Below are 47100 nucleotides of genomic sequence, written 5' to 3'. Positions count from 1 at the left end.
CCGGCTTGCCCTAAGCCCCGCCGATCCAGGTCTCGCGGACCCACCCCGCCGCGTCGAGCAGCACGAGGTCGGCGGCATGGCCGGTCGCGATCCGGCCATGCCTATCGCCCAGGCCCATCAGCGCGGCCGGGCTGGCGCTTGCCATCGTCACCGCAGTGGCGAGATCGACGCCCAGCATCGAGACCGCGTTGCGCACCGCCGCCGCCATGTCGAGATGCGATCCGGCCAGCGTGCCGTCGTCGCTGCGGCAGGCGCCGTCCTTCACGGTGATGTGGCGGCCCTGCAGCACGAACTCGCTCGCCTCCGATCCGACCGAGGGCATCGCATCGGTCACCAGCATGAAGCCGCTGGCCGGCTTGCAGCGCAGCGCCAGGCGGAGCGTGGCCGGGTTCACATGATGGCCGTCGACGATCAGCCCGCAGACCAGCGCGTCCGAATCGAGCGCGGCGCCGACCATGCCCGGCTCGCGCGAGCCGAGCGGCGACATGGCATTGAACAAATGGGTGACGCCGCGCATGCCCGCGGCCACCGCCGCCTTGGCCTGGTCGTAGCGCGCATTGGTATGCCCCGCTGCGACCACCACGCCGGCGGCGACGAGCTGCTCGATGTCCGAAGCCGCCACGCGTTCGGGCGCGAGCGTCACCAGCGTGCGGCCGCGCGTCAGGCCGGTCAGCGCTGCGATCCCCTCCGCGTCGAGCGGGCGGATCTTCTCGGCCGAATGGATGCCCTTGCGATCGACGTTGAGGAACGGGCCCTCGACATGGATGCCGAGCACGCCCGGTATGCCCGCCGCGATCGCCGCGTCCACGGCCGCCACCGCGCGGCGGATGACGTCGAGATCGTCGCTGATCAGCGTGGGGAGGAAGCCGGTGGTGCCGAAGCGGCGATGCGCGGCGCCGATCGCGGCGATGCCCTCCACGGTCGGCGCGTCGTTGAACAGCACGCCGCCGCCGCCATTGACCTGGGTATCGATGAATCCGGGGACGAGCGTGCCGTCCAGCCGCCGCGGCTCGGCGCCGGCGGGAATCGCGCCGGCCGGCACCACGCCGGTGATGCGCGCGCCGTCGACCAGGACGGCGACATCTTCGCGGAGCGCGCCGTCGACCAGCGCGCATGTCGGGATCAGCGCCTGCATCAGATGGTCTCGGTCACCTTGGCGAGCGACGGCGGCCGATCGGGATCGAAGCCGCGCGCGATCGAGAGCGCGTTGGCGGCGCGGTAGAAAGCCTGGATCTGCAGGATCGGCTCGATCGCCGGGCCCGCCGCCGGGTGCGGCAGATGGATCGCGCCCGGCACCTTGCCGCCGCTCACCAGCACTTCGCCGCCCCGCGCGAGCACATCGGCGACCAGGTCGTCGACGCCGTCGGCAGTGGCATCGTCCTGGCGGAAGACGAGCAGCGGGAAGCCGGGGCCGACCAGGGCCATCGGCCCGTGCCGAACCTCGGCGGCGCTGAACGCCTCGGCATGGAGGCCGCAAGTCTCCTTGAACTTGAGCGCGGCTTCCTGCGCCACGCCGAAGCCCAGGCCGCGGCCGATCACATAGAGGCCGCGCGCGCCGTGCAGCCGCTCGACCAGCGGCGACCAGTCGGCGGCCCAGGCGGCCTCGAGCCGGTCGGGCAGTGCGGCGAGGCCGGCCGCGAGCGACTCGTCGCCTGCCCATTCGCACACCAGGTGGAGCTGAGCGGCGAGCGCGGCGATGTACGACTTGGTCGCCGCGACGCTGATCTCGGGTCCGGCGCGGAGCGGCACCAGCGTGTCCGATTCGGCCGCGAGGGGCGAATCCTCGACATTGACCATCGCCACGGTGCGGGCGCCGCTTTCCTTCGCGGCGCGCATCGCGGCCAGGATGTCGGGGCTCTTGCCCGATTGCGAGATGCCGAGCGCCAGCATGTCGGAATAGTCGGTCTCGACGCCATAGACCGAGGCGATCGACGGCGAGACTGAAGTGGTCAGCAAGCCCAGCCGCGTCTCGATCAGATAGCGGCCGAAGGTGGCGGCATGATCCGAGCTGCCGCGCGCGCAGGTGAGCACGCCGCGCGGGCGGGTGGCGCGCAAGCGGGCGCCCAGCTTGCGGACCGCTTCCGCGTTCCGCTCGAGCTGCCGGCGCACTGCCGCGCCGGCTTCGGCCGCCTCGGCGAACATGCGGGTCGATTCGGGGTTGGTCATCCGCTCAGCCCCGCATGTCGAGTTCGGCGACGAAGTCATAGGCGTCGCCGCGATACCAGCTGGTCGTCGCCTCGATCACCCGGCCATCGGCCAGGAAGCCGCGGCGCTCGATATAGAGGACCGGCGCGCCCACCTCCACGCCGAGCAGGGCGGCGCGCTCGGCGTCGCACAGGGCCGCGCGCAGCCGCTGGAGCGCGCGCACCGGGCGGTTGCCGGTCGCCTCGAGCGCGGCATAGAGCGACGAATCGACTGCATCGAGCCCCGACAGGCCGAAGCCCGGGATGATCGCGAATTCGAGTGCCATCGGCACGTCGTCGGCATAGCGGATACGGTGGAAGCGATAGACCGCGGTGCCGGGGCTGAGCCCGAAGGTGAGCGATTCCTCGCCCGTGACCACGCCCGATTCGCGGATCAGCCATTCGCTGCGCACGCTCCGCCCGCGCGAGGCCATGTCCTCCGAGAAGGACGAGAGCTTGGCGAACTGCTTCTCGACACGGCCGGCGACGAAGGTGCCGGCGCCGTGCCGGCGGACCAGCAGCCCCTCGTCGACCAGCTTGTCGATCGCCTTGCGCAGCGTGATCCGCGAGACCGAGAGATCGGCAGCCAGGTCGCGCTCGGCGGGAAGCGCTTCGTTGGGTTTCAGCAGATTGTCGCGCAGCGCCTCGCGCAACGCGGTCTCGAGCTGCCGGTAGAGCGGCCCCCTGCCTGCTCCGTCGAGCGGCCTGATCTTTTGCGCCAGCAGCGGCATCGGTTCCCCATCATCGGTCGGCTGTGTGCCGGATGCAACACTAGTACCAATAACGTACCACATGTCAGCAAAAAAATTGCGCTGGTCTGTAACCGCACTGTAAAAATCTGTCTTGACGGCCCCTCAACAGTGAGGAATGGTACGGATATTGGTATGCGACTGGTCTGCCAGAGCCGTACCACAACGAATCATAAGCAAGTTCAGAATCATTCTGACCAAGGGGATGAGAGATGGGGATCCGGGGATTTCTTATCGGCACGGCCAGCGCGATGGCGCTGCTCACCGGTGCCGCGCATGCACAGACCAGCGACACCGCCGCCCAGCCTGCCGACGATCACGAGATCGTCGTCACCGGCTTCCGCGCTTCGCTCGCCCAGTCGATCGAAGCCAAGCGCAAGGCCGATGCGATCATCGACTCGGTCTCGTCGGAAGATGTCGGCAAGTTCCCGAACACCAACGTCGCCGAAGCGCTGACGCTGGTTCCGGGCGTCACCGTCGACCGCGCGTTCGGCCAGGGCGAGAAGGTCTCGATCCTCGGCACCGATCCGGCGCTGAACCGCACGCTGCTGAACGGCCAGACGGTCGCCTCGGCCGACTGGTTCATCCTCGACAATCCGGGCCGCACCTTCAACTATGCGCTGCTCGCCCCGCAGCTCGTCAACCGCGTCGACGTCTACAAGTCGCCCGAGCCGCGGATCGACGAGGGCTCGATCGGCGGCACGGTCAACGTACTCACTCGCAAGCCGCTCGAGCTGAAGCCCTTCGTCGTCGCCGGCTCGCTCAGCTATCTCTACAATGACCGTTCGAAGAAGGGCGACGTCCAGGGCTCGGCGCTGGTCAGCTGGCACAATGAGGACAAGACCCTCGGCATCCTCGCCTCGTTCCAGCGCACCAAGGACCGGCTGCGCCGCGACGGCCTGGAGAGCTATGGCACGATCAGCGCGAACTTCTGGGCGGGGAACAACGATGCCAATACCAGCTCGCTGGCCGCGCCTGCGGTCCCGGTCGTGGGGCGGACCTATACCGGCAATTGCACCGGCACCTGCGCCAGCACGCTGACGGCGAACCCGAACGCCAAGTTCCCGAATGCGTTCGGCACGTCCTATTTCGAGCAGGGCCGCGAGCGGCTGACCTATTCGGCGACCGCGCAGTGGAAGCCGGTCGATCAGCTCACGATCACGGCCGACTGGCTGCGCATCGACGCGACCTATGACAATCTCAATCAGTCGATGTTCGCCTTTCCGGGCAATGTCTGGAACAGCGCCGGCTCGCTGACCGGCCTGACGGTGGACAACGGCATCGTCCGCTCGGCGACCTTCAACAACGGGCTCTCGGTGCTCGATGCGCAGTATCGCGTGGCGGAGATGCATTCGCAGACCTTCCACGGCCAGATCGGCTGGGAAGACGTGCATTGGGACCTGAATGTCCAGGGCGGCGTCTCGGATGCCGACGGCGGCACCAAGAAGCAGGTGTTCCTGGAGTTCCTGAACAAGGCCAACTACACGGTCGACATCAGCGGCGCGCCCGACAAGCCGGGCACGATCTCCTATACCAGCAACGTGCTCGGCAATCCGGCGGCCTTCGTCACCGATGCCGGCTGGAGCGGCAATCTCGTCACCAAGCCGACCACCGACAAGGAACGCTACGGCCAGGTCGATTTCGGCCTGAAGTTCGACGGGGTGCTGAAGCGCATCCAGGTCGGCTACAAATATCGCAGCCACGAGACCGCGCAGGCCTATGCCGGCGTCAGCCTGGCCGGCACCAACGGCTTCGCGGTGCCGGCGTCGAACTTCGACACCAGCATCGTCAGGGACAATTACCTGTCGGGCTTCGACGGCATCAACGACCAGATGCGCGGCCGCTTCATCATCAACGGCGATTCGATGGTGAACTATGTCCAGGGCCGGCCGGGCCTGCCGACGCCCTCGATGTTCTCCGCCTCGGAATTCACTGCCGGCAATTGGGACATCAAGGAGCAGATCCACGCCGCCTATGCCCAGGCGAATTTCGACGCCGGCGGCTTCCGCGGCAATTTCGGCGTGCGCTACGTCCACACCGCGACCGACAGCGCAGGCTTCGTCTGCAAGCCGGGCGCGATGTGCAACGCCCAGGCCGACTGGGTGTGGCAGACGACCAAGACCAGCTACGACAATGTCCTGCCCAGCGTGAACATCATCGCCGACGTGCGCAAGGACCTGGTGTTCCGCTTCGCCGCGGCGCAGGTGATCGCCCGTCCGAACTATGCCGATCTGACCAACTATTTCTGGCTGTCGGACCAGATCCTGAGCGGCGGCGGCGGCAATCCGGACCTGAAGCCCTACAAGTCGAACAACTTCAACGCGTCGCTCGAATGGTATCTGGCGCCCCGTTCGATCCTGTCGGGTGAGATCTTCTACAAGGACATCAGCAACTACATCCTGCAGCAGACTGCGCCCGAGCAGCATTACAACACCGCGCAGGGGCGGGTGACGACCTATCAGATCAGCCGCCCGTTCAATGCGGGCTCGGCCGAGGTGAAGGGCTTCGCCGTGGCCTATCAGCAGAGCTTCCCGCTCGGCTTCGGCGTGCTGGCCAACTATACCTATTCGGACGGCAAGGCGAGCACGGGCGCCGACCTGCCCTACAACTCGCGGCACCAGGCCAGCCTGAGCCCGTTCTTCGAGAGTGGCCCGGTGGCGCTGCGCGCGACCTATACCTGGCGCTCGAAATACTTCACGGGCATCGATCGCGGCGATCAGATGTACGTGCGCGGCACCGCCAATGTCGATGTGTCGGCGACGTACAACTTCACCAAGGAAGTCGGGCTCACCCTGTCGGGCATGAACCTGACCGACAGCCAATATTATGCCTATGCCAACACGCCGAGCCTGCCGCGCGGCGTGTACAAGACCGGCCGCAAGCTGCTCGCGACCGTCAATGTGAACTTCTGATCTCCAGCCTGGTGTAGTGCACTGGGGCGGCGGATGGACGAGCGATCGCACCACCGCCGCCCCTTTTTCTCATCCGCCCCCCTTTTCCTATCCGCGGCGCCTGCCCATCGGGCACGCCGCGATTGAGCGCGGGGCGAAACCGCCTAAGCTCGCTCGATCCAAGCCGGGAGCCGTCCGCGTGATTTCCTGCCGCCTCGCCCTTGCCCTCGCCGCTGCGCTCTGCGCCGCCATGCCCGCCGCCGCCCAGCAGCTGCCGCGCCTGCTTCCCGTTCCCGCCGAGATGGCGCCCGCCGCCGGCCGTTTCGCGTTGACCGCGTCGACCGCGCTGGTCGTGCCGGCAGGCGATGCCGGCGCGCGCGCCGCCGCCGATCGCCTGGCCGAGCTGCTCCGCCTCTCGCGCGGCCTGGCGCTGCGGACCGCCGCCGCATCGCCGCGCCCGGCGATCCGCTTCGTGCGCGCCGCCACCGGCAAGGCGGAGAGCTACCGGCTCGAGATCGGTGGGGACGGCGCCACCATCACCGCCGGCGACGATGCCGGCCTGCTCTACGGTGCCGTGACGCTGTGGCAGGTGCTGACCCAGGACGGCGGCAAGGGCCCGGTCACCGTCGCCGGCCTCGGCATCCATGATGCCCCCCGCTTCGCCTGGCGCGGGCTGATGCTCGACAGCGCCCGCCACTTCCAGTCGCCCGCCTATGTCCGCCAGCTGATCGACTGGATGGCGGTCAACAAGCTCAACACGCTGCACTGGCACCTGGTCGACGACCAGGGCTGGCGCGTCGAGATCCGCAAATATCCGAAGCTCACCGGCATCTCGGGCTGGCGCTATCCGGCCGTCGCGCCGGGCGCGCCGCGGCTGCCCAGGACCGGCGGCTTCTACACCCAGGCCGAGATCCGCGCGATCGTCGCCCATGCCGCGAAGCGGGGCATCACCATCGTGCCCGAGATCGAGATGCCCGGCCACGCGCTCGCCGCGATCCGCGCCTATCCCGAGCTCGGCATGGGCGTGCCGATCCCGCCGGGCACCGAGAGCGACTGGGGCGTCTTCCCCTGGCTCTACAATGTCGACGACAAGACCTTCGCCTTTCTCGAGGACGTGCTGACCGAGGTGATGGAGCTGTTTCCGTCGCAATATATCCATGTCGGCGGCGACGAGGCGGTGAAGGACCAGTGGAAGGGCTCGCCCGCCATCCAGGCGAAGATCAAGGCGCTGGGCATCAAGGACGAGACCGCGCTCCAGGCCTGGTTCGTCCACCGCATCGCCGGTTTCCTCCAGGCGCATCACCGCAAGCTGATCGGCTGGGACGAGATCCTCGAGGGCGATGTGCCCGCGGATGCGACGATCACGTCGTGGCGGGGCATCGAAGGCGCGATCACCGCGGCCAAGGCCGGGCATGACGCGGTGCTGAGCCCGTCGCCGACGCTCTACGTCAACCATCGCCAGGGCCAGGGCCCCGACGAGCCGCCGGGCCGCGGCGACGTGATGGACCTCAGGACCGTCTATGCCTTCGATCCGGCGCCCAGCGAGATTCCGGCCGAGCAGCAGCACCATATCCTCGGCCTGCAGGCGAATCTGTGGACCGAGCATGCCCGCACCGAGGCGCGCGCCACCTGGCAATTCTTCCCGCGCGCCAGCGCGGTGGCGGAGATCGGCTGGTCGAAGGCGCAGGGGCGCGACTATGCCGATTTCGTCGACCGGCTGGTGCCGCAGATGGACCGGATGAAGCCGCTCGGCATGACCCCCGCCACCAGCGCCTTCGCCGTGCGCCCGACGCTCGACTACAAGGCGGGGGAGAAGCGCGTGTCGGTGACGCTGGCGAACCAGTCGGGCCTGCCGATCCGCTACACGATCGACGGCACGCCGGTCACCGCGCGCGCGCCGCTCTATGCCGGCCCGCTCGCGCTGTCGCTGCCGACGCGGCTGCGCGCCGCAAGCTTCCGCGGCACCGCCACCGTCGGCGGCGCCATCGACCAGCGCCTCGACGCGCGTAGCGTACGGTTCCGCAACGACGAGGACCTGAAGACCTGCTCGCGCAAGGTCGTGCTGGCGCTCGAGGACGACTATCCCGCCGCCGGCAAGCGCGCGGTGTTCCTCACCGACATCTTCGCGCCCTGCTGGCAATGGGAAGCCGCGCCGGTGGGCGGGGCGAAGGCGATCGCGCTCACCGTCGGGCAGATCCCGTTCAACTTCCAGCTCGGCGCCGATCTCGCGCATGTGAAGATCCCGCCCTCGGCGACGCCCGAAGGCGAGTTCGAGGTCCGTGCCGGCACGTGCGAGGGCCCGCTGCTCGCGACGGTGCCGCTCGCCGCCGCGGCCGGCAATCCCGGACTCACCCGGCTGGTCGCGCCGTTCCCGGTGCGCGCCGGGAACGAGACGCTGTGCATTCGCACCACCGCCAGGGGCCTCGATCCGATGTGGGCGCTGGAGTCGGTGGAGCTGGTGCAGTGAGCGACGCGATCCCGCTGGTTTCCCCCTTTTCCGGCTGGCTCGCCCCGCTCGACGAAGTGCCCGACGCGGTCTTCGCCGAACGGATGATGGGCGACGGCTTCGCGGTCGATCCGGTCGAGGGCGTGCTGCGCGCGCCCGCCGCGGGGGAAGTGATCTCGCTCCCGGCGAGCGCGCATGCGGTGACGCTGCGGCTCGACAATGGCGCCGAGCTGCTGCTCCATATCGGGCTCGAGACGGTTGCGCTGAACGGCAAGGGCTTCGCGGCCAGGGTCGCTCCCGGCGCGCGGGTGGCGGCCGGCGACGCGCTGATCGCGTTCGACCTGGATGAGATCGCCATCGCCGCCCGCGCGCTGATCACGCCGGTGGTGGTGGCGAATCAGGGCTATGCGCTCGCGCTGGAGCCGCTCGGCCGCATGGTGGAAGCCGGCGCGCGGATCGGGCACATCGCGCGCAGCCGGGATGAAGGTGCGATCGCGCGCGCGACGCAGGGCGCCATCCCCCTGTCCGGCGCCGCCGCCGAGCGCAGCGTGCGGATCGCCGCCGCCAATGGCATCCATGCCCGGCCGGCCGCGCGCATCGTCGCGGCGCTGAAGCCCTTCGTCGCCGATGTCGCGCTGCATGTCGCCGGTCGCAGCGCCAATGCCCGCAGCACCGTCGCGATGCTCGGGCTGGGCGCAGGCAAGGACGACGATGTGCGGATCGTCGCGCGGGGGAGCGATGCCCAGGCCGCGGTCGACGCCGTGGCCGAGCTGGTCCTCGCCAACTTCCACGAGACCGCGCACGCATCCGCGCCCAGGCTGTCCGCGACCGCCACCGGTCCGGTCCGCGCCGCGCCCGGCCTCGCCATCGGCCAGGCCTTCCAGCTGCGCGGCGTCGATCTGGCGGTGCCGGCCGATGGCAAGGGTGCCGGCGCCGAGCGGCTTGCCCTGTCCGGCGCGCTCGCCGCCATCGCCGCCGGCCTGGACGGCGCGCATGGCCCCGCCGCCGAGATTGCCGAGGCGCACCGCGCGCTGCTCGCCGATCCCGAACTGGCCGCCATCGCCGCCCGCCATGTCGCGGAGGGACGCAGCGCCGCCTTTGCCTGGCGTGCCGCTACGGCCGAAGCCGCCGCGGCACTCCGCGCCACGGGGGATCCGCTGCTGATCGAGCGTATCGCCGACCTCACCGATCTGGAGCGCCAGGTGATCGCCCGCCTGCTCGGCGCCGCCGCGCCGGCCGCGCCCGCGCTGCCCAAGGGCGCGATCCTGTTCGGCGAGGACCTGTTGCCGTCGCAGTTCCTGGGCCTCGACGCGACGCGCCTTGCCGGCATCTGCACCGCGCATGGCGGGCCGACTTCGCATGTCGCGATCCTGGCGGCATCGGCGGGCGTGCCGATGCTGGTCGCGGCGGGCGAGGGCGTGCTGGCGATCGCCGATGGCACGCCGGTGATCCTCGATGCCGATGCCGGGACGCTCGCCGTCGGTCCCGATGCCGATGCCCTGGCGGCGGCGAGCGTGCGGCTCGCGGCCCTGCGCGAGCGCCGTGCCCGCGAACTCGCCGCCGCGCATGCGCCCGCGCATACCGCCGACGGCACGCGCATCGAAGTCTTCGCCAATCTCGGCTCGGTCGCCGATGCCGCCGCCGCGGTCAGCGCCGGCGCGGAGGGCTGCGGCCTGCTGCGCACCGAATTCCTGTTCCTCGAGCGCGAGACCGCGCCGAGCGAGGAAGAACAGCGCGAGACCTATTCCGCCATCGCCGCCACGCTCGGCGAGCGCCCGCTGATCGTCCGCACGCTCGATATCGGCGGCGACAAGCCGGTGCCCTATCTGCCGATGGACGGCGAGGAGAATCCGGCGCTGGGCCTGCGTGGCGTGCGGCTGACGCTCGCCCGGCCGGACCTGATGCGCGGCCAGCTGCGCGCGATCCTGCGCGCGGTGCCGGCCGCCCAATGCCGGATCATGCTGCCGATGGTCGCGGACCTGGGAGACTATCGTCCGGTCCGCGCGCTGCTCGACGAAGTGCGCGCCGAGCTTGGCATGGCGGAAGCGGTGCCGCTCGGCGTGATGATCGAGACGCCCGCCGCGGCCCTGCTCGCGGGGCAGATTGCCCGGGAGGCCGACTTCCTCTCGATCGGCACCAACGACCTCACCCAATATACGCTCGCCGCCGATCGCGGCAACGCGGCGGTCTCGCAGCGGATCGACGCGATGCACCCGGCGGTACTGCGCCTGGTTCGCGAAGTGGGCAGGGGCGCCGCGGAGGCGGGCCGCTGGGCCGGCATGTGCGGCGGTCTCGCTTCCGATCCGCTCGCCGCGCCGATCCTGATCGGGCTCGGCATCACCGAGCTTTCGGCGACGCCCGCCCAGGTGCCTGCGGTCAAGGCCGCGGTCGCCCGGTTCGACATGGCTGCCTGTGCCGCGCTGGCCGCGCGCGCCTGCGATGCCCAATCCGCGGACGCGGTCCGCGCCCTAGCCATGGAAGCGTCCGCATGAGCTTCAGCCCTTCGACCCTGCTCGCCAAGGCCCAGCCGCTCGGCCGGGCACTGATGCTGCCCATCGCGGTGCTGCCGATCGCGGCGCTGCTGCTGCGGCTCGGCCAGCCGGACATGCTGAACGTCCCCTTCATCGCGGCGGCGGGCGATGCGATCTTCTCGAATCTCGGCCTGCTCTTTGCGGCGGGCGTGGCGGTCGGTCTTGCCCGGGAGAATCACGGCGCGGCCTCGCTGGCCGGCGTGGTCACCTATCTGGTCGCGACCGAGGGAGCCAAGGTGCTGCTCCATTTGCCGCCCGATCTTGCCGGCGCCGGCGCGCTGGAGCAGGCGGCGTGGCGCGCCAAGGAGATTTCCAAGCTCAGCGTTCCCGTCGGCATCTGCTCGGGCATCGTCGCCGGGCTGCTCTACAATCGCTTCCACGCCATCCGGCTGCCCGACTATCTGTCCTTCTTCGGCGGCCGCCGCTTCGTGCCGATCGTGTCGGGCCTGGCCGGGCTGGTCTTCGCCGCCGCCTTCGGGCTCGGCTTCCCCTGGTTCGAGGCGGGGATCGACGCGCTCAGCCACTGGGTGCTCGGCGCCGGTTCGCTCGGGCTGTTCCTCTACGGGCTGCTCAACCGGCTGTTGCTGATCACCGGGCTGCACCACATCATCAACAACATCGCCTGGTTCCTGCTGGGCGACTTCCACGGCGCGACCGGCGACATCAAGCGCTTCTTCGCGGGGGACCCGACGGCGGGATCGTTCATGGCCGGCTTCTTCCCGGTGATGATGTTCGGCCTGCCGGCCGCCTGCCTCGCCATGTACCGCAATGCGCTGCCCGAGCGGCGCAAGGCGGTCGGCGGCCTGCTGCTCAGCCTCGCGCTCACGTCGCTGCTCACCGGCGTGACCGAGCCGATCGAGTTCAGCTTCATCTTCCTGGCGCCGGTGCTCTACCTGATCCATGCGGTGCTCACCGGCATCGCGATGGTGGTGATGGACCTGCTTGGGGTGAAGCTGGGCTTCGGCTTCTCGGCCGGCCTGTTCGACTATGTGCTGAACTATGGCCTTTCCACCCGGCCGCTGCTGCTGATCCCGGTGGGGATCGCCTATGCCGCGATCTATTATTTCGCCTTCAGCTGGTGCATCCGGAAGTTCGATCTCAAGACTCCCGGTCGCGAGCCGATCGAGACGGCGGCGGGCGATCCGGATGCGGCCGTCGCCGATCGCGGTGCCGCGATCGCCGCGGCGCTGGGCGGGGCGGCCAATATCCGTTCGGTCGATGCCTGCACCACGCGGCTCCGCCTCGTCCTTGCCGACAACGGCATTGCCGACGAGCCGCGCCTGAAGGCGCTGGGCGCGCGCGGCGTGGTCAAGCTGCGCGACGGCGGGCTGCAGGTGGTGCTCGGGCCGATCGCCGACCAGGTTGCCGCCGAGGTGCGCGCCGCGATCGGCGGCGGTGCCGTGGCGACGGCTCCCGTGCCCGCCGCGCCGGCGGTTGCGGCGGCGCATGCCGATACCGGCGGCATCCGTGCCGCGCTCGCGGGCACCAAGGTCCGTGCCGTCGCCGCCAATGCCACTCGCGTGCTGATCGACGTCGCGGATCCGGCCGCGGTCGATATGCGCGGGCTGACGGGCGCGGGCGTGCGCGCGGCGCTGGGCTCGGGCAATCGTCTTCACCTGATCATAGGCCCCGGCGCCGAGGCGCTGGGCGCGCAGCTCAGGCGCGAGCTGCTGGCGTGACGCCGGGACCGGACGCACTTGCCCCGGGCGGCCTTTGGCGCGAAGGAGATGCGGTTCGAACATCGAGGGCCGTGACATCGTCGATCTCACCCAGCGGATTGCGGAACTGCGCTCGGCCCTGGCCGGGGCGGGTTATGTACATGTCGATGCCGCCGGCTTTCGGGAGATGGCAGGGGCCGCCGATGCCGGCGCGTTCGGGAGCTTTGCCCGCCTCTGGGACGATCTGGAACCCGACGGGTTCATGGCCGATGGCGGGCGCTATCGCCGCCGCAGGCATGCCGCGTTCGCGCTGCACGACACGGCCGCGCTGCGCAAGCCCGACCAGCCGCATTTCCAGAGCAGCGCCTACAACCCGCTGAACGGAGATGTGGCGCGATGGTTTGCCCCCGCGACCCAGGGCCTTGTCAGCCACCCGATCCTGCGGAACCTGTTCGCGCTCTGCACGCCGCTCTTCTCCGCGCTTGAGGGCGGCGGCGCCGATCTGCGATGGGATGGCGAGCTTCATCAGTTCCGGATCGAGGCACTGGGAAGCCAGGTCGGATTGCCGACACCGGAAGGCATGCATCGCGACGGCGTCGACTGGGTGCTGGTCATGCTGGTCGCCCGCGCCAATGTCGAAGCGGGGATGACCGAGATCCTCGACGAGACCGGCCGCCGCGACAGCTTCATCCTGTCCGAGCCCGGCGAGGCCGTTCTGCTGGATGACCGGCGCATCCGGCACGGCGTTACCGCGATTCATGCGCTCGACCCGTCCAGGGCCGGCTATCGCGATGTGCTGGTGATGACCTGGCGTCGATCCGGACAGGCATCCGGATAGGGAGATCCGTACGGGCCGGTCCGGCCTGCTCGCCGGATTGGGCATGGCGGGCAACATCGAACCCGCCAGGGTTCGCAAGGCCGAACGGCCGCCCGAGCTTGTGCGAGGTCCCAAAAACAGGAATGGCGCGCCCGAAGGGGGCGGCATCGAACCCGCCAGGGTTCGCAGGGCCGAACGGCCGCCCGAGCCTATGCGAGGCCCCAAAAACAAGAATGGCGCACCCGACAGGATTCGAACCTGTGGCCTCTGCCTTCGGAGGGCAGCGCTCTATCCAGCTGAGCTACGGGTGCATGATGGCGAAACGCCGGGAACAGGCCTCTACAGCAGGATGGCGCGGGCCTCAATCCCGAAAGCATGACTGCATATTGCCCGGATTCTAGTGCGGGCGGGCGGTGGATTCGAGCGCCACGGCGTTCAGCGGCAGCAGCATGTCGACGCGGAAGCCGGACTCGTCCCGGCCCGCATTCACCGACGCGTCGGCGCCGAACAGCGTCTCCAGGCGCCGGCTCACGATGGAGAGCCCGCGCCCCGTGCCGGGAGGGACCGCGCCGGCGCCGGTGCCCGTGTCCTCCACCGTCAGCCGCAGTCGGCCGGAATCGCGCGCCGCCCGCACGGTCACCGAAGCCGCGCCGCGGGACGGGTGCACCGCATATTTCAGCGCATTCTCGACCAATGGCTGGAGGATGAGCCGCGGCACCGCCGCTTCCGCCAGATCGTCCGGGCAATCGATGCGCACGTCCGGCGTGCTGGCGAAACGCACCGATTCGATGGCCAGATAGGCTTCGACGAGTTCGATTTCCTCGGCGAGCGTGACAAGGGCGGCATCCGCGCCGTCGAGGCAAGCGCGCATATAGGTGGAGAGGCGCTCCAGCAGCATCTCCGCCTCCGCGTTGCGCCCGGACAGCACCAGCGAGGACAGGCCGTTGAAGGTGTTGAACAGCATGTGCGGGTTGAGTTCGTTGCGCAGCGCCTCGATCTGCGCCGCGCGCGCGGCCTCCCGGGCATCCTCGGCATTGCGGGCGTTGCGTGCCGCCCGGTCCATCGCGGCGATCAGCTCGAAGATCAGCGCCTGGATGACGAACACCCAGATATACACGGCGACGTTGAGCGCCACGGCCCGCAGATATTCCCCGGTCGGCTTGCGGCCGAATACCTCCCGCATCAGCTCATAGAACCACTGGTCGATGGCCGCCTGGATGACGACGATGACGAGGAGCAGCGGGATCAGCCGGATCCAGCGGGCGGTCAGCGACCGTGTCTCCAGCCGCCTTATCCCCGCCTGCAGGACCAGCGAAAGCAGGATGCCGCTGACCGGCACCCCGGCCACGTAGCACAGATACCAGGGATGAAGCATGCCGCTTGCCGAGGCCGCTCCGATCGAGGCGAACGCCGCCATCGTCCCGAGCCACAGGCCCAGCGTTATCAGGAAGACTTGCCTACGATCCACGCGTTCCCCCAAAGCCGGATCCAGCGAAAGGAGAGCGAATGCCGGGAAGGCGGCGCCTCCGGTCCTGTCCGGACCGATGGCATCCTTCCGTCGCCGGACAGCGCTCCATCCCCTTCAGCTACGGCTTTCGGCAGGCCCGGTAAAGCCTTGCCGCCGCCCGTGGAATCAATGTGCCGGGGCCGGCTTCGCGCGTTTCGGCGCGGATGGCTTGGGCGTGTAGGGACAAAGATCCGCGACCGCGCAGCGCCAGCATTCCGGCGTGCGTGCCTTGCAGGTGTAGCGGCCGTGCAGGATCAGCCAGTGATGCGCGTGCAGGCGAAAGGGCTGCGGCACCACGCGTTCCAGCTTCTTCTCCACCGCCAGCGGCGTCTTGCCCGGCGCCAGCTTCGTGCGGTTGCCGACGCGGAAGATATGCGTGTCCACGGCAAAGGTCTCCGCGCCGAATGCCGTGTTCATCACCACATTGGCGGTCTTGCGCCCGACGCCCGGCAGCTGCTCGAGCGCGTCGCGATTCGCGGGAACCTGGCCGCCATGGTCGCGGATCAGCGCTTCGGAGAGCGCGATCACGTTCCTGGCCTTGGTGTTGAACAGCCCGATCGTCTTGATGTGCCGCTTCAGGCCCTCCTCGCCCAGCGCGACCATCTTCTCGGGCGTGTCGACTGCGCGGAATAGCGCGCGCGTCGCCTTGTTCACGCCGGCATCGGTGGCCTGGGCGGAGAGCACCACGGCCACCAGCAGCGTATAGTCGTTGACATATTCCAGCTCGGTCTCGGGATGGGGATTGTCCGCCGCGAGCCTGGAAAAGAACTCGAAGACGTCGTCCTTCCTCACTCGCCCAGCACCTGGTCCATCGTGTAGCGTCCGGCCGGCTTGCCCGCGAGCCACAGTGCCGCCTTCACCGCGCCGCGCGCGAAGATGGCGCGGTCGTCGGCGCGGTGGATCAGTTCGATCCGCTCGCCATTGGTGGCGAACACCACGCTGTGATCGCCGACCACCGAGCCGCCGCGCAGGCTCGCCAGCCCGATCGTGCCCGAGGAACGCGGGCCGACCGTGCCGGCGCGGTCGGTCACTTCCGCTTCCGCAAGGGTGGTGCCCATGCCCGCTGCCGCGGCGTTGCCGAGCATCAGCGCGGTGCCCGACGGCGCGTCCGCCTTGTTGCGGTGGTGCATCTCGACGATCTCGATGTCCCAATCGGGGCCGAGCCGCGCCGCCGCCTCGCGCACCAGCCGCTGGAGCAGGCCGATGCCGAGCGAGGTATTGCCGGTCTGCAGCACCGCGATCTCGCGCGCGGCGGCATCGATCAGCGCATGATGCTGGGGCGAGAGGCCGGTGGTGCCGACCACTATCGGCTTCCTTGCCGCCCGCGCCGCCGCCAGATGCGCCTCGAGCGCCTGGGGCGCGGAGAAGTCGATCAGCACGTCGGCCGCCGCGGCAATCGCCAAGGGGTCGTCCTTCACGTCCGCCCCGCCCGCGACCCGTGCGCTCATCCCGGGCGCCGCCGCCGCGATCGCCTGCCCCATCCGGCCGAGGCTGCCATAGATGCCGATGCTGGTCATGCATGCTCCTCTGGCACAGGCCGGGGCCGAGCGCGACAGCGTTATTTCGCGTCGTCTTCCCGCTGCTTCGGCTTCCGGCCGAGCGGGATGGTGGCAGTGGCCATCAGCCCCAAGCCCCTGGCGCCGGGCAATTCGCGCTGCACTGCCGCCACCGTGCCGCCGCCGCCGCCGGGCAGGCGGAAATCGGGCCGGAGCGGCTTCTCGGCCCAGCGCGCCTCGTCGAGCGTGGGCAGGCGGCTGCCGCCGCGATTGCCGCATACGGTGATCGTGTCGCTGCCGGGCCGGCAGGGGCGCTTCGGCACCATCGCGGCGTCGCCGGCCTCGTCGGGGCTGGGGAAGATCGGCGCGCGATCCTGCACGGCGAGGGCGATGAGGAGGAGAGCGGCAAGCATGGGCGGGAGTGAACGCCCGGTTTGCGGCAGGGGAATGGCCAGTCGTGCCGCGACATCCGGTCGGGCGAATGCTGGGCCATGGTCGCTAAGCCGTCCACATCGCGCTAGACGATGCGCATGCGCACCATCCGCAACATCGTCGTCCTCACCGGTGCCGGCCTTTCGGCGGAGAGCGGCATCGCCACCTTTCGCGGGCCAGGCGGGCTGTGGGAGGGGCACCGGGTCGAGGATGTCTGCACGCCCCAGGCGCTCGCGCACGATCCCGAGCTGGTGCACCGCTTCTATGACGCGCGCCGGGCGAAGCTGGGCGAGGTCGAGCCCAACGCCGCGCACCGGGCGCTCGCCCGGCTCGACGCGGAATGGCGGGGCGGGCTGCTGATCGTTACCCAGAATGTCGACGACCTGCACGAGCGCGCCGGCGCCAGGCGGATGCTCCACATGCATGGCGCGCTGAGATCGGCGCTGTGCGCGGCGTGCGGCGACAGCGTGGCATGGGAAGGGGCGCTGGCGCCCGAAACCGAATGCCCCGATTGCGGCACCCCGGCGCTGCGGCCCGACATCGTGTTCTTCGGCGAGATGCCCTATCATATGGAAACGATCGAGCGGGCGCTGGCCGATGCCGATCTGTTCGTTTCGATCGGTACCTCAGGCGCGGTCTATCCGGCGGCTGGTTTCGTCCGGACGGCGCGCTATCACGGCGCGCGGACGCTGGAATTGAACCTCGATCCCAGCGCGGGAAGCCAATGGTTCGGCGAGAGCCGGCTGGGTCCGGCGGGGACGCTGGTGCCGGAATGGGTGGAGCAGATGCTGGGCGGGGGCCCCGCGATCTGCTAGGCTCGGCCCGTCGAAAAGGACCTGGGCGGCATCGGTAAGCCCGCTCCCTCGCTGGCGAGGCTCCGTGTCGCTCCCCGAGCGAACCCGCGACAAGCAACCGGCGCGCGCCGCCGGGGCTTGGCGCGTGCGATCCTGCCCGAACCGATCCCCGATGGCCGTGCCCGAAAAGGAGCGAGGCCATGCCGATCATCACTGCCGACCCCGACATCGTTACGCAGATCAACGTCTTCGACGTGCCCGCGGGCGGGCAGGAGGCGTTGATCGCCTATCTTGCCGATGCCGCCCGGGCGGCGCGCGAAGTCGAGGGCTGGCTCTCCGCCAGTCTGCACCGGAGCCTCGATGGCACGCGCGTCGTCAATTACGCGCAGAGCGCCGATGGCGATGCCGCGCGCCGGGTGTTCGCGCATCTGAAGGCCAGGGGGCTGATCGACGGCAACCGGCGCTACGGCGAGGCGCATCCCGGGCTCTATCGAGTCGCCTTCACGCTGGAGCGATAGCGGGCCTCAGGCCGCCTTCTCGACGATCCCCGCCCGCGCGCGCCGATCGACCGAGAGCTCGAACACGTCGTGCCGCGCCTGGGCGCCGTCCACGTCCATCGTGGCGAGGCCGCGATCGACTTCGTCGAGATCGATCTCCGCCATCAGCATCTCGGGGGCGGCGCCGGCCTGGGCGATCACTGCGCCGTCCGGCGCCAGGATTGCGCTATGGCCGTGCTGGACCTGGCCCTCGGGCAGCCGGTCGAGCAGCTTGCGCGCCGAGCCGTCGCCGCCGGCCTTCTCATAGCCGGCGATCAGTTCCTGCTTGTGCTGCACCGTCCCCGCCGCGAGCACGAAGGCGCGCCCTTCATAGGCATAATGCGCCGAGGCGAGCATCGCGATGTCGGTGAGCGAAGGCCAGGCGGCGACGTGCACCGTCTCGCCTTCGTGATGCATCGCCGCGCGCGCGAGCGGCATCCAATGCTCGGTCGAGGCGAGCTGGCCGATCCTGCCCCAGGGCGCGGTATGCAGCCCGAGCGTCGATCCGTCGCCCTGGCCCAGCATCAGCTTCTCGGCGGGCGAAAGGATCAGCTTGCGGTGGCGCAGCACCGGCGCCTTGGGCCGGAACAGGAACTGCGTCGCGTAGAGGCTCTGGCGTACCCGCTCATAGCCGCCGACCGAGACGGCGACATCGGCGATGTCCACCGTCCATTGCAGCGGCTGGAAGCGCGGATCCTCGCCGCTAAGCGCCTGGTCGAGCAGCAGCGCGTGCAGCTCGCGCGTGCCCGGATGGTCCCATAGCCGGGCCGGGGCGACATGCTCCAGCCAGGCAGGATAGCCACCGAGGAAGCCTTCGCCGAACGCGACCACGCGCGCGCCCTTCTCGATCGCTTCGCGCGCCTTGGCGACGGCCTTGTCCAGCCCCGGCGCAATCGCGAGGGGAACCGGCGAATCCTGTACGATGGCAACCTTGAGCTTGTGCGTCACTCGACCCAGTCCAACCCTATCTCACGGTAAAGCGAACGGTCTTCCTGCCATTCGGGCCTTACTTTGACGTGAAGATAGAGATGGACCTTTACGCCCATGAGACGGGACAGTTCGGCGCGGGCGCGGGCGCCGATTTCCTTGATGCGGGCGCCGCCCTTGCCGAGCACGATCGCGCGCTGGGTCTCGCGCTCGACCAGGATCTGCTGGTGGATTTCGACCGACCCGTCCTCGCGCTCCTTGTACTGCTCGGTCTCGATCGCGCTCGAATAGGGCAGTTCCTTGTGGAGCTGGAGATAGAGCTGCTCGCGCGTCACTTCGGCGGCGAGCATGCGATCGGTCGCGTCGCTCACCTGGTCCTCGGGGAAGTGCCACGGCCCTTCGGGCATCGCGCCGGCGAGCGCGGCCTTCAGCTCGGCCACGCCGTCGCCGGTCTGGGCCGAGACGAACCAGGTCTCGTCGAACGGCAGCAGCTCGTTGAGCTTGGCCGCATGGCCGAGCAGCCGCGGCTTGTCGGCGACGTCGACCTTGTTGAGGATCAGGATCTTGCGCTCGCGCCGGCCCTTCAGGCTCTCGATCACGGTTTGCACCTTGGGGCCGATCCCCCCCTTGCCGTCGACCACCAGGGCGACCAGGTCCGCGCCCTCGGCCCCTTCCCAGGCGGCGGCGACCATCGCGCGGTCCAGCCGGCGCTCGGGGGTGAAGATGCCCGGCGTGTCGACCAGGATCAGCTGCGCATCGCCGTCGATCGCGATGCCCATCACCCGGGTGCGCGTCGTCTGCGCCTTGGGGCTGACGATGGCGACCTTCTGGCCGACCAGCGCGTTGACCAGCGTGGACTTGCCGGCATTGGGGGCACCGACGATGGCGATCAGGCCGCAGCGCTGGGTTTCGGTGGTATCGGTCATCTCATTTCCAATTCGCGCGCCCGCAAGCGGGAGCGGGGATCAAGCCTTGAGCTTCGCCAGCAAAGCCGCCGCGGCCGCGGTCTCGGCGTCCTGCTTGCTGGTGCCCGGCGCCTCGGCCTCGGCGAAGCTGCCGATCGACACCTTCACGGTGAAGCGCGGCGCATGGTTGGGGCCCGAACGGTCGGTCACCACATATTCGGGCGGGCGGCGATTGTTCGCGGCGGCCCATTCCTGCAGCGCCGATTTGGGGTGTCGGGGCGCGCTGGCATGCGCGTCGATATGCTTCGCCCAGGCCTTGCGGACGAAATCGCGCGCCGGCGCGAAGCCGAACTCGAGATAGAGCGCGCCGATCAGCGCCTCCATCGCGTCGCCCAGGACGTTGTCGCTGTCCGCCGCGCCGTCGCCCCGCGCCTGCTTGCCGAGGCGCAGCAGCGGCGGCACGCCGACTTCGCGTGCCACATTCGCGCACATCGGCCCGGTCACCAGCGCATTGAGGCGGCGGGAGAGCGCGCCCTCGGGCTCGCCGGGGAAGCGCTCGTACAGCCATTCGGCGATGGCGAGGCCGAGCACCCGGTCACCCAGGAACTCCAGCCGCTCGTAATTCTCGGCCGCCTGGCTGCCATGCGTCAGCGCGCGCTGATACCGGGCCAGGTCGGATGGGCGCTGGCCGAAGGTCCTGACGATCCACTCCCCCAGATCGGGAGCGCTCAAAAGCCTTCCCCGATCCGGCCCCAGCGTGCCGCGGTGAACCAGGTCCAGGGCAGGAACCAGTTGGCGCTGCCGTCGGTCGACCAGAAGCTCAGCACCGCCTTGCCCTCGAGATTCTCCAGCGGGACATAGGCGATGCCCTGGCCCTCGGGCGGCTGGGCGAAGCGGCTGTCGGTCGAATTGTCGCGATTGTCGCCCATCAGGAAGACATGGCCGGCCGGCACGTGGAACACCTCGGTATTGTCCTGCGGCGTCAGCCCCTGGTCGAGCACGTCATAGGTCTTGCCGCCCGGCAGCGTCTCGCGGAAGCGCGGCAGCTTGCACACCGGATCGCCCTTGCCGCTGATGCCCTGGAACAGGGCGGGGCAATTGGTGAAGTTCGGCGTGATCGGCAGTTCCAGATCGGCGACCTTCTGCTTGGGGATCGCCTTGCCGTTCAGCACCACCTGGCCGTTCACCACCTGGACGCTGTCGCCCGGCAGGCCGATCACGCGCTTGATCCAGTCCTCGCCGTCATGGCCCGGCGCCTTGAACACCACCACGTCGCCGCGTGCCGGCGTGCCGGGGAAGATGCGGCCCGGGATCAGCGGCAGGCTCCAGGGCAGCGAGTGCTTGGAATAGCCGTAGTTCCATTTGGTGATGAACAGATAGTCGCCGATCAGCAGCCGCGGCATCATCGATTCGGAGGGGATCGAGAAGGGCGAGAAGATGAAGCTTCGCACCACGAAGACGATCAGCGCCAGCTTGACGAGGAAGACGCCGAGGTCCTTCCACTCGTTCTTGGGCTTTTCCTCCACAGCCGCGGCCGCAGCGGCGGGCTTCTCGTTCAGGGAATCGGCGGGCGTGTTTTCCATGGGTACCTGCTCTGCTTGGGGCGGGCGGTGAGGTCAAGCCGATGAATGGAGTGGCGGCGGCGATCCCGGGACGATAGGGGCTCGATTGCCGCAAAGGAGATGAACATGGCATTGCCCGACTGGTCCGCCGTCAAGTCGCTCGAAGTCCCGACGCTCGCCGAACTGTTCGCACGCGATTCGCGCCGGGTCGCCACGCTCTCCGCCGATGTCGCGGGCATTCGTTTCGACTGGTCGAAGACGCACCTGACCCCCGATCTGATCGCCGCCTTCACCCGGATCGCGGCGGAGATGGGCCTGGTCGCCAAGCGCGACGCGCTGTTCGCCGGCGAGAAGATCAACGTCACCGAAGGCCGCGCCGCCGAGCACACTGCCGAGCGCGGCGAGGGCTCGCCCGACAGCGTCGCCCGCGCCCAGGCCTATCATGCCCGCATGCGCGCGCTGATCGACGCGATCGAGGCCGAGGCGTTCGGGCCCGTGCGCAGCATCCTCCATATCGGCATCGGCGGCTCGGCCCTGGGCCCGGACCTGATCGTCGACGCGCTGGGCCGCGATGCCGGCCGCTACGAAGTCGCCGTGGTCTCCAACGTCGACGGCGTCGCGCTGGAAAGCGCGCTCGACCGCTTCGATCCGCAGACCACCCTGATCGCCATCGCTTCGAAGACCTTCACCACCACCGAGACGATGCTCAATGCCGAGAGTGCGATCTCGTGGCTGATGCAGGGCGGCGTCGCCGATCCCTATGGCAAGCTCGTCGCGCTCACCGCCGCGCCGGAAAAGGCAATCGCGTTCGGCATCGACGAGACGCGCGTGCTGCCCTTCGCCGAATCGGTGGGCGGGCGCTATTCGCTCTGGTCGTCGATCGGCTTCCCCGCCGCGCTGGCGCTGGGCTGGGACGCGTTCGAGGAACTGCTCGAAGGCGCCGCCGAGATGGACCGCCATTTCCGCCTCGCCCCGTTCGAGGCGAACGCGCCGGTGCTCGCCGCATTCGCCGACCTTTACTACACGCAGGTCCGCGGCTGCGAGACGCGCGCCACTTTCGCCTATGACGAGCGGCTCCGCCTGCTGCCCAGCTATCTCCAGCAGCTCGAGATGGAATCGAACGGCAAGCGCGTCACTGCCGAGGGACAGCCGGTTTCCTGGCCGACCGCGCCGATCACCTGGGGCGGCGTCGGCACCGATGCCCAGCATGCGGTGTTCCAGCTGCTCCATCAGGGCACCCGCCTGGTGCCGCTGGAATTCGTCGGTTCGATCGAACCGGGCGACGGGTTGGCCGAGGAGCATCATCGCCAGCTGCTGCTCAACATGTTCGCCCAGGGCGCCGCGCTGATGGCCGGCCGCGCGAACGACGATCCGGCGCGCGCCTATCCGGGCGACCGGCCCTCGGCCACGCTGCTGCTCGACCGCGTCGATCCGCGCACGCTCGGGGCCATCCTGGCGTTCTACGAGCAGCGCACCTTCGTGAACGCGGTGCTGCTCGGCATCAATCCGTTCGACCAGTTCGGCGTCGAGCTCGGCAAGGAAATGGCGAAGGCGGCGGGAGCCGGCGGCCAGGACTTCGACGCCTCGACCAGCGACCTCATCGCGCGGGCATTCGGATGAGCGGCGACGACGATTATGTCTATGACGAGGCGAGCGGGGAGTGGATCCCCGCCGCCGAGGCCGCCGCGAAAATGGGCGCGGCGGATGCGGTCGAGGTGCGCGATTCGGTCGGCAACCTGCTCCAGGACGGCGACCAGGTGACGCTGATCAAGGACCTGACCGTCAAGGGCGCCGGGCAGACGCTGAAGCGCGGCACGCTGATCAAGTCGATCCGCCTCACCGGCGACAGCCAGGAGATCGACTGCAAGTTCGACGGCATCAAGGGCCTGGTGTTGCGCGCCGAGTTCGTGCGCAAGCGCTAAGGGCCCCGGCCGACGGTTCGACGGTGGAGCGAAAGCCCCCGTTTACTCTCCTCCGCTAGACTCGCTGCTCTCACGGCAAGGGGGCGGCCGATGGATCACAGGCGAAGCGTGCGGGAGAGCGAGCGGGCGGCGATCGAGCGCTGGTTTCCGGCGAGTCCGCTGGGGCCGCTCTTCGATCCCGGGACGGGGGACCTGCTTCCCGCCCCGGCCGCGGCGATCCCGGGCTGGCAGGCCGAGGCGTTCGCGCGGATCGATCGCCATGTCGAGCAAGACCATGTCGCCGGCCAGGTCCATGGCTGGCTGTTCGGCCTGTTCTTCGTCGGGCTCTTCCTCATCGCGATGGCCGCGCATCTGCCGATCGGCCCCACCATGGTGATCGGCGGCGCGGCCGGCGGCGCGGTGCTGCACGGCTGGCCGATCTGGCAGCTCTATCGCTTCCGCCGCGACCTGCGCCGCCTGCGGGAGCGCATCCGCGGCGAGCTGGCGGGGCGGGTGCCGATCCCGCGCGAGCTGGCCGCGCGCTTCCGCCGCCGCAATCCGTGGCGGGTCGCACTCCATGTCTGGGTCTGGGGCCTCGTCGCGCTCGGCATCGGCGCGCAGCATTTCGTCGAGCCGCAGGACGTCCCGGCGGCCGTGATCCCGGCCGCGCTGGCGGCGGTGGGGATCGGCTGGGTCCTCCATTTCCTCTCGCGCCGGATCGACCTGCGCCGGGGCTGACATTGGCATCGGGCCGCATGCGCCCTATCTCCCGGCCTCGAAACGAGCGGAGGATTGCCGGTGGCCGAATATGACTATGACCTCTTCGTCATCGGTGCCGGCTCCGGTGGCGTCCGCGCCTCGCGCGTATCGGCCGCCCATGGCGCCAGGGTCGCGGTGGCCGAGGAATATCGCATCGGCGGCACCTGCGTGATCCGCGGCTGCGTGCCCAAGAAGCTGCTCGTCTATGGCGCGCATTTCGCCGAGGACCTGAAGGACGCGCGCCGCTTCGGCTGGAACGTGCCCGAATGCGATTTCGACTGGGCGGTGCTGCGCGACAATGTCCTGGCGGACGTCGACCGGCTCAACGGCCTCTACACCCAGACGCTGCACAACAACCAGGTCGAGACCTTTCTCGAGCGTGCCACCGTCACCGGCCCGCACGAAGTGACGCTGGCGAGCGGCCGCAAGATCACCGCCAAGTACATCCTGATCGCCACGGGCGCGCATCCGCACGTGCCCGATTTCCCCGGCAGCGACCTCGGCATCACGTCGAACGAAGTGTTCCACCTGGACAAGCTGCCCAAGCGGGTGCTGATCGCGGGCGGCGGCTATATCGCCAACGAGTTCGCCGGCATCTTCAACGAGTTCGGCAGCCATGTCACGCTGGTCAACCGCACCGACGTGATCCTGCGCGGCTATGACCATTCGATGCGCGACCGGCTGCTCCAGATCTCGCTGATGAAGGGCATCGATTTCCGCTTCCATGCCGAGTTCAAGTCGATCGAGAAGCTGGAGAGCGGCGCCTTCAAGGTGACGCTGACCAGGCACGAAGCCATCGAAGTCGATTGCGTGCTCTTCGCCACCGGCCGCGTGCCCAATACCGAGGGGCTGGGGCTGGCGGAGATCGGCGTCGAGCTCGACGACAAGGGCGCGGTGAAGGTCGATGCGGACAACAAGTCGTCGGTCGATTCGATCTATGCGGTGGGCGACGTGACCAACCGGGTGCAGCTCACGCCGGTCGCGATCCGCGAGGGCCAGGCGTTCGCCGACACGATCTTCGGCAACAAGCCGCACCGGGTGGATTATGGCTGCATCCCCAGCGCGGTGTTCAGCCACCCGCCGATGGCCGGCGTCGGCATGACCGAGAGCGAGGCGCGCAACAAGCTGGGCTCGATCGCGGTCTACCAGTCCGATTTCCGCGCGATGAAGAATGTGCTCGCCGATCGCAACGAGCGCGCGCTCTACAAGATGATCTGCGACGGCACGACCGGCCGCGTGGTCGGCCTTCACATGATCGGTCCGGACGCGCCGGAGATCCTCCAGGCCGCGGCGGTGGCGGTGAAGGCGGGGCTGACCAAGGACGCGTTCGACCAGACCGTGGCGCTGCACCCGACCATGTCGGAAGAGCTGGTGCTGATGAAGTGAGCGGCCGGGCGAGTCCCTGCCCATAGGCCTGGCGAACCGCCCCGCCGCGAGCCGGGCCAGCCGGAGTCCCGCGGTCCGCCCGTTCACGTATCGTGGGCGAGTATCGCGTCGGCCTCGTCCAGCGGCACCTTGCCGGCGCGGCGCGACAGCCAGCTGGTCGCGGCGATGTCCCAGGTGACGTTGCCGACGGTGCGCATGATGTCGGGGATGGTCTCGACCGCGACGAGCAGGCCGAGCGGGCTCACCGGCGCGCCGATCGTCGCCGCGACGGGGGCGATGGCGCTGACATAGCTCACCGTGCCGGGCAGGCTCACCGAACCGAGCGAAGTCAGCGTCGCGACCACCACGCCCACCGCCAGCGTCGCCGGGCTCAGCGGCACGCCGAACCATTCGGCGACATAGATGGCGACGGCGAAATTCATCGCCGGCCCGGTCGCGCGGAAGATCGCCACCGCCAGCGGCAGCGTCACGCCCGACACCGCCACCGGCACGCCGAGCTTGCCCGAGCCCTCGATCATCACCGGCAGGGTGGCGAGCGAGGATTGCGTGCTGAGCGCCACCGCCTGGCTCGGCAGGGCGGCGCGGACATAGCGGCCGAGCTTCACGCGCCCGCCGAACACCGCCACGGGATAGGCGAAGATCGTCACCGCCAGGCCGACGCCGGCGACGGTGAGGATATAATGGATCAGCGCGCCGAACGCGCCGGTGCCGGCCTTGGCGCCGACGACGAGGGCGAGGGCGAACACGCCGAGCGGCCCCACCCACAGCACCCAGTCGATCACCACCAGCATCACGTCGCGCAGCGCCTTGAAGAAGTTGGTCAGCAGCGCCTGGGCCTCGCCGCCCACCCGCGTCATCGCGAAGGCGAAGATCAGCGAGAAGATGATCAGCGACAGGAAGGCGTTCTCGGCCGCGGCCTTGACGATGTTGGCGGGGACGATCGCGGCCAGGAACTCGCCGATCGGCGGGACCGGCCCGATCTTCTCGGCGCCGGCCAGCGCGCCGCGCAGCGCCTCGGCCGATTCGTGCGGCAGCGGCGCGATGTGGAGGAACAGCGGCGTGAGGATCGCCGCGGCCGTGGCCGAGAGGAACAGCACGACGACGTAGAGCGCGATCGCGCGGCCCGCCAGGCGGCCGGCCTGGGCGGCCTCGGCGGTGGCGGCGACGCCGGTGATCAGCAGCGCGACGACCAGCGGCACGATCGTCATCTGCAGGCCGTTGAGCCAGGCCTGGCCGATCGGCTGCGCGAATTCGGCCGCGGTCAGCGCCGCGGCGGGCGCCCAGGCGGCGAGCACGGCGCCGAGGATCAGTCCCGCGATCAGGGACAACAGGATACGGGTTGGTTGCGACATGCTCGCCCTTTGAGAAATTCCGCGCTATCCGGTGGCGGTTGAGGACCCGCAAGGTCGCGAGAAAACGGCACATGGCAAGAAAATATTTCGGTACCGACGGAATCCGGGGCGCGACGAACCTGTCGCCGATGACGGCGGCGATGGCGATGAAGGTCGGCATGGCGGCCGGCGCGCATTTCCGGCGCGGCGATCACCGGCACCGGGTGGTGATCGGCAAGGACACGCGGCTTTCGGGCTATATGCTCGAGAACGCGCTGGTCGCGGGCTTCACTTCGGTGGGCATGGACGTGGTGCTGGTCGGGCCGATGCCCACGCCCGCGGTGGCGATGCTCACCCATTCGATGCGCGCCGACATGGGCGTGATGATCTCGGCCAGCCACAATCCCTATGCCGACAACGGGATCAAGCTGTTCGGCCCGGATGGCTACAAGCTGTCCGACGCGGACGAGCTGGCGATCGAGGCGCTGATCGACGGCGAGGTGGCGCTCGCCGCCTCGGCCGATATCGGCCGGGCCCGCCGGGTCGAGGATGCGCGCGGCCGCTACATCCATTTCGCCAAGTCGACCTTCCCCTCCGATCTCACGCTCGACGGACTCAGGATCGTCGTCGACTGCGCCAATGGCGCCGCCTATCAGGTCGCGCCCTCGGCGCTGTGGGAGCTGGGGGCCGACGTGATCGCGATCGGCGTCACCCCCAACGGCAAGAACATCAACGACGGCGTCGGCTCCACCGCGCCCGACACGCTGTGCGAGACGGTGGTCGGTTCGGGCGCGCATATCGGCATCGCGCTCGACGGCGACGCCGACCGGCTGATCGTGGTCGACGAGCATGGCAAGGTGGTCGATGGCGACCAGTTGATGGCGACGATCGCCGGCGGCTGGGCGCGCCAGGGCCGGCTCGCGGGCGGCGGCCTGGTCGCCACCGTCATGTCGAACCTCGGGCTCGAGCGTCATCTCTCGGCGCAGGGCCTCGGCCTGATCCGCACCAAGGTGGGCGACCGCTATGTGCTCGAGAAGATGCGCGGCTCCGGCTACAATGTCGGCGGCGAGCAGTCGGGCCACATCATCCTGTCCGACTATGCGACCACCGGCGACGGCCTGGTCGCGTCGCTCCAGGTGCTCGCCGAGCTGGTCCGCGCCGGCGCGCCCGCCAGCGAAGTGCTCCACCGCTTCGATCCCTTGCCCCAGCTGCTCAAGAACGTCCGCTTCAAGGGCGGCAAGCCGCTGGAGGATCCGCGCGTGCAGGATGCGATCGCCGCGGCCGAGACGGAGCTCGACGGCAAGGGCCGCCTCGTCATCCGCGCCTCGGGCACCGAGCCGGTGATCCGGGTAATGGCAGAGGGCGACGACAAGGCGCAGGTAGAGGCGGTGGTCGACCGCATCTGCGATGTCGTGCGCGCGGCGGCCGCCTGATGCTTGAGATGCGCCCCGACTGCGAGCGCTGCGGCGCCGACCTGCCCGCCGACGAGGGCGGCGCCTTCATCTGCTCGTTCGAATGCACCTTCTGCGCCGCCTGCGCCGACGCGCTCGACGAACGCTGCCCCAATTGCGGCGGCGAGCTGTTGGACCGGCCGGCGCGCGTGGGTAAGGCACTGGCGAACAACCCGGCCAGCACGGAGCGCCGGTTCAAGGGCTGATGTCTATGACGCCTCGCATCCTGATCATCGCCGGATCGGACTCCGGCGGCGGCGCCGGCATCCAGGCCGACATCAAGACCGCCACCATGCTCGGCGGCCATGCGATGACCGCGATCACCGCGATCACCGCGCAGAACACCCTGGGCGTCACCGGCGTCCATGCGGTGCCCACCGAGATGGTGCTCGCCCAGATCGACGCCTGCGTCACCGATATCGGCGTCGACGCGATCAAGATCGGCATGATCGGCTCGGCCCGCACCGCGCTGGCGCTGGCCGAGAAGCTCGGCGAACTGCCCGGCGTGCCGGTGGTGTTCGATCCCGTCATGGTCGCGACCAGCGGCGCCACGCTCGCCGACGATGCGACCATCGCCGCGTTCGAGCGGCTGATGGACCGCGCCAGCGTCGTCACGCCCAACATCCCCGAACTGGCGGCATTGGGCGGCGACGCCCGCGCGCTGGTCGCGGCGCATCGCTGCGCGGTGCTGGTCAAGGGCGGCCATGTCGAAGGCCCGATCATCACCGACCGGCTCTATTCCGCCGATCCCGAGGATCCGCCCGAGATCGAGTGGAGCAATCCGCGCATCGAGACCGACAACACCCATGGCACGGGCTGCACGCTTTCCACCGCCATCGCCTGCGGGCTGGCCGAGGAATGGGACCTGCCCGAGGCCGTTCGCCGCGCCCGCCGCTTCGTGCGCATCGCGATGCGCGAGGCGCCGGGGCTGGGCCGCGGCCATGGCCCGATGGGGCATCAGGCGGTGCGGCTCGACCTCAATCTGAGCTTCTTCGAGCCGATGCTCAACCAGGTGACCGTCCCCGCCACCGATCTTGCCGCCAGCGAACGCTTCTACCGGTTGCTCGGCCTCACCCAGGTCGTCCGCGCCAGCCCCCGCTATGCCCGGTTCGAGACCGAGGGCGGCGCCACGTTCAGCATCGCCACCGATCCGGGATACACCGCGCCGGTCGTCTATTTCGAATGCGGCGACCTCGACGTCACCGTCGCCTATCTCCAGCAACAGGGCATCGCCTTCGAGCAGGAGCCCAGGGACGAGACCTGGGGCTGGCGCGAGGCGCGGCTGCGCGATCCGGCGGGCAATTCGGTGCGCCTCTACCAGGCTGGCGAGATGCGCCGCTATCCGCCATGGCGGGTCGGCGATGCCTGACCTGAAGTTCGAGCGGAAATACGGAAAGCTGCACAATGGCCCGGTGGCGGGCGTCGACGAGGCCGGGCGCGGCCCGCTCGCCGGCCCGGTGGTCGCCGCCGCCGTGGTGCTCGACGCACAGTGCATTCCCGAGGGCATCGACGATTCCAAGGCGCTCACCCCGGCCCGGCGCGAGCGGCTCTGCGCCGAGATCCTCGCCTGTGCCCGGGTCGGCGTCGGCATCGCCTCGGTCGAGGAGATCGACAGCCTCAACATCTTCTGGGCAACGATGCTGGCGATGACGCGGGCGGTCGAGGCGCTCGGGCCGGCCCCCGCCTTCGTGCTGGTCGACGGCAATCGCTGTCCGGACTGGAGCCACCGGAGCCATGCCGTGGTCGGCGGCGACGCGCTCTGCCTGTCGATCGCCGCCGCCTCGATCGTCGCCAAGCACCGGCGCGACACGATGATGATCGCGCTGGACGCGCTCCACCCCGGCTATGGCTGGGCGAGCAACAAGGGCTATGCGGCGAAGGTCCATCAGGAGGCGCTGCGGTCGCTCGGCCCCACGCCGCACCACCGCAGGAGCTTCGCCCCGGTGGCGCAGGCGCATTTCGACTTCGGGACCCGGGGGGCGGAATAGCCGTCGCCACATGATTCTCCGTCACCCCCGCACAGGCGGGATCCAGAGCCCGAAGCGGCACGCGAAGTTATCCGGGATCCCCGCCTGTGCGGGGATGGCGACGAAAAGCGCCGGGCGGCGGCGGATTGAGTCTTTTTCGCCACACCCCATATCTAGTGGCTGTGGATAACTTCGCGACTCAGCATGTGGATAAGTTTCCGAACCGTTCCACAAGTTAACGGAATCGCAGGGTTTTTCGTTAACCAATCTGTGCTTGACGTAGGATCGTTCCGCGACAGAAACCGCCTCTCCAACAAAGGGAAAGAGGTTAATGGGGGTTCTCGAAAAGGGCAGGCTCAAGCCGGCGACGGCGCGTAGCTGGGTCGACGTATTGCCCTATGACACGATCCTGCAGCAGGACTGCATCGAGGCCATGCGCGCGCTGCCGGCCAAGTCGATCGACTGCATCTTCGCCGATCCGCCCTACAACCTCCAGCTCGGCGGCGACCTCAACCGGCCCGACGGCAGCCATGTCGACGCCGTCACCGATGCATGGGACAAGTTCGACAGTCTCGCCGCCTATGACGCGTTCACCCGCGAATGGCTGGCCGAGGCGCGCCGCATCCTGAAGGACGACGGCACGATCTGGGTGATCGGCAGCTATCACAACATCTTCAAGGTGGGCTCGGCGATCCAGGACCTGGGCTTCTGGATCCTCAACGACATCATCTGGCGCAAGGCCAACCCGATGCCCAATTTCAAGGGCACGCGCTTCACCAACGCGCACGAGACGCTGATCTGGGCGTCGACCGGCGAGAAGGCGAAATACACCTTCAACTATCGCTCGATGAAGACGCTCAACGACGAGATCCAGATGCGCTCGGATTGGGAATTCCCGATCTGCGGCGGCCAGGAGCGGCTGAAGCGGGGCGGCACCAAGGTCCACCCGACGCAGAAGCCCGAAGCCCTGCTCTACCGGATCATGCTCGCCAGCACCAAGCCGGGCGACGTCGTGCTCGATCCCTTTTTCGGCACCGGCACCACCGGCGCGGTCGCCAAGCGGCTTGGCCGGCGCTGGATCGGCATCGAGCGCGAGAGCGCCTATGTCGAGGCGGCGCAGGAGCGCATCGAGGCGGCGCTGCCGCTCGACGAATCGGCGCTGAAGACGATGCAGGCACCCAAGAGCCAGCCGCGCGTCGCCTTTGGCCAGCTGGTCGAGAACGGCTATCTCGCGCCCGGCACCGTGCTCACCGACGGCAAGCGCCGCTGGCGCGCAGTGGTCGGCGCGGACGGCTCGCTGCGCTGCGACGGCCAGAGCGGTTCGATCCACAAGCTGGGCGCGACGCTGCAGAACGCGCCGTCGTGCAATGGCTGGACCTTCTGGAACTATGAAGCCGCCGACGGCCTCAGGCCGATCGATGCGCTGCGGCAGACCTATCTGCTGGCGACCCAGCCGTAATTCTCCCGCGCAAATGGCGATCGACGATTCCCGAAGCTGTTCCCCGGCCAAGGCCGGGGCCCAGTTGCAATGTCGTTCGAGGGGGCTTCCCGCCTAACCGAGTGCGCCGAAACTCGGCCCCGGCCTTGGCCGGGGAGCAGAAGGGCGCGCAAAGCCTCGCTTCCTGCACTTTCCGCTTCCAATGCAGGATTGCGTCTGGGACGGTTGCCATATGGCCAGCCGTCTCCCGCCCCCTCCCGTCGACCACCGCGCCGTGCGCCCGCGCGTAGATGCCGCGACGTCAGCGACTTTCCGCGCCGCATGACCCTCGATCTGCCCGCTTCGGCGAAGCTCTATCTCCGCCCCGTCCAGCTCGCCGATTCGCCGGTGGACCGCGACGGCGAGCTCGTCCGCCTGGCGGGCGGCCTCAGCTGGTGCTCGGCCGTCGAGCTGATCGCGCGGGAGAAGGGCAAGCGCGTGCTCCAGCGCACCGTCGCGATCGCCGACCTGCCCGAGGACCCGCGCATCGTCGCGATCCTCGAGCGCATCGCCGCCCCGCGCGCGCCGCTCGCGCTCGGTCCGCGCATCGTCCGGCTCGATCAGCCCCAGGTGATGGCGATCCTCAACCGCACGCCGGACAGCTTTTCGGACGCCGGCACGCACATGCAGGACGCCGATGCCGCCGCCAGCGCAGGCGTCGACATGGCGGCGGCCGGCGCGGCGATCCTCGACATTGGCGGCGAATCGACTCGGCCCGGCGCGGCGGAAATATGGGAAGGCGAGGAAATCGAGCGTGTCGTTCCGGTGATCCGCCGGCTCGCGCGCGGCGGCGCGGCGATTTCGGTCGACACGCGCCGGGCCGCGGTGATGGCTGCCGCGCTCCAGGCGGGGGCGCATCTCGTCAACGATGTCGCGGCGCTGCTCCATGATCCCGGCGCGCTCGAAGTGGTGGTAGCGGCCGGATGTCCGGTGGTGCTGATGCACTCGCCCGAACCGCAAAAGGGCCCGCATGGCGGCGAGGGCTATGGCGACGTGCTGCTCGACGTGTACGACTGGCTGGAGAAGCGGGTCGAGGACGTCGCCGCCGCCGGCGTCGATCGCGCGAGGATTCTGGTCGATCCCGGCATCGGCTTCGGCAAGTCGCTTCAGGACAATCTCGCGCTGCTGAACGGGCTGGCGCTCTTCCATGGGATCGGCTGCGGCCTGGTGCTCGGCGCCAGCCGCAAGCGGATGATCGGGGCGCTTTCGAACGAGGCGCCGGCGGACCTGCGCCTGGGCGGCAGCCTGGCGCTCGCGCTGAAGGGAGCCGATGCCGGGGTCCAGCTGATCCGCGTTCATGATGTATTCGAGACGGTTCAGGCGTTACGCGTCTGGCGCGGCCTGCGCGATGCGGCGCTGATCGCGCGCTAGGAGAACAGCCCATGCGTCTTGCCCTTGCTCTCGCTCTGATTGCCGCTCCCTCGGCGGCGCTCGCCCAGGATGCCGGCTCCCCCGCCGCCGCGCGCCGGACGGTCGAGAACTACTATGCCGCGATCGAGCGCGGCGATTTCCGTGCCGCCTATGCGGCCTGGGACGATGGCGGCAAGGCGAGCGGCAAGAGCTATGCCGACTTCCGCCAGGGCTTTGCCGCGACGGCGCACAGCAGGGTGGCGACGGGCACGCCGCGCAATGCCGATGCCGGGATGAGCCAGCGCTGGATCGAGGTGCCGGTCGATGTCCGTGCCACGCTCAAGAACGGCAGGCGCCAGCATTTCCGCGGCAGCTACACGCTCCACCGCGTGGCCGCGGGGGTGAGCGACAATCCTGCCGACAGGCGCTGGCATCTGTCGAAGGCGAAGCTGGTGGCGGTCCGCTAGAACCAGCCCTGTTCCTCGAGCGCCGGTGCCTGGGTGCGGGCGACCGGCGCCTCGATCCCGCCGGCGAGCTGGAGGCGGATGTTGCGCCCCTCGCGCCGCACGCCCTGCACGGCGCCGCGCGCCACCCACCAGCTGCGATGGACCAGAGCGCCGGGCGTGCCGTCGAGCTCGGCCACCGCATCGCGCATGCGCATCAGGAGGAGGGCGGAGCCATGGGGGGTGTGGACGCGGACATAATGGTCTTCCATCTCCAGCGCGATCGGGAGCGCGCGGAGATGGGGCGGGAGGCGCTCGACCAGCCGGGGCGGGCCGGGCGCTCCCGGCTCCGCGGCCGGTTCGGGCCTGGCGAGATGCCGCTGCCGCGCGAACCAGAAGAGGGCGCAGACCAGGGCGCCGAGGAGGAGCACGTTGAAATAATGGGCGAGTGCCTGTTCGAGGCTCGGCCAGCGCGGGGGATGCCAGACGAAATTGGCGATCCACACCACGGCGCTCATCGGCAGCGAGACGATCAGGCAGGCTGCCGCCCAGAGCGCCGGCTCGGGCAGGTCGAGCCGCGGGGCCAGCGCACCCATGGCGCGCATCGCCGGGAAATAGAGGAAATATCCCGCATAGCTCATCGCCAGCCAATAGAGCAGCCTGAGGCCGAACGGAGCCGCGAAGCTGCCGAACGGCCCGACCAGCGCCAGCACCAGCCCGACGCCCAGGATGATCGCGCAGTCGATCAGAATCCGCCGCGTGCCGCCCAAAGCCTGTCTTCCTCGTCCCGTTCGCGCTTCGCCAAATGGCGGCGCCCTCCGCGCCGCTGCCGGCCGGCGAAGCGCCTTGCCGGTCCACGTAGCCGCGATTGCGGGTGCACCGCCAGCTGCGATCCTGCTCGTGCCAATAGTGTCGGGAGGCAGGCAATGGCCAGCAATGCAATCGTTCGGGAAGCAGGGGGGATCGATCTGTCGCGGATCGCCAAGGGAGTCATGTTCGTCGCGGCGGGCACTTTGGCGGGAGCTACCGGGCTTGCCGTGGCTCGGGTGCTGCTCGGCCTGACGCCGGCGACCTATGAGATCCGGCAGGTCGCCATCCTCGTCCATCTCGTCGCGGTGCTGCCGGCGATCCCGCTTGGCCTCTGGGTGCTGCTGGCCCGCAAGGGCGATGCGACGCACAAGCTGCTTGGCCGGATCTGGGCGCTGCTGATGGTCACCGCGGCGGTGTCGGCGCTGTTCATCCGCTATTTGAACCACGGCCAGTTCAGCTGGCTGCACCTGTTCGTGCCCGTCGTGTTCTTCACGCTGTACCGTGCCGTCCGCCAGGCCCGTGCCGGGCAATTCGCCGCGCACAAGCGCAACATGTGGCGGCTCTATGTGCTGGCGCTGCTGCTGCCGGGCATGTTCGCCTTCCTGCCGGGCCGGCTGCTCTGGCAGTGGCTGACGGTCTAGCCGAGCCCGGCCTTCCGCCTGGCCGCCGGGCGCGCCAGGTCGCGCGCCGCGTCCCGCCCGATCCAGCGCGCGGCGGGCAGGGGCGAGGCGGAAAGCCGCTCGGCCATTTCGCCCGCGGCCGCATGGAGGGCGGGGTTGCGCATGCCGATCCCGCGCAAGGCCCAGCTCACGCCCTTCTTGACGAAGTTGCGCGGGTCTCCGGCATGGGCCTCGATCAGCGGCAGCGCTTCGAGGAAGGGGGCGTCGCCCAGCTTCTTGGCGTGCAGCGCCAGCCCGGCGAGCAGGGCGAAGGCGGCGCGGCGCACGAACTCGCGCTCGTCCTCCGCCCAGCGAGGGACGGCGCCCCAGGCGAGCGGGCTCTTGTCGAACAGGCCGAAACAGGCCGTGTCGCAGGTCGCCCAATTGTCGAACCCCGCGGCCCAGCGGTCCATCCCCTCCGCCGTCAGCGCCTTGGGCTCGCCGACGAAGCAGGCGAGCAGCCGCGCTTCATACACGCCGGCATCCCATAGCTGCTCGGCAAGCGCCTGGTCGCGCCCCAGCGTCTTGGCGACGCCGCGGACGGTGCCGACCTTGATCCCGATGACGCGGTCCGCCGTGGCGATGCCGAAGCGCGGCATCCCGTCGGCCACGCCGGGTTCGGCAGCCTGTTCGAGCAGTCGGAGCGCTTCGGCCAGCATGGCGGCGAGCCTAGGCTCAGGCCGCGCTCTGGTCGATCCCCAGTTCGCCGAGCTTGCGGTAGAGCGTCGAGCGACCGATCCCCAGCCGCCGGGCGACCTCGGTCATCCGGCCGCGATAATGGCCGATGGCGAGGCGGATCACATCGGCCTCGATCTCGTCGAGCGCGCGCAGATTGCCGTCGGGGCGGAACAGGGTGACGCCGGCATGGCCGTTGCCCGGCGCCTGCGCGCCATTGGCCGCCGGCCGGCCGGCCGCGAGCTGGGCGATCTGCGGGAAATCGGCGCGGGCCAGCCCGTCGCCGTCGCACAGCACGGCGGCGCGGAACAGCGCGTTCTGGAGCTGGCGGACATTGCCCGGCCAGTCATAGCTGCCCAGCAGTTGCAGCGCGTCGTCGGTGATGCCGAGCGGGCGCAGGCCGGGCTGCTCGGCGATGCGCGCGAGCAGGTGGCGCGCCAGCGCCGGGATGTCGCCGATGCGCTCGCGCAGGGGCGGGATCGTCACCTGGACGACGTTCAGGCGGTAATAAAGGTCCTCGCGGAAACGCCCGGCCTCCACTTCGGCCTGCAGCGTCTTGTTGGTCGCGGCGATCACGCGGACGTCGACTTCGCGGGCGTGGCGCGCGCCGATCGGCTGGATCTCGCCCGACTGCAGCACGCGCAGCAGCTTCACTTGCGCGTCGAGCGGCATCTCGCCCACTTCGTCGAGGAACAGCGTGCCGCCATCGGCGTCGGCGAAGCGGCCGATCTTGCGCTCGAAGGCGCCGGTGAAGGCGCCCTTCTCGTGCCCGAACAGCTCGCTTTCCACCAGGTTGGCGGGAATCGCGCCGCAATTGACGCAGACCATGTCCTTCTTGCTGCGCGGGGAAGCGGCGTGGATCGCCTCGGCCACCACTTCCTTGCCGACGCCGCTCTCGCCTTCGATCAGGACGGGCACCCGGGCGCGGGCGGCCTTGGCGGCGATCGCCAGCGCGGCGCGGAACAAGGGAGCGCTGCCCACGATCTCGTCAAAGGCGAGCGGCGCGGAGAGCTTCTCGGTGAGCGGGCGCAGCTCGCCCGCGGTCTTGCCGCCCACCGCGGCCTCGAGCGCGGCGAGCAGCCGCTCGGCGGCGAGCGGCTTCACCAGGAAATCGGTCGCGCCGGCGCGCATCGCGTTCACGGCGTTGGCCACCGATCCGTTGGCGGTGAGCATCAGGATGGGCAGCTGCGGCCGGCGGGTGCGCAACTCGCCGATCAGCCCCGCCGCATCGGCGTCGGGCGAACTATGGTCGAGCAGGATCGCGTCGAGCGCCATCCCGTCGGGGGTGCCCAGCGTGGCGATGCCCGTCTCGGCCTCGCTCGCGAAGATGGTGCGCCAGCCGCGGCGTGCGGCGATGGCCGCGACGAGGCGGCGCTGTGCCGGCTCGTCGTCGATCAGCATCAGGAGGCGCTGGCCGTTGCGCGTCATCGCTCTTTCTGTCCCCAATGTCCCGTTTCAGGGCGTCACTCATAGAACGGATGGGTAAAGGCGGGCTTAAGCCTGACGTAGCGGCACGAGGGTTGAGCGGGTGGAGGGGCGGAGCTAAGGTCAGGCCAATTCACGTTTCAAGGGGAGAGACGAATGGTCGATACGGTCGACAGCGCCGAACAGCTCAAGGCGCACGAGCAGACCTGGAATGGTTTCAAGGCGATGATGTTCTGGGGCACGATCGGCGTGGCCCTGATCGCCGCCCTCGTCGTCTTCCTGATCTCCGCCAAGTGAAGATCGCGGTCCTGAAGGAGGCCGCCGCCGGCGAGCGGCGCGTCTCCGCGACTCCGGAAACGGTGAAGAAGTTCGTCGCGCTGGGTGCCGAAGTGGCCGTCGAGGCAAATGCGGGCCTGGACGCCTCGATCGCCGACCAGGCCTATGCCGACATGGGCGCCGCCATCGGCGACCGTGCGGGGACGCTGAAGGACGCCGACATCGTGCTGGGCGTGCAGGGCCCCGATCCGGCGAGCCTGAAGGGCGCGAAGCCGGGGGCATGGATCGTCGCAGGCCTGAATCCCTTTGGCGAGCGTGCCCGCGTCGATGCCTATGCCAGCGGCGGGTTCGAGGCGCTGGCGATGGAGTTCATGCCGCGCATCACGCGCGCCCAGTCGATGGACATCCTGTCCTCGCAGTCGAACCTGTCGGGCTACAAGGCGGTGCTCGATGCGGCGGCCGAATATGGCCGCGCCTTCCCGATGATGATGACCGCGGCGGGCACCGTCTCCGCCGCCAAGGTCTTCGTGATGGGCGTGGGCGTGGCGGGGCTGCAGGCGATCGCCACCGCGCGGCGCCTCGGCGCCCAGGTCTCGGCGACCGACGTGCGCGCGGCGACCAGGGAGCAGATCTTGTCGCTCGGCGCCAAGCCGATCTTCGTCGAAGCGGTGCAGGGCATCGAGGGCGAAGGCACCGGCGGCTATGCCACCGAGATGAGCGACGAGTACAAGGCCGCCCAGGCCGAACTGGTCTCCGCGCACATCGCCAAGCAGGACATCGTGGTCACCACCGCGCTGATCCCGGGGCGCTCTGCTCCCCGCCTGATCAGCGACGCGCAGGTCGCGACGATGAAGCCAGGCAGCGTGATCGTCGACCTCGCGGTCGAGGCCGGCGGCAATGTCGAGGGCGCCGTGGCGGGCGAGATCGTCGAGCGGCACGGCGTTAAGATCGTCGGGCACAGGAACGTGCCCTCGCGCCTCGCCACCGATGCCTCTGCGCTGTTCGCCCGCAACCTGTTCAACTTCCTCTCCGCCTTCTGGGACAAGGAGCAGGGCAGGCCGGTCCTCGACGAGGAGATCGGCAACGCCATCCGCCTGACCCAGGGCGGCAAGGTGGTGCACGAGAGGCTGTTAGGATGATCCTAGCCCTGAGCGCGGCGCTGCTGGCGCCCACATCCATCCCGGCGCACGCATCGGCTCCGGCGCTTGAAGGCAAGGAGAGCTATGTGGCGATCTGGGTAATCGATCCCCAGCCTATCGATAGCGGAACTCGCATGCTCCACCCGCATGACGTGATCGCTTCCGCCCGGCTGCTGCCGACGCGGGTCGTCGCGGCGCAGGCCGATGTCATAAGTGCGGATGGCACGCTGCTGGTACCCGCAGGCACACTCATGATGGTGCTGACTTCGGTTACAAGGGTGGCCTGCACCTTTTCGTTCCCGCCCTTGGGCAGCACCACGAAGACCTTCGTCTGCCTTACCGATGCAAATGGGGATGGAAAGTTCGAGAGCAGCTTCCAACTGGGCATCGGCAAGATCGGAGTGCCCCAATCTTACGGTATGATCCCGCGCAAACAGACTCCGGTTCAGCCGGTGGCCTATGAACAGCGTTCGATCGGCGATGAGGATGTGTATCCCCGGTTGCATATCAAATACTCGCATCGCGATCAGATCACCGGCATTGCCTATGTCGGCGTATGCATCGGCAATTCTCCAAGAAAGTCCGAGCCCTGTTTCGACGGCTATACCGGTGTTAAGGACCAAAAAGTGCCGATGACCTTCGAGATTCTCGGTTGCAAGATCGAGGTGTTGAGCAAGCAAGATGCCGTGATTGCTGTCCGGGTACTCTCGCCTATGGTCGCGCGCCCCTTCACCGCGCAAGAATACACACGGTTCTACTGATCGCTGTCAGATAGAGTGGGCACAAATTTATGGACTTCATCTCGATCCTGTCGATCTTCGTGCTGGCGTGCTTCGTCGGCTATTACGTGGTCTGGTCGGTCACGCCGGCGCTGCACACGCCGCTGATGGCGGTGACCAACGCCATTTCCTCGGTGATCATCGTCGGCGCGCTGATCGCGTCGGCGGCCTCGGGCGCGGAGATCGCCAAATGGCTCGGCCTGGTCGCCGTGGCGCTGGCATCCGTGAACATCTTCGGCGGCTTCGCCGTCACCGAGCGCATGCTCGCCATGTACAAGAAGAAGGGCTGAGCCATGCATGAGGGGGCACCTGTCAATCCCTGGGTGGCGCTGGCCTATCTGGTCGCCGGCATCTGCTTCATCCTCGCGCTGCGCGGGCTCTCCAGCCCGGCGAGCAGCCGGCGGGGCAACCGGCTGGGCATGCTCGGCATGGCCATCGCCGTCGTCACCACCCTGATCACGCACGAGATCGCCAGCCCGATCGAGCTGGGCGCGGCGATCGCGATCGGCGGCGCGATCGGCTTCGTCACCGCGCGACGGATCGCGATGACCGCGATGCCGCAGCTCGTCGCCGCCTTCCACTCGCTGGTCGGCATGGCGGCGGTGCTGGTCGCCGCGGCGGCGTTCCTCAATCCGGGCGCGTTCGGCATCCTGGGCGCGGACGGCGAGATCCTCAGCGTCAGCCGGATCGAGATGGGGCTGGGCGTCGCGATCGGCGCGATCACCTTCTCGGGATCGGTGATCGCCTTCCTCAAGCTCAACGGCAACATGTCGGGCAAGCCGATCCTGCTGCCCGGCCGGCACGTCATCAACCTGGGCGTGCTTGCCGGCATCCTCGGCCTGATCGCCTATTTCGTGACCGACCAGAGCCCCTGGGTGTTCTGGACCGTCACTGCGCTCAGCTTCGTCATCGGCTTCCTGCTGATCGTGCCGATCGGCGGCGCGGACATGCCGGTGGTCGTCTCGATGCTCAATTCCTATTCGGGCTGGGCGGCGGCGGCGATGGGCTTCACGCTGCACAACAGCGCGATGATCATCACCGGCGCGCTGGTCGGCAGCTCGGGCGCGATCCTCAGCTACATCATGTGCCGCGCGATGAACCGCAGCTTCCTCAGCGTGATCGCCGGCGGCTTCGGCGCCACCGATGGCGGCGGCGCGGCGGGCCAGGCGATCGACCGGCCGTGGAAGCGCGGCTCGGCCGAGGACGCGGCCTTCCTGATGAGCCAGGCCGAGCAGGTGATCATCGTGCCGGGCTATGGCATGGCAGTCGCCCAGGCGCAGCACGCGCTGCGCGAGATGGCCGACAAGCTCAAGGAGCATGGCGTCCGGGTGAAATATGCGATCCATCCGGTCGCGGGGCGCATGCCGGGCCATATGAACGTGCTGCTGGCCGAGGCTAACGTGCCCTATGACGAAGTCTTCGAGTTGGAGGACATCAACTCGGAATTCGCCCAGACCGACGTCGCCTTCGTGATCGGCGCCAACGATGTGACCAATCCGGCGGCGAAGACCGACAAGTCCTCGCCGATCTACGGCATGCCGGTGCTCGACGTCGAAAGGGCCAAGACGGTACTCTTCATCAAGCGTTCGATGGGCGGCGTGGGCTATGCGGGTGTCGACAACGAGCTGTTCTACCGCGACAACACCATGATGCTGCTGGCAGACGCGAAGAAGATGGTCGAGGAGATCGTGAAGAGCCTCGACTGACGGCGGCGAACGGGGAGATTGTGATGGCGAGCGTGGGTTCGATTCTGGGCGGTGCGTTCGGGCTGTTGCGCGAGCGGCCGGGTGCGGTGGTGATCTGGGCCGTTACCTATTGCGTCGGCTCGCTGGCCATTTCGCTGATCATGGGCCTGTTGATGTTCGGCACGGTGATGCCGGCCAGCGCCGATGCCGGGGCGGCGCTCTCGGTCTGGGCGGGCCCGATGTTCAGCCTGATGCTGCTCCTCTATCTCTGCCTGCTGCTGCTCGTCGTGGTGCTGATGAACGCGGTGTTCCGCGCGATGCTGCGGCCACAGGAGGGCGGCTTCGCCTTCATGCGGCTCGGCATGGACGAGTTCCGGATGCTCGGGCTGGTGGTCCTGGTCTGTGTCGGCGTCTTCGCCGCGGTGCTGATCGGCGAATTGCTGTTGCTGCTGCTGATCACGATCATCGGCTTCGCACTGGGAACGGGGGCGATCGCCGGCGCGATCTCGGTCGTGCTCGCCTTGGCCTTTCTCTGCGCCATGGTCTGGCTGGAGGTCCGCATCTCGCTGATCTTCCCGCTGAGCTTCCACCGCCGACGGATGAGCCTGGACGCCGCTTGGGAGCTGACGCGCGGCCGCTTCTGGCTGCTCTTCGCCTGCTATTTCCTGATCGGGCTGATCTTCGCCGTCGCCACCGGCATCGTGATGTGGGCGGTGATGGGCGAGTATTTCGCCGCGCTGATCCAGGCCAATGGCGACCAGGAGCAGATGCGCCTGGCGGCCGAGGCGTTCGCCGCCAAACAGTTCGCCATGCCGCTCGCCGCCAAGATCCTGTTCGGCGTGGTGGGGGCGGTGTTCTTCGCCGTGGGGCTGGCGCTGGGGCCGGGCCTGCTCGCCAGCGCCACCCGCGAGCTTCTTGGCGACGAGAGCGAAGCCGCGGTGTTTGCAGCCGAATCCGACGGATCAGTCATGGACTGATTCGGAACGGACGGGCAATGAATCCTGCGCCCGTCCGCGCCGCGCCATCAGAACCGGAATGGAGCGGACAGAGCATCCGTTTCGGAGGTTGGGCCTCTCCGGCGCATGGAGCGACTCCGAGAGGGCGATGACGAATCTTTCCGCGGCCCCCGAACTGATCGGCGCGCCCTATGCCCTGGCCGTCAACGCGGTGCTGATCGCGGAGGCGGCGGGCGCGGACGTGGACGCGGCGTTCGCCGCGCTCGGGATCCGGGTGCGGGATCGGGCCGATTTCGCGGCTGCGGCGCCCTTGCTGGACGCGGCCCGGCTCGATCTCGTCCTGCTCGACGCCCGGGCCGGCGGCGCGGCCGTGCCGGCGCCCCTGCTCGATCGCCTGGCGATGTGCGGCATGGAGGATGGGCCTGCGCTGGTCGCCATCTTTCCGGCCGACCAGATCGACCTTGCCGGCGCGCTGCTGGGGGCGCCGCGCGCTCAGCTCCTCTGCGATCCGGGCGCCGGCGAGCTGCTGGCCGCGCTGTTGGGTGTCGTCGCCGGGGGAGAGGCGGCGGCGCGGCTTTCCTTGGCGGACGTCACGCGCGATTCCGAGGCCGTGCGCCTGCGCCGGCTCAACGACGAAGTGGCGCGCATCGCCGATATCCTTGCGCGCCTGACCCGGGGCGAGTTTGCGGAGGAAGACGAGATCGAGCGCCGCGCCGGCATCCGGGCGCCCGACATGGAGTATCGCGGGCCCGACGAGCCCATGCCCGAGATCGCCGCCGCCGAGATCCGTGCGGTCATCCGCGCGCGCCGGCTGCGCGCCCAGTATTTCGCATCCGACCTGTTCGCCGATCCCGCCTGGGACATGCTGCTGGACCTGTTCGCCGCCGGGCTCGAGCGGCGGCGCGTATCGGTATCCAGCCTGTGCATCGCTGCGGCGGTTCCGCCGACCACGGCATTGCGCTGGATCGGCACGATGCACGATGCCGGCCTGTTTCGCCGCGAGGCCGATCCCGGCGACCGGCGCCGCGCCTATATCGTGTTGAGCGAGAAGGCGCAGCAAGGCATGCGCAGCTATGTGGGCGCCGTACGCCGGGCGGGGTTGAGTCTCGTTTGAGGGCTTGCTCCGGCGCTCCGGCTTTGGCATCGGATCGGGACCGGCATCGTGCCCGGGGCGCTTAGCTCAGTTGGTAGAGCATCTCGTTTACACCGAGAGGGTCGGCGGTTCGAGCCCGTCAGCGCCCACCATTTCCCACCGGTTTGTCGTACCCAATTGGGACCGCCTCATATCCAAAATGAGGATGCCTCAGAGGGGGGCTTTGGTGACCGCAGACGCTCGATTGGGTGTCGAGTGACCGATTCTGGGCCGGTTGCGGACCGGCAGATCTTGGCGCGACGGGCGGCCTTAGCCGACATCTGACGGATGAGTATCGCTTCCGCCCAATGCGATTGCGCCGCCAGCGCACACCGAGCGTCTCAACAACGCACCGGGGATGTCGCAGTCCAATCGGTGCGTTGAGATACAGAAGAAAGCTTAGGTGATCGCAGATACTGTTGGTTCGGACTGAGCATAATTAATTGCTACGAAAATAAAATTATATCGTGCCGATACTGGTTGAGGAGGTGCCGTCTGGCACGAGTGTAACGGCATTTCTTTTCAAGAAAATTACAGCCATTTCGGCAGGGAACTCCCTTTGTCGCCCGATATATTCGTGCATTTCTGCATGCGATGTAGAGCGAGTCGCGGGGGTATTCGTGGATGACTGTAATGTTACACGAAACGACCGCGTGGCAGCCGAGCACCTTGTCGCCTCAAGCGATATCCCGCCCGCAAACGAAACGCGTGGGCAATTCCTCAGGATAGCCAGTCCGCTCTTCCGTCCCGAGGCCTTGGAGCATGCCCGGCGCCTGGAGGGGGAAGTCGCCATCACGCGCTCCGTTTCCCTGTCGCTCATTACCGGTCTTCTGGTGCTGATCGTGACGGTCCTGTTCTGCTGGGTGACGATGGGGAGCTATGCGCGGACCGAACGCGTGGTCGGACAGGTCGTGCCGGCGCGCGCACTCACCAAGGTACATGCGGATCGGCCAGGCCGGATCGTCTGGCTCGGGGTGAAGGAGGGCGACCTTGTCCGCAGTGGGCAACCCCTGGCGCGTATCCGCAGCGAGCAACCGCTTTCCAATGGCAGTTCCCCTGGCGACGGACAGATCGCGTCTCTCACCCACCAGATGGACGCAATCCGGCAACAGATCGGCAGCGAACAAGATCGCGCCAACGCCGAACGGGTCCGGCTGACGCGGCTGATCTCGAATCTCGATCGCGAGGAGAGCCAGCTTGCCAAGCAGATCGAGTTTCAGCAGGCAGCGGTCGAGTCGACCAGGCGCTCGTTCGAGGCGCTGGGCGCGCTCGGCTCGAGGGGCTTTGTCTCGCAGACCGAGCAAGAGCGGCGCCGCCAGGCCTGGCTGAACGCGGCGGCGCAATATCAGGCTGCCGTCCAGCAAATGTCCCAATTGTCGGAACGGCGCGGAACCGCGCAGGCGGATCTGCTGAAACTGCCGGGGGATCATTCGACCAGGGATGCCGAATTCCGCAGATCCCTCGCCGGTCTGGAGGAGCGTCGTATCGAAGCCGAGAATGCACGCGGTTTCACCATCACCGCGCCGATAACGGGCCGCGTTACCGCGCTTCAGGCTACCACTGGCCGCAGCAGCGACGGACGCCTGCCGCTGCTTGCCATCGTGCCCGTCGATTCCAGAATGGAAGTCACCTTGTTTGCGCCCTCGCGCGCCGTCGGCCTGGCGCGGGTCGGACAGGAAGTGCGCTTGCGCTACGATGCGTTCCCCTATCAGCGCTTCGGCACATTCAATGGCCGCATCGTGACCATCTCGCGCTCGGCACTGGCGCCGGAAGAAGTCGATTCAGCGCTCAAGCTCGGTGAACCGGTCTATCGACTGCGCGTCAGCCTGAACCGGCAGCGCATCCGCGCCTTCGGCGAGGATCTTCCGCTGGAACCCGGCATGACCCTCCAGGCCGATATCGTGCTCGATCGGCGCAGTTTCCTCGACTGGCTGTTGGAGCCGATCCACGCGGTACGGTCCCGCGCATGAGCGACGTCGCTCTTCGCCTCTCGCGCCGCGGTGTGCCGATGGTGCATCAGGACGAGGCCGCGGAATGCGGTCTCGCCTGCCTGGCGATGATCGCCGGCTATCATGGGCATGAGATCGACATGCTGTCCCTGCGCGTCCGCTTCGGAGCGAGCATGAAAGGGATGACGCTGGCGACCCTGCTCCAGGTCGCCGACCAAATGAAGCTGGACGCGCGACCGCTGCGCGGCGAACCCGAGGATCTGCGCGAAGTCGCATTGCCGGCCATTCTCCATTGGGGCCTCAACCACTTCGTCGTGCTGACTGCCATCAAGGGCCGCGGCGCCAAGGCGCGATATCTCGTCAACGATCCGGCTCTGGGCGCGCGAAGCCTGTCCCGGGAGGAGCTGTCGAAGCTGTTCACCGGCGTCCTGATCGAACTGCATCCCGCCATCGCCTTCGAGCGCCGGCGCGAGCGCGCGAAGCTGTCCTTGTGGCAGCTTTGGTCCAGCACGTCCGGACTCGTCCCGGCGCTCGGACGAATCCTGATATTGTCGTTGCTGATCGAACTCTTCGTGTTGGCGGCGCCCTTCTATCTCCAGCTCGGCATCGACAATGTCATCCCGTCGCAGGATCAGGATTTCCTCACCGCGCTGGCGCTCGGCTTCGGCGCCGTGGCGATATTGAGCCAGGTCACCAGTCTCGTCCGGGCCTGGTCCGTAGCGGGCCTTTCGAACGAGCTTGGGTATCGGCTGGTCTCCAATCTCTTCCGCCACATGGCGCGCCTGCCCGTGCCCTGGTTCGAGCGCCGTTCGGTCGGCGACGTGCTCACCCGCTTCAATGCCACGCATCCGATCACCGATCTGTTGAGCGGCGGCCTCATCCAGGCGGTGATCGATGCGTGCCTGTCGACGATCACGCTCGGATTGATGTTCCTCTATTCCCCGATGCTGAGCCTGGTCACACTCGCCGCGCTCGGCATCTATGTGCTGCTGCGCCTGGCCTATTTCGGCTCCCTGAAGGCGGAAAGCATCGGCATCATCCAGGCCCAGGCCGCCGAACAGGCGATGCTCATCGAGACCATCCGCGGCATCGTTCCCATTCGCCTGTTCGGCCGCGAGCGGGAGCGGCTGCGCGTCTGGCAGACCCGCCGGGTTCAGGTGGTCAATGCGAGCGTGCGGATCGCCCGGATGCAGGCGATCTTCAGCGCCGCGAACAGCGCAACCGTTGCGCTTGAGAATATACTTTTCGTCTATCTGGCGATCCGCCTCAGCATGGCCAATGCCTTCACCGTCGGCATGATCACGGCCTTCGCCGCCTATAAGCAGCAATTCCTGAATTCGAGCCTCAACGTCGTCGGCCGGGCGATCGACTATCGCATGCTCGATGTGCAGCTCGGCCGGATCGGCGACATCGCGCTCACGGCACCCGAACCCCGAGCCACGCCCGGCGGCCTTGGCGGAGAGATCGAGACGATCGAGCTCGAAGGCATACGCTTCGCCTATGCCATCGGCGATCCCGAGATTCTCCAGGGCGTCGATCTTTCGATCCGCCGCGGCGAGACGCTCGCCATCGTCGGGGCCTCGGGCAGCGGCAAGACGACCCTGTTGAAGCTGCTGCTCGGGCTGGCGCCGCCGAGCGAGGGCCATATCCTCGTCAACGGCAGGCGTCTGACGCCCGCGATGCTCGGCGCCTATCGCGAGCAGGTCGCCTCGGTCATGCAGGACGATCAGCTTTTCGCCGGCACCATCGCCGAGAACATCGCTTTCTTCGACCCCGAGATCGATCTTGAGCGCGTCGAGGACGCCGCGCGGCGCGCGATCATCCATGACGACATCATGGCGATGCCGATGGCCTATGAATCGCTGGTCGGCGACATGGGCTCGGCGCTTTCGGGCGGCCAGAAGCAGCGCGTATTGCTGGCCCGCGCCCTGTACCGGTCGCCGCGCTTGCTCGTGATGGACGAAGCCACCGCGCATCTCGACGGGCCGACCGAAGCGCGGGTCAATGCATCGCTACGAGAAATGGGCCTGTCCTGCGTCGTGGTCGCGCACCGGGACAGCACCATCGCCAATGCCGATCGCGTCCTCGAGCTGGAACGCGGGCGCATCATCGCGAC

43 protein-coding genes and 2 tRNA genes (1 of these 45 only partly in view) are annotated in these 47100 nt (G+C 68.7%); 29 read left to right on the top strand and 16 right to left on the bottom strand.

Going from position 1 to position 47100, the window contains the following annotated elements:
- Window positions 1-10: 10 nt before the first annotated feature.
- Genes nagA through BGP17_RS12375 form a run of 3 tightly spaced genes read right to left on the bottom strand, consistent with a single transcriptional unit; the run spans window position 11 to window position 2914 of the window.
- A complete protein-coding gene (nagA, locus tag BGP17_RS12385) occupies window positions 11-1138 on the bottom strand; it encodes an N-acetylglucosamine-6-phosphate deacetylase (protein WP_380926320.1) in 1128 nt (375 codons plus the stop codon).
- A complete protein-coding gene (locus BGP17_RS12380) occupies window positions 1135-2166 on the bottom strand; it encodes an SIS domain-containing protein (protein WP_286712216.1) in 1032 nt (343 codons plus the stop codon). The genes nagA and BGP17_RS12380 overlap by 4 nt, the downstream gene beginning before the upstream one ends.
- Window positions 2167-2170: 4 nt before the next feature.
- The gene (locus BGP17_RS12375; protein ID WP_086127602.1) at window positions 2171-2914 is read right to left on the bottom strand and encodes a GntR family transcriptional regulator; all 744 of its coding nucleotides are present in this window, start codon (window positions 2912-2914) and stop codon (window positions 2171-2173) included.
- Window positions 2915-3144: 230 nt separating this feature from the next.
- On the opposite strand from BGP17_RS12375, the gene BGP17_RS12370 reads away from it, so the two are divergent.
- The 5 genes from BGP17_RS12370 to BGP17_RS12350 all read left to right on the top strand — a co-directional run bounded on the left by BGP17_RS12370 (window position 3145) and on the right by BGP17_RS12350 (window position 13296).
- Window positions 3145-5844 carry a TonB-dependent receptor gene (locus BGP17_RS12370; RefSeq protein ID WP_286712215.1) on the top strand — a complete coding sequence of 900 codons (2700 nt, stop codon included), beginning with the start codon at window positions 3145-3147 and terminating at the stop codon, window positions 5842-5844.
- Window positions 5845-6022: 178 nt separating this feature from the next.
- Window positions 6023-8290: a beta-N-acetylhexosaminidase gene (locus BGP17_RS12365; RefSeq protein WP_286712214.1), complete on the top strand. Its 2268-nt coding sequence runs from the start codon at window positions 6023-6025 to the stop codon at window positions 8288-8290.
- The gene (gene ptsP / locus BGP17_RS12360; RefSeq protein ID WP_286712213.1) at window positions 8287-10761 is read left to right on the top strand and encodes a phosphoenolpyruvate--protein phosphotransferase; all 2475 of its coding nucleotides are present in this window, start codon (window positions 8287-8289) and stop codon (window positions 10759-10761) included. Before BGP17_RS12365 ends, ptsP begins: the two co-directional genes overlap by 4 nt.
- Complete coding sequence (gene nagE, locus BGP17_RS12355) at window positions 10758-12479, top strand: N-acetylglucosamine-specific PTS transporter subunit IIBC (protein ID WP_286712211.1); 1722 nt, start codon at window positions 10758-10760, stop codon at window positions 12477-12479. The genes ptsP and nagE overlap by 4 nt, the downstream gene beginning before the upstream one ends.
- Before the next feature lie 34 nt (window positions 12480-12513).
- Entirely contained in the window at window positions 12514-13296 is a 783-nt protein-coding gene (locus tag BGP17_RS12350) for a 2OG-Fe dioxygenase family protein (protein ID WP_286712209.1), read from the top strand.
- Window positions 13297-13509: 213 nt separating this feature from the next.
- On the opposite strand, the gene BGP17_RS12345 is transcribed toward BGP17_RS12350, so the two are convergent.
- The 5 genes from BGP17_RS12345 to BGP17_RS12325 form a co-directional block, all read right to left on the bottom strand.
- Window positions 13510-13586, bottom strand: a tRNA-Arg gene (locus tag BGP17_RS12345).
- Window positions 13587-13672: 86 nt separating this feature from the next.
- Window positions 13673-14743, bottom strand: a complete 1071-nt coding sequence (locus tag BGP17_RS12340; RefSeq protein ID WP_286712207.1) for a sensor histidine kinase — start codon at window positions 14741-14743, stop codon at window positions 13673-13675.
- Window positions 14744-14908: 165 nt separating this feature from the next.
- Entirely contained in the window at window positions 14909-15574 is a 666-nt protein-coding gene (nth, locus tag BGP17_RS12335; RefSeq protein WP_286712205.1) for an endonuclease III, read from the bottom strand.
- Window positions 15571-16299, bottom strand: coding sequence for a 4-hydroxy-tetrahydrodipicolinate reductase (gene dapB / locus BGP17_RS12330; protein ID WP_286712203.1), 729 nt, complete (start codon window positions 16297-16299; stop codon window positions 15571-15573). The genes nth and dapB overlap by 4 nt, the downstream gene beginning before the upstream one ends.
- A 41-nt stretch (window positions 16300-16340) precedes the next feature.
- On the bottom strand, window positions 16341-16691 hold the full coding sequence (locus BGP17_RS12325; RefSeq protein WP_286712201.1) for a hypothetical protein: 351 nt from the start codon (window positions 16689-16691) through the stop codon (window positions 16341-16343).
- Between the two features lie 117 nt (window positions 16692-16808).
- Between BGP17_RS12325 and BGP17_RS12320 the strand changes: the two genes are divergently transcribed.
- Both BGP17_RS12320 and BGP17_RS12315 read left to right on the top strand, forming a co-directional pair.
- On the top strand, window positions 16809-17525 hold the full coding sequence (locus BGP17_RS12320) for an NAD-dependent deacylase (protein WP_167300222.1): 717 nt from the start codon (window positions 16809-16811) through the stop codon (window positions 17523-17525).
- A 179-nt stretch (window positions 17526-17704) separates the two neighbouring features.
- Window positions 17705-18022 carry an antibiotic biosynthesis monooxygenase gene (locus tag BGP17_RS12315; RefSeq protein ID WP_086127578.1) on the top strand — a complete coding sequence of 106 codons (318 nt, stop codon included), beginning with the start codon at window positions 17705-17707 and terminating at the stop codon, window positions 18020-18022.
- Between the two features lie 6 nt (window positions 18023-18028).
- Here BGP17_RS12315 and BGP17_RS12310 read toward each other — a convergent pair whose 3' ends face one another.
- The 4 genes from BGP17_RS12310 to lepB are packed head-to-tail and all read right to left on the bottom strand — an operon-like array spanning window position 18029 to window position 21455.
- Complete coding sequence (locus tag BGP17_RS12310; RefSeq protein WP_286712200.1) at window positions 18029-18988, bottom strand: nitrilase-related carbon-nitrogen hydrolase; 960 nt, start codon at window positions 18986-18988, stop codon at window positions 18029-18031.
- Complete coding sequence (era, locus tag BGP17_RS12305) at window positions 18985-19893, bottom strand: GTPase Era (protein ID WP_167300225.1); 909 nt, start codon at window positions 19891-19893, stop codon at window positions 18985-18987. The genes BGP17_RS12310 and era overlap by 4 nt, the downstream gene beginning before the upstream one ends.
- Before the next feature lie 39 nt (window positions 19894-19932).
- On the bottom strand, window positions 19933-20589 hold the full coding sequence (gene rnc, locus BGP17_RS12300; protein WP_380926321.1) for a ribonuclease III: 657 nt from the start codon (window positions 20587-20589) through the stop codon (window positions 19933-19935).
- 11 nt (window positions 20590-20600) lie between these two features.
- On the bottom strand, window positions 20601-21455 hold the full coding sequence (lepB, locus tag BGP17_RS12295; RefSeq protein ID WP_167300226.1) for a signal peptidase I: 855 nt from the start codon (window positions 21453-21455) through the stop codon (window positions 20601-20603).
- Between the two features lie 105 nt (window positions 21456-21560).
- Between lepB and pgi the strand changes: the two genes are divergently transcribed.
- From pgi to gorA, 4 genes are all read left to right on the top strand, one after another.
- Complete coding sequence (pgi, locus tag BGP17_RS12290; RefSeq protein WP_286712196.1) at window positions 21561-23054, top strand: glucose-6-phosphate isomerase; 1494 nt, start codon at window positions 21561-21563, stop codon at window positions 23052-23054.
- On the top strand, window positions 23051-23356 hold the full coding sequence (locus BGP17_RS12285; protein ID WP_286712194.1) for an alkylphosphonate utilization protein: 306 nt from the start codon (window positions 23051-23053) through the stop codon (window positions 23354-23356). The genes pgi and BGP17_RS12285 overlap by 4 nt, the downstream gene beginning before the upstream one ends.
- Window positions 23357-23446: 90 nt before the next feature.
- Window positions 23447-24073, top strand: coding sequence for a hypothetical protein (locus BGP17_RS12280; protein WP_286712191.1), 627 nt, complete (start codon window positions 23447-23449; stop codon window positions 24071-24073).
- A gap of 60 nt (window positions 24074-24133) precedes the next feature.
- Window positions 24134-25480, top strand: a complete 1347-nt coding sequence (gene gorA / locus BGP17_RS12275; protein WP_286712189.1) for a glutathione-disulfide reductase — start codon at window positions 24134-24136, stop codon at window positions 25478-25480.
- A gap of 83 nt (window positions 25481-25563) precedes the next feature.
- On the opposite strand, the gene BGP17_RS12270 is transcribed toward gorA, so the two are convergent.
- Window positions 25564-26832: a dicarboxylate/amino acid:cation symporter gene (locus BGP17_RS12270; protein ID WP_167300231.1), complete on the bottom strand. Its 1269-nt coding sequence runs from the start codon at window positions 26830-26832 to the stop codon at window positions 25564-25566.
- Window positions 26833-26903: 71 nt separating this feature from the next.
- On the opposite strand from BGP17_RS12270, the gene glmM reads away from it, so the two are divergent.
- The 7 genes from glmM to BGP17_RS12235 all read left to right on the top strand — a co-directional run bounded on the left by glmM (window position 26904) and on the right by BGP17_RS12235 (window position 33523).
- The gene (glmM, locus tag BGP17_RS12265) at window positions 26904-28244 is read left to right on the top strand and encodes a phosphoglucosamine mutase (RefSeq protein WP_167300232.1); all 1341 of its coding nucleotides are present in this window, start codon (window positions 26904-26906) and stop codon (window positions 28242-28244) included.
- Window positions 28244-28468, top strand: a complete 225-nt coding sequence (locus tag BGP17_RS12260) for a DUF1272 domain-containing protein (RefSeq protein WP_137861968.1) — start codon at window positions 28244-28246, stop codon at window positions 28466-28468. The genes glmM and BGP17_RS12260 overlap by 1 nt, the downstream gene beginning before the upstream one ends.
- Before the next feature lie 5 nt (window positions 28469-28473).
- A complete protein-coding gene (gene thiD, locus BGP17_RS12255; RefSeq protein ID WP_286712187.1) occupies window positions 28474-29631 on the top strand; it encodes a bifunctional hydroxymethylpyrimidine kinase/phosphomethylpyrimidine kinase in 1158 nt (385 codons plus the stop codon).
- The gene (gene rnhB, locus BGP17_RS12250) at window positions 29624-30250 is read left to right on the top strand and encodes a ribonuclease HII (protein WP_286712185.1); all 627 of its coding nucleotides are present in this window, start codon (window positions 29624-29626) and stop codon (window positions 30248-30250) included. Before thiD ends, rnhB begins: the two co-directional genes overlap by 8 nt.
- Before the next feature lie 310 nt (window positions 30251-30560).
- Entirely contained in the window at window positions 30561-31688 is a 1128-nt protein-coding gene (locus BGP17_RS12245) for a site-specific DNA-methyltransferase (RefSeq protein ID WP_167300235.1), read from the top strand.
- A gap of 300 nt (window positions 31689-31988) precedes the next feature.
- Window positions 31989-33077, top strand: a complete 1089-nt coding sequence (gene folP / locus BGP17_RS12240; protein ID WP_286712183.1) for a dihydropteroate synthase — start codon at window positions 31989-31991, stop codon at window positions 33075-33077.
- Between the two features lie 11 nt (window positions 33078-33088).
- A complete protein-coding gene (locus BGP17_RS12235) occupies window positions 33089-33523 on the top strand; it encodes a hypothetical protein (RefSeq protein ID WP_286712181.1) in 435 nt (144 codons plus the stop codon).
- On the opposite strand, the gene BGP17_RS12230 is transcribed toward BGP17_RS12235, so the two are convergent.
- Window positions 33520-34269 carry a LytTR family DNA-binding domain-containing protein gene (locus BGP17_RS12230; protein WP_243857321.1) on the bottom strand — a complete coding sequence of 250 codons (750 nt, stop codon included), beginning with the start codon at window positions 34267-34269 and terminating at the stop codon, window positions 33520-33522. The genes BGP17_RS12235 and BGP17_RS12230 overlap by 4 nt on opposite strands.
- 156 nt (window positions 34270-34425) lie before the next feature.
- On the opposite strand from BGP17_RS12230, the gene BGP17_RS12225 reads away from it, so the two are divergent.
- Complete coding sequence (locus BGP17_RS12225) at window positions 34426-34950, top strand: DUF2306 domain-containing protein (protein ID WP_243857322.1); 525 nt, start codon at window positions 34426-34428, stop codon at window positions 34948-34950.
- On the opposite strand, the gene BGP17_RS12220 is transcribed toward BGP17_RS12225, so the two are convergent.
- Both BGP17_RS12220 and BGP17_RS12215 read right to left on the bottom strand, forming a co-directional pair.
- Complete coding sequence (locus BGP17_RS12220) at window positions 34947-35627, bottom strand: DNA alkylation repair protein (protein ID WP_286712179.1); 681 nt, start codon at window positions 35625-35627, stop codon at window positions 34947-34949. The two genes, BGP17_RS12225 and BGP17_RS12220, sit on opposite strands and share 4 nt — an antisense overlap.
- Before the next feature lie 16 nt (window positions 35628-35643).
- A complete protein-coding gene (locus BGP17_RS12215; protein WP_167300241.1) occupies window positions 35644-37071 on the bottom strand; it encodes a sigma-54-dependent transcriptional regulator in 1428 nt (475 codons plus the stop codon).
- A 153-nt stretch (window positions 37072-37224) separates the two neighbouring features.
- Here BGP17_RS12215 and BGP17_RS12210 point away from each other — a divergent pair, with 153 nt between their 5' ends.
- The 10 genes from BGP17_RS12210 to BGP17_RS12165 all read left to right on the top strand — a co-directional run.
- The gene (locus BGP17_RS12210; protein WP_167300242.1) at window positions 37225-37365 is read left to right on the top strand and encodes an aa3-type cytochrome c oxidase subunit IV; all 141 of its coding nucleotides are present in this window, start codon (window positions 37225-37227) and stop codon (window positions 37363-37365) included.
- Window positions 37362-38483, top strand: coding sequence for an NAD(P) transhydrogenase subunit alpha (locus BGP17_RS12205; RefSeq protein WP_286712178.1), 1122 nt, complete (start codon window positions 37362-37364; stop codon window positions 38481-38483). The genes BGP17_RS12210 and BGP17_RS12205 overlap by 4 nt, the downstream gene beginning before the upstream one ends.
- Entirely contained in the window at window positions 38480-39244 is a 765-nt protein-coding gene (locus BGP17_RS12200) for a hypothetical protein (protein WP_286712176.1), read from the top strand. Before BGP17_RS12205 ends, BGP17_RS12200 begins: the two co-directional genes overlap by 4 nt.
- Window positions 39245-39273: 29 nt before the next feature.
- Window positions 39274-39552: an NAD(P) transhydrogenase subunit alpha part 2 gene (locus BGP17_RS12195; protein ID WP_086127554.1), complete on the top strand. Its 279-nt coding sequence runs from the start codon at window positions 39274-39276 to the stop codon at window positions 39550-39552.
- A gap of 3 nt (window positions 39553-39555) precedes the next feature.
- Window positions 39556-40968, top strand: coding sequence for an NAD(P)(+) transhydrogenase (Re/Si-specific) subunit beta (locus tag BGP17_RS12190; RefSeq protein WP_286712174.1), 1413 nt, complete (start codon window positions 39556-39558; stop codon window positions 40966-40968).
- A 23-nt stretch (window positions 40969-40991) separates the two neighbouring features.
- Window positions 40992-41924 (top strand): hypothetical protein, encoded by a 933-nt coding sequence (locus BGP17_RS12185; RefSeq protein ID WP_286712172.1) that lies wholly within the window; start codon window positions 40992-40994, stop codon window positions 41922-41924.
- A gap of 127 nt (window positions 41925-42051) precedes the next feature.
- Complete coding sequence (locus BGP17_RS12180; RefSeq protein ID WP_286712169.1) at window positions 42052-43017, top strand: helix-turn-helix domain-containing protein; 966 nt, start codon at window positions 42052-42054, stop codon at window positions 43015-43017.
- 55 nt (window positions 43018-43072) lie between these two features.
- Window positions 43073-43148 (top strand) — tRNA-Val (locus tag BGP17_RS12175).
- Window positions 43149-43688: 540 nt separating this feature from the next.
- Entirely contained in the window at window positions 43689-45005 is a 1317-nt protein-coding gene (locus BGP17_RS12170; RefSeq protein WP_286712167.1) for an HlyD family secretion protein, read from the top strand.
- Window positions 45002-47100: the 5' portion of a peptidase domain-containing ABC transporter gene (locus tag BGP17_RS12165; RefSeq protein WP_286712166.1), read on the top strand. Its footprint extends 52 nt past the window's final position; only the first 2099 of its 2151 coding nucleotides appear in the window; it begins with the start codon at window positions 45002-45004; its stop codon lies beyond the right edge, outside the window. The genes BGP17_RS12170 and BGP17_RS12165 overlap by 4 nt, the downstream gene beginning before the upstream one ends.

Origin of the sequence: Sphingomonas sp. 67-41, assembly GCF_001899725.1 — a bacterium.
Classification (GTDB): Bacteria; Pseudomonadota; Alphaproteobacteria; order Sphingomonadales; family Sphingomonadaceae; genus Sphingomonas; species Sphingomonas leidyi.
This window is presented reverse-complemented; position numbering and strand designations above follow the sequence as displayed.

What these genes read in the sequence shown, in the direction of transcription:
- BGP17_RS12380 (WP_286712216.1), bottom strand. Translation starts at nt 2,166, where the DNA reads ATGACCAACCCCGAATCGACCCGCATGTTCGCCGAGGCGGCCGAAGCC.
- BGP17_RS12375 (WP_086127602.1), bottom strand. Translation starts at nt 2,914, where the DNA reads ATGCCGCTGCTGGCGCAAAAGATCAGGCCGCTCGACGGAGCAGGCAGG.
- BGP17_RS12370 (WP_286712215.1), top strand. Translation starts at nt 3,145, where the DNA reads ATGGGGATCCGGGGATTTCTTATCGGCACGGCCAGCGCGATGGCGCTG.
- nagE (WP_286712211.1), top strand. Translation starts at nt 10,758, where the DNA reads ATGAGCTTCAGCCCTTCGACCCTGCTCGCCAAGGCCCAGCCGCTCGGC.
- dapB (WP_286712203.1), bottom strand. Translation starts at nt 16,299, where the DNA reads ATGACCAGCATCGGCATCTATGGCAGCCTCGGCCGGATGGGGCAGGCG.
- BGP17_RS12325 (WP_286712201.1), bottom strand. Translation starts at nt 16,691, where the DNA reads ATGCTTGCCGCTCTCCTCCTCATCGCCCTCGCCGTGCAGGATCGCGCG.
- BGP17_RS12320 (WP_167300222.1), top strand. Translation starts at nt 16,809, where the DNA reads ATGCGCACCATCCGCAACATCGTCGTCCTCACCGGTGCCGGCCTTTCG.
- BGP17_RS12315 (WP_086127578.1), top strand. Translation starts at nt 17,705, where the DNA reads ATGCCGATCATCACTGCCGACCCCGACATCGTTACGCAGATCAACGTC.
- era (WP_167300225.1), bottom strand. Translation starts at nt 19,893, where the DNA reads ATGACCGATACCACCGAAACCCAGCGCTGCGGCCTGATCGCCATCGTC.
- lepB (WP_167300226.1), bottom strand. Translation starts at nt 21,455, where the DNA reads ATGGAAAACACGCCCGCCGATTCCCTGAACGAGAAGCCCGCCGCTGCG.
- pgi (WP_286712196.1), top strand. Translation starts at nt 21,561, where the DNA reads ATGGCATTGCCCGACTGGTCCGCCGTCAAGTCGCTCGAAGTCCCGACG.
- BGP17_RS12285 (WP_286712194.1), top strand. Translation starts at nt 23,051, where the DNA reads ATGAGCGGCGACGACGATTATGTCTATGACGAGGCGAGCGGGGAGTGG.
- BGP17_RS12280 (WP_286712191.1), top strand. Translation starts at nt 23,447, where the DNA reads ATGGATCACAGGCGAAGCGTGCGGGAGAGCGAGCGGGCGGCGATCGAG.
- BGP17_RS12270 (WP_167300231.1), bottom strand. Translation starts at nt 26,832, where the DNA reads ATGTCGCAACCAACCCGTATCCTGTTGTCCCTGATCGCGGGACTGATC.
- glmM (WP_167300232.1), top strand. Translation starts at nt 26,904, where the DNA reads ATGGCAAGAAAATATTTCGGTACCGACGGAATCCGGGGCGCGACGAAC.
- BGP17_RS12260 (WP_137861968.1), top strand. Translation starts at nt 28,244, where the DNA reads ATGCTTGAGATGCGCCCCGACTGCGAGCGCTGCGGCGCCGACCTGCCC.
- thiD (WP_286712187.1), top strand. Translation starts at nt 28,474, where the DNA reads ATGACGCCTCGCATCCTGATCATCGCCGGATCGGACTCCGGCGGCGGC.
- rnhB (WP_286712185.1), top strand. Translation starts at nt 29,624, where the DNA reads ATGCCTGACCTGAAGTTCGAGCGGAAATACGGAAAGCTGCACAATGGC.
- BGP17_RS12245 (WP_167300235.1), top strand. Translation starts at nt 30,561, where the DNA reads ATGGGGGTTCTCGAAAAGGGCAGGCTCAAGCCGGCGACGGCGCGTAGC.
- folP (WP_286712183.1), top strand. Translation starts at nt 31,989, where the DNA reads ATGACCCTCGATCTGCCCGCTTCGGCGAAGCTCTATCTCCGCCCCGTC.
- BGP17_RS12235 (WP_286712181.1), top strand. Translation starts at nt 33,089, where the DNA reads ATGCGTCTTGCCCTTGCTCTCGCTCTGATTGCCGCTCCCTCGGCGGCG.
- BGP17_RS12225 (WP_243857322.1), top strand. Translation starts at nt 34,426, where the DNA reads ATGGCCAGCAATGCAATCGTTCGGGAAGCAGGGGGGATCGATCTGTCG.
- BGP17_RS12220 (WP_286712179.1), bottom strand. Translation starts at nt 35,627, where the DNA reads ATGCTGGCCGAAGCGCTCCGACTGCTCGAACAGGCTGCCGAACCCGGC.
- BGP17_RS12215 (WP_167300241.1), bottom strand. Translation starts at nt 37,071, where the DNA reads ATGACGCGCAACGGCCAGCGCCTCCTGATGCTGATCGACGACGAGCCG.
- BGP17_RS12210 (WP_167300242.1), top strand. Translation starts at nt 37,225, where the DNA reads ATGGTCGATACGGTCGACAGCGCCGAACAGCTCAAGGCGCACGAGCAG.
- BGP17_RS12200 (WP_286712176.1), top strand. Translation starts at nt 38,480, where the DNA reads ATGATCCTAGCCCTGAGCGCGGCGCTGCTGGCGCCCACATCCATCCCG.
- BGP17_RS12195 (WP_086127554.1), top strand. Translation starts at nt 39,274, where the DNA reads ATGGACTTCATCTCGATCCTGTCGATCTTCGTGCTGGCGTGCTTCGTC.
- BGP17_RS12190 (WP_286712174.1), top strand. Translation starts at nt 39,556, where the DNA reads ATGCATGAGGGGGCACCTGTCAATCCCTGGGTGGCGCTGGCCTATCTG.
- BGP17_RS12185 (WP_286712172.1), top strand. Translation starts at nt 40,992, where the DNA reads ATGGCGAGCGTGGGTTCGATTCTGGGCGGTGCGTTCGGGCTGTTGCGC.
- BGP17_RS12180 (WP_286712169.1), top strand. Translation starts at nt 42,052, where the DNA reads ATGACGAATCTTTCCGCGGCCCCCGAACTGATCGGCGCGCCCTATGCC.